This window comes from Stutzerimonas kunmingensis, assembly GCF_900114065.1.
In the GTDB taxonomy this organism is placed as follows: Bacteria; Pseudomonadota; Gammaproteobacteria; order Pseudomonadales; family Pseudomonadaceae; genus Stutzerimonas; species Stutzerimonas kunmingensis.
On sequence record NZ_FORS01000012.1, the window covers coordinates 1 to 55,696 of the forward strand.

Annotated in this window: 52 protein-coding genes, 1 tRNA gene and 3 pseudogenes; 29 read left to right on the forward strand and 27 right to left on the reverse strand. The window is 61.6% G+C overall.

The window, feature by feature from the left end; translation table 11 throughout:
- Positions 1–326 (forward strand): hypothetical protein (locus BM275_RS20015; RefSeq protein ID WP_090523169.1); only part of this gene is annotated, 326 nt, incomplete at its 5' end.
- A gap of 28 nt (positions 327–354) precedes the next feature.
- Here the strand turns inward: BM275_RS20015 and tyrS are convergent.
- A complete protein-coding gene (gene tyrS, locus BM275_RS20020; protein ID WP_090523170.1) occupies positions 355–1,554 on the reverse strand; it encodes a tyrosine--tRNA ligase in 1,200 nt (399 codons plus the stop codon).
- 170 nt (positions 1,555–1,724) lie between these two features.
- Here tyrS and BM275_RS20025 point away from each other — a divergent pair, with 170 nt between their 5' ends.
- Both BM275_RS20025 and BM275_RS20030 read left to right on the forward strand, forming a co-directional pair.
- Positions 1,725–3,140: a peptidoglycan DD-metalloendopeptidase family protein gene (locus tag BM275_RS20025; RefSeq protein WP_090523171.1), complete on the forward strand. Its 1,416-nt coding sequence runs from the start codon at positions 1,725–1,727 to the stop codon at positions 3,138–3,140.
- A gap of 2 nt (positions 3,141–3,142) precedes the next feature.
- Positions 3,143–4,234: an anhydro-N-acetylmuramic acid kinase gene (locus BM275_RS20030; RefSeq protein WP_090523172.1), complete on the forward strand. Its 1,092-nt coding sequence runs from the start codon at positions 3,143–3,145 to the stop codon at positions 4,232–4,234.
- A gap of 51 nt (positions 4,235–4,285) precedes the next feature.
- On the opposite strand, the gene erpA is transcribed toward BM275_RS20030, so the two are convergent.
- Both erpA and argC read right to left on the reverse strand, forming a co-directional pair.
- Complete coding sequence (erpA, locus tag BM275_RS20035) at positions 4,286–4,636, reverse strand: iron-sulfur cluster insertion protein ErpA (RefSeq protein ID WP_003285497.1); 351 nt, start codon at positions 4,634–4,636, stop codon at positions 4,286–4,288.
- A gap of 111 nt (positions 4,637–4,747) precedes the next feature.
- Positions 4,748–5,782 (reverse strand): N-acetyl-gamma-glutamyl-phosphate reductase, encoded by a 1,035-nt coding sequence (argC, locus tag BM275_RS20040; protein ID WP_041015127.1) that lies wholly within the window; start codon positions 5,780–5,782, stop codon positions 4,748–4,750.
- Between the two features lie 128 nt (positions 5,783–5,910).
- Between argC and hemJ the strand changes: the two genes are divergently transcribed.
- Both hemJ and BM275_RS20050 read left to right on the forward strand, forming a co-directional pair.
- Positions 5,911–6,339 carry a protoporphyrinogen oxidase HemJ gene (hemJ, locus tag BM275_RS20045; RefSeq protein WP_014821649.1) on the forward strand — a complete coding sequence of 143 codons (429 nt, stop codon included), beginning with the start codon at positions 5,911–5,913 and terminating at the stop codon, positions 6,337–6,339.
- A 129-nt stretch (positions 6,340–6,468) separates the two neighbouring features.
- Positions 6,469–7,425, forward strand: a complete 957-nt coding sequence (locus BM275_RS20050) for a DUF805 domain-containing protein (RefSeq protein WP_090523173.1) — start codon at positions 6,469–6,471, stop codon at positions 7,423–7,425.
- A 16-nt stretch (positions 7,426–7,441) separates the two neighbouring features.
- Here the strand turns inward: BM275_RS20050 and BM275_RS20055 are convergent, their stop codons facing one another.
- Positions 7,442–8,920 carry an AAA family ATPase gene (locus BM275_RS20055; protein ID WP_090523174.1) on the reverse strand — a complete coding sequence of 493 codons (1,479 nt, stop codon included), beginning with the start codon at positions 8,918–8,920 and terminating at the stop codon, positions 7,442–7,444.
- A gap of 78 nt (positions 8,921–8,998) precedes the next feature.
- On the opposite strand from BM275_RS20055, the gene BM275_RS20060 reads away from it, so the two are divergent.
- Together BM275_RS20060 and coq7 are read left to right on the forward strand one after the other, a co-directional pair.
- On the forward strand, positions 8,999–9,340 hold the full coding sequence (locus BM275_RS20060; RefSeq protein WP_023445867.1) for a histidine triad nucleotide-binding protein: 342 nt from the start codon (positions 8,999–9,001) through the stop codon (positions 9,338–9,340).
- Between the two features lie 64 nt (positions 9,341–9,404).
- Entirely contained in the window at positions 9,405–10,052 is a 648-nt protein-coding gene (gene coq7 / locus BM275_RS20065) for a 2-polyprenyl-3-methyl-6-methoxy-1,4-benzoquinone monooxygenase (protein ID WP_090523175.1), read from the forward strand.
- A 57-nt stretch (positions 10,053–10,109) separates the two neighbouring features.
- On the opposite strand, the gene speD is transcribed toward coq7, so the two are convergent.
- Together speD and BM275_RS20075 are read right to left on the reverse strand one after the other, a co-directional pair.
- The gene (gene speD, locus BM275_RS20070; protein ID WP_090523215.1) at positions 10,110–10,910 is read right to left on the reverse strand and encodes an adenosylmethionine decarboxylase; all 801 of its coding nucleotides are present in this window, start codon (positions 10,908–10,910) and stop codon (positions 10,110–10,112) included.
- 224 nt (positions 10,911–11,134) lie between these two features.
- Positions 11,135–11,557, reverse strand: coding sequence for an OsmC family protein (locus BM275_RS20075; protein ID WP_014821655.1), 423 nt, complete (start codon positions 11,555–11,557; stop codon positions 11,135–11,137).
- A 212-nt stretch (positions 11,558–11,769) separates the two neighbouring features.
- On the opposite strand from BM275_RS20075, the gene crp reads away from it, so the two are divergent.
- Positions 11,770–12,414, forward strand: a complete 645-nt coding sequence (crp, locus tag BM275_RS20080; RefSeq protein WP_014821656.1) for a cAMP-activated global transcriptional regulator CRP — start codon at positions 11,770–11,772, stop codon at positions 12,412–12,414.
- Between the two features lie 45 nt (positions 12,415–12,459).
- On the opposite strand, the gene trpC is transcribed toward crp, so the two are convergent.
- From trpC to BM275_RS20150, 14 genes and pseudogenes are all read right to left on the reverse strand, one after another.
- On the reverse strand, positions 12,460–13,302 hold the full coding sequence (gene trpC, locus BM275_RS20085; protein ID WP_013981696.1) for an indole-3-glycerol phosphate synthase TrpC: 843 nt from the start codon (positions 13,300–13,302) through the stop codon (positions 12,460–12,462).
- Positions 13,299–14,345, reverse strand: coding sequence for an anthranilate phosphoribosyltransferase (trpD, locus tag BM275_RS20090; protein WP_090523176.1), 1,047 nt, complete (start codon positions 14,343–14,345; stop codon positions 13,299–13,301). Before trpD ends, trpC begins: the two co-directional genes overlap by 4 nt.
- Positions 14,345–14,938 carry an aminodeoxychorismate/anthranilate synthase component II gene (locus BM275_RS20095; protein WP_003285514.1) on the reverse strand — a complete coding sequence of 198 codons (594 nt, stop codon included), beginning with the start codon at positions 14,936–14,938 and terminating at the stop codon, positions 14,345–14,347. The genes trpD and BM275_RS20095 overlap by 1 nt, the downstream gene beginning before the upstream one ends.
- 2 nt (positions 14,939–14,940) lie before the next feature.
- Positions 14,941–16,425, reverse strand: coding sequence for an anthranilate synthase component I (gene trpE, locus BM275_RS20100; RefSeq protein WP_090523178.1), 1,485 nt, complete (start codon positions 16,423–16,425; stop codon positions 14,941–14,943).
- Between the two features lie 70 nt (positions 16,426–16,495).
- Positions 16,496–17,306, reverse strand: a pseudogene (locus tag BM275_RS20105) (phosphoglycolate phosphatase).
- Complete coding sequence (rpe, locus tag BM275_RS20110; protein WP_090523217.1) at positions 17,303–17,977, reverse strand: ribulose-phosphate 3-epimerase; 675 nt, start codon at positions 17,975–17,977, stop codon at positions 17,303–17,305. Before rpe ends, BM275_RS20105 begins: the two are co-directional and overlap by 4 nt.
- Before the next feature lie 104 nt (positions 17,978–18,081).
- Complete coding sequence (gene gabT, locus BM275_RS20115; protein ID WP_090523179.1) at positions 18,082–19,362, reverse strand: 4-aminobutyrate--2-oxoglutarate transaminase; 1,281 nt, start codon at positions 19,360–19,362, stop codon at positions 18,082–18,084.
- Positions 19,363–19,520: 158 nt separating this feature from the next.
- On the reverse strand, positions 19,521–20,996 hold the full coding sequence (gene gabD / locus BM275_RS20120) for an NADP-dependent succinate-semialdehyde dehydrogenase (RefSeq protein WP_090523181.1): 1,476 nt from the start codon (positions 20,994–20,996) through the stop codon (positions 19,521–19,523).
- Positions 20,997–21,008: 12 nt separating this feature from the next.
- The gene (locus BM275_RS20125; protein ID WP_058063699.1) at positions 21,009–21,836 is read right to left on the reverse strand and encodes an ABC transporter permease; all 828 of its coding nucleotides are present in this window, start codon (positions 21,834–21,836) and stop codon (positions 21,009–21,011) included.
- A 63-nt stretch (positions 21,837–21,899) separates the two neighbouring features.
- Positions 21,900–23,153 (reverse strand): ABC transporter permease, encoded by a 1,254-nt coding sequence (locus BM275_RS20130; RefSeq protein ID WP_090523184.1) that lies wholly within the window; start codon positions 23,151–23,153, stop codon positions 21,900–21,902.
- A 63-nt stretch (positions 23,154–23,216) separates the two neighbouring features.
- Complete coding sequence (locus tag BM275_RS20135; RefSeq protein WP_090523186.1) at positions 23,217–24,248, reverse strand: ABC transporter substrate-binding protein; 1,032 nt, start codon at positions 24,246–24,248, stop codon at positions 23,217–23,219.
- A gap of 48 nt (positions 24,249–24,296) precedes the next feature.
- Positions 24,297–25,406: an ABC transporter ATP-binding protein gene (locus BM275_RS20140; protein WP_090523188.1), complete on the reverse strand. Its 1,110-nt coding sequence runs from the start codon at positions 25,404–25,406 to the stop codon at positions 24,297–24,299.
- Between the two features lie 148 nt (positions 25,407–25,554).
- The gene (locus BM275_RS20145) at positions 25,555–26,184 is read right to left on the reverse strand and encodes a response regulator (protein WP_008568256.1); all 630 of its coding nucleotides are present in this window, start codon (positions 26,182–26,184) and stop codon (positions 25,555–25,557) included.
- Positions 26,181–28,597 (reverse strand): annotated as a pseudogene (locus BM275_RS20150) (PAS domain-containing sensor histidine kinase). Before BM275_RS20150 ends, BM275_RS20145 begins: the two are co-directional and overlap by 4 nt.
- Positions 28,598–28,693: 96 nt before the next feature.
- Here BM275_RS20150 and BM275_RS20155 point away from each other — a divergent pair.
- Positions 28,694–29,719: an alpha/beta hydrolase family protein gene (locus BM275_RS20155; protein ID WP_090523190.1), complete on the forward strand. Its 1,026-nt coding sequence runs from the start codon at positions 28,694–28,696 to the stop codon at positions 29,717–29,719.
- A gap of 7 nt (positions 29,720–29,726) precedes the next feature.
- Here BM275_RS20155 and BM275_RS20160 read toward each other — a convergent pair whose 3' ends face one another.
- Genes BM275_RS20160 through BM275_RS20170 form a run of 3 tightly spaced genes read right to left on the reverse strand, consistent with a single transcriptional unit; the run spans position 29,727 to position 32,183 of the window.
- A complete protein-coding gene (locus BM275_RS20160; protein ID WP_090523192.1) occupies positions 29,727–30,494 on the reverse strand; it encodes a DnaJ domain-containing protein in 768 nt (255 codons plus the stop codon).
- Between the two features lies 1 nt (position 30,495).
- Positions 30,496–31,167, reverse strand: a complete 672-nt coding sequence (murU, locus tag BM275_RS20165; protein WP_090523194.1) for an N-acetylmuramate alpha-1-phosphate uridylyltransferase MurU — start codon at positions 31,165–31,167, stop codon at positions 30,496–30,498.
- Positions 31,164–32,183, reverse strand: a complete 1,020-nt coding sequence (locus BM275_RS20170; protein ID WP_090523196.1) for an aminoglycoside phosphotransferase family protein — start codon at positions 32,181–32,183, stop codon at positions 31,164–31,166. Before BM275_RS20170 ends, murU begins: the two co-directional genes overlap by 4 nt.
- 129 nt (positions 32,184–32,312) lie before the next feature.
- On the opposite strand from BM275_RS20170, the gene BM275_RS20175 reads away from it, so the two are divergent.
- The 11 genes from BM275_RS20175 (at position 32,313) to BM275_RS20225 (ending at position 46,376) form a co-directional block, all read left to right on the forward strand.
- Positions 32,313–35,129 carry an LPS-assembly protein LptD gene (locus BM275_RS20175; RefSeq protein ID WP_090523221.1) on the forward strand — a complete coding sequence of 939 codons (2,817 nt, stop codon included), beginning with the start codon at positions 32,313–32,315 and terminating at the stop codon, positions 35,127–35,129.
- Positions 35,110–36,417 (forward strand): peptidylprolyl isomerase, encoded by a 1,308-nt coding sequence (locus BM275_RS20180; protein ID WP_090523219.1) that lies wholly within the window; start codon positions 35,110–35,112, stop codon positions 36,415–36,417. Before BM275_RS20175 ends, BM275_RS20180 begins: the two co-directional genes overlap by 20 nt.
- A gap of 111 nt (positions 36,418–36,528) precedes the next feature.
- Entirely contained in the window at positions 36,529–37,521 is a 993-nt protein-coding gene (gene pdxA / locus BM275_RS20185; protein WP_090523198.1) for a 4-hydroxythreonine-4-phosphate dehydrogenase PdxA, read from the forward strand.
- A gap of 113 nt (positions 37,522–37,634) precedes the next feature.
- Positions 37,635–38,429: a 16S rRNA (adenine(1518)-N(6)/adenine(1519)-N(6))-dimethyltransferase RsmA gene (rsmA, locus tag BM275_RS20190; RefSeq protein ID WP_014821680.1), complete on the forward strand. Its 795-nt coding sequence runs from the start codon at positions 37,635–37,637 to the stop codon at positions 38,427–38,429.
- Positions 38,430–38,469: 40 nt separating this feature from the next.
- Complete coding sequence (gene apaG, locus BM275_RS20195; RefSeq protein ID WP_023445891.1) at positions 38,470–38,853, forward strand: Co2+/Mg2+ efflux protein ApaG; 384 nt, start codon at positions 38,470–38,472, stop codon at positions 38,851–38,853.
- Positions 38,850–39,677, forward strand: coding sequence for a symmetrical bis(5'-nucleosyl)-tetraphosphatase (locus BM275_RS20200; protein WP_041015145.1), 828 nt, complete (start codon positions 38,850–38,852; stop codon positions 39,675–39,677). The genes apaG and BM275_RS20200 overlap by 4 nt, the downstream gene beginning before the upstream one ends.
- Positions 39,674–40,006: a thiosulfate sulfurtransferase GlpE gene (gene glpE, locus BM275_RS20205; RefSeq protein ID WP_003300975.1), complete on the forward strand. Its 333-nt coding sequence runs from the start codon at positions 39,674–39,676 to the stop codon at positions 40,004–40,006. Before BM275_RS20200 ends, glpE begins: the two co-directional genes overlap by 4 nt.
- Positions 40,007–40,276: 270 nt before the next feature.
- Positions 40,277–42,199 (forward strand): PrkA family serine protein kinase, encoded by a 1,923-nt coding sequence (locus BM275_RS20210; protein WP_090523200.1) that lies wholly within the window; start codon positions 40,277–40,279, stop codon positions 42,197–42,199.
- 81 nt (positions 42,200–42,280) lie between these two features.
- A complete protein-coding gene (locus tag BM275_RS20215) occupies positions 42,281–43,552 on the forward strand; it encodes a YeaH/YhbH family protein (protein ID WP_014821685.1) in 1,272 nt (423 codons plus the stop codon).
- A gap of 10 nt (positions 43,553–43,562) precedes the next feature.
- Positions 43,563–45,110, forward strand: coding sequence for a SpoVR family protein (locus tag BM275_RS20220; RefSeq protein ID WP_044314698.1), 1,548 nt, complete (start codon positions 43,563–43,565; stop codon positions 45,108–45,110).
- 96 nt (positions 45,111–45,206) lie between these two features.
- On the forward strand, positions 45,207–46,376 hold the full coding sequence (locus BM275_RS20225) for a multifunctional CCA addition/repair protein (RefSeq protein WP_090523202.1): 1,170 nt from the start codon (positions 45,207–45,209) through the stop codon (positions 46,374–46,376).
- Between the two features lie 6 nt (positions 46,377–46,382).
- Here BM275_RS20225 and folK read toward each other — a convergent pair whose 3' ends face one another.
- Positions 46,383–46,925 carry a 2-amino-4-hydroxy-6-hydroxymethyldihydropteridine diphosphokinase gene (gene folK / locus BM275_RS20230; RefSeq protein WP_090523204.1) on the reverse strand — a complete coding sequence of 181 codons (543 nt, stop codon included), beginning with the start codon at positions 46,923–46,925 and terminating at the stop codon, positions 46,383–46,385.
- A complete protein-coding gene (folB, locus tag BM275_RS20235; protein ID WP_090523207.1) occupies positions 46,916–47,269 on the reverse strand; it encodes a dihydroneopterin aldolase in 354 nt (117 codons plus the stop codon). Before folB ends, folK begins: the two co-directional genes overlap by 10 nt.
- 75 nt (positions 47,270–47,344) lie before the next feature.
- Between folB and plsY the strand changes: the two genes are divergently transcribed.
- Positions 47,345–47,914, forward strand: a complete 570-nt coding sequence (gene plsY, locus BM275_RS20240) for a glycerol-3-phosphate 1-O-acyltransferase PlsY (RefSeq protein ID WP_090523223.1) — start codon at positions 47,345–47,347, stop codon at positions 47,912–47,914.
- Between the two features lie 15 nt (positions 47,915–47,929).
- Here plsY and tsaD read toward each other — a convergent pair whose 3' ends face one another.
- Positions 47,930–48,955, reverse strand: a complete 1,026-nt coding sequence (tsaD, locus tag BM275_RS20245; protein WP_090523210.1) for a tRNA (adenosine(37)-N6)-threonylcarbamoyltransferase complex transferase subunit TsaD — start codon at positions 48,953–48,955, stop codon at positions 47,930–47,932.
- Between the two features lie 196 nt (positions 48,956–49,151).
- On the opposite strand from tsaD, the gene rpsU reads away from it, so the two are divergent.
- From rpsU to BM275_RS20270, 5 genes are all read left to right on the forward strand, one after another.
- Positions 49,152–49,367: a 30S ribosomal protein S21 gene (gene rpsU / locus BM275_RS20250; RefSeq protein WP_003296736.1), complete on the forward strand. Its 216-nt coding sequence runs from the start codon at positions 49,152–49,154 to the stop codon at positions 49,365–49,367.
- 138 nt (positions 49,368–49,505) lie between these two features.
- Positions 49,506–51,449: a DNA primase gene (dnaG, locus tag BM275_RS20255; protein ID WP_090523212.1), complete on the forward strand. Its 1,944-nt coding sequence runs from the start codon at positions 49,506–49,508 to the stop codon at positions 51,447–51,449.
- Positions 51,450–51,516: 67 nt separating this feature from the next.
- The gene (rpoD, locus tag BM275_RS20260) at positions 51,517–53,370 is read left to right on the forward strand and encodes an RNA polymerase sigma factor RpoD (RefSeq protein ID WP_003300993.1); all 1,854 of its coding nucleotides are present in this window, start codon (positions 51,517–51,519) and stop codon (positions 53,368–53,370) included.
- A gap of 111 nt (positions 53,371–53,481) precedes the next feature.
- Positions 53,482–53,558, forward strand: a tRNA-Ile gene (locus BM275_RS20265).
- Between the two features lie 372 nt (positions 53,559–53,930).
- Complete coding sequence (locus BM275_RS20270; RefSeq protein WP_244153895.1) at positions 53,931–54,293, forward strand: hypothetical protein; 363 nt, start codon at positions 53,931–53,933, stop codon at positions 54,291–54,293.
- A 25-nt stretch (positions 54,294–54,318) separates the two neighbouring features.
- Here BM275_RS20270 and BM275_RS20275 read toward each other — a convergent pair whose 3' ends face one another.
- On the reverse strand, positions 54,319–54,579 hold the full coding sequence (locus BM275_RS20275; RefSeq protein ID WP_045633615.1) for a helix-turn-helix domain-containing protein: 261 nt from the start codon (positions 54,577–54,579) through the stop codon (positions 54,319–54,321).
- A gap of 77 nt (positions 54,580–54,656) precedes the next feature.
- Between BM275_RS20275 and BM275_RS20280 the strand changes: the two genes are divergently transcribed.
- The 3 genes and pseudogenes from BM275_RS20280 to BM275_RS20285 all read left to right on the forward strand — a co-directional run.
- Complete coding sequence (locus tag BM275_RS20280; protein WP_139229593.1) at positions 54,657–55,106, forward strand: hypothetical protein; 450 nt, start codon at positions 54,657–54,659, stop codon at positions 55,104–55,106.
- 74 nt (positions 55,107–55,180) lie between these two features.
- The gene (locus tag BM275_RS22300) at positions 55,181–55,384 is read left to right on the forward strand and encodes a hypothetical protein (RefSeq protein WP_167362183.1); all 204 of its coding nucleotides are present in this window, start codon (positions 55,181–55,183) and stop codon (positions 55,382–55,384) included.
- 93 nt (positions 55,385–55,477) lie between these two features.
- Positions 55,478–55,696: pseudogene (locus tag BM275_RS20285) on the forward strand (IS21 family transposase); the annotation flags it as partial.

Consider the following 55,696-nt stretch of genomic DNA (forward strand, 5'->3'; position numbering starts at 1 on the left):
ATTCTACAGCAGCCTTGTTACCTGTCAAGCTGTTTTTGAAGAAGTTTTTCTTTCTTCTCAACCGCTTGCGCTTCAGATCAACTTGCGCCTCTCGTCAGCGGGAGGCGAATCATACAGCGTTCAAAACCGCTGTCAACCACCTCTTTCAATCGCTTCCGATCAACCCGACCGAAGCCGCCAACAGGATTCAACCACCACCCTGCCAGCCCGGCGCATTCTACTCGAATCCGCCATCCGTGCAACCCTTTTATTTCGCTAACCTTTTGATTTACAAGAGGTTTTGCTTAAGGACTGCGCCGGAAGTGGTGCGCATTATAGGAGCCTGAAAATTAACGTCAACCGTTTATTTCAGTTTTATTCTGCCTTGAGGGAAATACGTGCAAACGACTTCTTTCCAGCCTGGCAAACATGGGTCGCGCCAAGCCTGAATACGAAACCACGATCCACTACCTGACCGTCAACACGGACACCGCCAGAACCCAGCAAGTCACGCGCGACAGCTGCATTCTTGACCAGCGCCGCCTTATTAAGGACCGACGCAATGGGCATGTCCTGCTCAGAGATCAGTTCGATTTCCGGAAGGTCTTCGGGAAGCTCACCCTCCTTCATCCGATTACCCGCAGAACGATGCGCAGCCGCAGCCGCTTCGTCCCCATGGAAACGCGCAACGATCTCCTCGGCCAACTTGATCTTGATATCCCGGGGATTGGATCCCCGCTCGACATCAGCACGAAACTCATCGAGCTCACCCTGCGACCGGAAGCTGAGCAGCTCGAAGTACCGCCACATGAGCGAATCAGGGATCGAGACCAACTTGCTATACATGACGCCTGGTGCTTCCTGGATCCCGACATAATTGCCAAGGGACTTGGACATCTTCTTCACGCCATCCAGCCCCTCAAGCAACGGCATGGTCACCACGCACTGCGAGGCCTGACCGTACGACCGCTGAAGCTCACGTCCCATAAGCAAGTTGAATTTCTGGTCAGTCCCTCCGAGTTCTATGTCAGCCCTCAACGCAACCGAGTCATACCCCTGGACGAGCGGATAGAGGAACTCATGGATGGCTATCGGCTGGTTCGTGGAGTAGCGCTTACTGAAATCATCACGCTCAAGCATACGAGCGACAGTATATTGAGAAGCTAGACGGATAAAGTCGGCTGGGGTCAGCTTGTCCATCCAGGTTGAATTGAACGCCACCTCGGTCTTTGCGGGATCCAGTATCTTAAAAACCTGGGACTTGTAAGTTTCGGCGTTCTCGAGGACCTGCTCTCTAGTCAACGGGGGCCGTGTGGCGCTTTTGCCACTTGGATCACCAATCATTCCGGTGAAATCCCCTATAAGGAAGATCACCTGATGCCCCAAGTCCTGAAGCTGGCGCATCTTATTAATGAGCACGGTATGCCCGAGATGAAGATCGGGAGCGGTAGGGTCGAATCCCGCTTTGACGCGCAACGGCTCGCCTCGCTCAAGCTTAGTGACCAGCTCCGATTCGACGAGCACCTCATCAGCGCCCCGTTTGATCACCGACAGTTGCTCTTCAACCGACTTCATGGCAAGCCCCGTACCATTATTAAAGGGCGACAACCTTACAAGATCGACGGCCGATTACAAGCCGCGCGCTTGTACCGACCAGCAGCTCAGCAGCCACAAGGGTTGCCTCCGATGCGCTTTGCTTATATTTTAGACAGTTATTTCCCGTGCAAAAATATGCCAGAAGCCCAATGATGCCTTCCAAATCAAAAGCTCCGAACTACCCCAAGAGCCATCTTCTGGCTGCCAGTGGTGTAGCTGCGCTGCTGAGCCTGGCGCTGCTTGTATTCCCATCACGTGAAGTCGAGGCTAAGAAGACCTTCATTGACTTGAAGCTCGAGTCCTCCTCTGGACAAATTGTCGTCGAGCCCGGCGACAGCCAACCAGGCCTGGTCGAGTCTCCCTTCGCTGCAACTGCCACGCTGGGCACATCATCCGAGGCCAAGAATGCTGAGCTACCGAAAGAAGAGGAGCTCACCCAGGCCCCTGCTCCAGAGTCAGACTCTCTGACGAAGACCGTGGTCGTGGCCAATGGGGATACGCTATCGACAGTATTTTCCAAAGTGGGCCTTTCCCCATCCGTCATGCATGCCGTCCTGTCGAGCAGCAAGGATGCCAAACAGTTTTCCCGTTTGAAGATCGGCCAGTCCCTTGAGTTTCAACTGACTGAGCAAGGCGGGCTAGCCGCCCTACGCAGCAAACTCAACAGCCTGGAAACGCTGGCGCTAGAGAAGACGCCTGACGGTTATTCATTCAAAAAAGAACAGATCAAGCCCGAAATCAGCTCCGTATACGCTCGCGGTGAGATTGATAGCAGTCTGTTTCTAGCCGCGAAGCGCGCGGGTCTCAGCCATAACCTGACGATGGATCTGGCCAACGTATTTGGCTACGACATCGACTTTGCACTCGACATTCGCAAAGGCGACAGCTTCGAAGTTATTTATGAAGAGAAGACCGTAGAGGGGCAACGCGTCGGTACCGGCAATATCCTCGCGGCGCGCTTTACCAATCGGGGCAAAACCTATTCTGCCGTTCGCTACACCAATAAGGATGGGGCCACCAGCTATTACAATGCTGACGGTACCAGCATGCGCAAAGCATTCATCCGAACGCCGGTGGACTTTGCACGTATCAGCTCTCGCTTTTCCAACGGTCGCAAACATCCGATCCTGAACAAGATCCGAGCGCACAAAGGGGTTGATTATGCAGCCCCGCACGGGACGCCTATCAAAAGCGCCGGTGACGGCAAAGTACTGCTTGCCGGGCGCAAGGGTGGCTATGGCAACACGGTGATCATCCAGCACGGCCAGCGCTACCGCACCCTGTATGCGCACATGCAAGGTTTTGCCAAAGGTGTGCGTAATGGATCCGCCGTAAAGCAAGGTCAGATCATTGGCTACATCGGCACAACCGGCCTTTCCACCGGCCCGCATCTGCATTATGAGTTCCAGGTCGACGGCGTTCATGTCGATCCGCTAGGCCTGAAACTACCGATGGCAGATCCGATCGCTCGCAACGAAAAGCAGCGCTTCATGCAACTGAGCCAGCCTCTGATGGCACGGATGGACGAAGAGAAGGCCACCGTATTGGCCCTCAACCAGCAGTAATCGTGGCTCTTTATCTGGGGGTGATGTCCGGTACCAGTCTTGATGGCCTGGACATCGCGCTCATCGAGCAGACAACCCGCACTCGGCTGATAGCCACCCGCTTCCAGGAAATGCCTGCCAAGCTAAAGCAAGATCTACTCGCCTTGTGCTCGTCTGGGCCGGACGAGCTGAAGCGCGCAGCTATTGCTGAGAACCAGTGGGCTACGCTCGCAGCAGAAACGGTTGATCAGCTGCTCATCGAACAGCAGCTTGCCCCGCAGTCGATACGCGCTATTGGCAGCCACGGTCAAACTATCAGGCATGAACCCCATCTCGGGTTCACGATTCAAATCGGCAACCCCGCTCTATTGGCGGAATTGACCGGCATAACCGTGGTTGGGGATTTTCGCCGACGCGACGTTGCTGCCGGCGGACATGGCGCACCGCTCGTGCCCGCTTTCCACGAATTCATCTTTGGCAATTCCCAGCGAGTCCGCGCGATTCTGAACATCGGGGGATTCAGCAATCTCAGCATTCTGTATCCAGGCAACCCTACCCATGGCTTCGATTGTGGGCCCGGCAACGTCCTGATGGACGCCTGGATTCAACGCCACAAGTGCTTGGCATACGACCGCAACGGCGATTGGGCGACGACCGGCATCGTGGATGAGGACCTACTCACCTTGATGCTCAACGAAGAGTTTTTCAAAACTCAGGGACCCAAAAGCACCGGACGCGAGCTTTTCAACCTGGCCTGGCTGGATAGACTTCTCGCCAAACGGAAAGGTCTGCAGCCTGCAGATGTCCAGGCGACGCTGCTCGAACTTACTGCGAGGAGCATAGCCGAGTCACTCATCGCCACTCAGCTGAACGTTGAGGAATTGCTTGTCTGCGGTGGCGGGGCGCATAACGCTGCGCTGATGCGAAGGTTACAGGTGCTGGCCCCGACCTGTGAGGTCAAAAGCACAGACAGCGAGGGGGTGCCGGCAGACTGGGTGGAGGCGATGGCATTTGCATGGTTGGCCCACTGCTGCCTGGAAGGCATCCCGGCAAATCGTCCCGCGGTCACTGGCGCACGGGGCTCTCGAATCCTTGGCGCCATCTATCCCGCCTGATGCCAGAAACGGAAACGCCGTGCAGTGCACGGCGCTTCGAGGCCACAGACATCAGATAGAAAACGACTGACCGCAACCACAGGTAGTCGTAGCGTTTGGATTCTTGATCACGAAACGAGAGCCTTCCAGCCCTTCCTGGTAGTCCACTTCTGCACCAGCCAGGTACTGGTAGCTCATGGGGTCGACCACGAGACTTACGCCCTCTCGCTCGATGATCGTATCGTCGTCGGCCACATCTTCATCGAAAGTAAAGCCGTACTGGAAACCCGAGCAGCCGCCTCCAGTGACGAAGACCCGCAGCTTCAAGCGCGGATTGCCTTCCTCATCGACCAAGCTCTTCACCTTGCTTGCCGCCCCCTGACTGAACTGGATGGCGGTGGGCGTGAAGGATTCGACACTCATTGGTTTCTCCTGGCGTGAAACGCCCTACTGCATTGACGGTGCATTATCGGCTTTCCTGACAAAACCGGTCAACTATTCGACCAGCTTCAGCGCTCCGATGTGAAAACCGGTTTATGGCAGGAGCGCCACATTTCCAAGTCCCAGTTTTTCATTCAGATCGAACAGGATATTCATATTCTGGATCGCCTGGCCGGATGCGCCTTTCACCAGGTTGTCGATCACGGACAGCACGACCACCAGGTCACCGTCCTGCGGACGATGTACGGCAATGCGGCAAACGTTAGCGCCACGCACGCTACGTGTCTCCGGATGACTGCCGGCCGGCATCACATCGACGAACGGCTCGTTGGCATAACGGCGCTCATAAAGGCGCTGCAGATCCACGGAAGTATCGGCAACGGTGGCGTACAGCGTCGCGTGGATACCACGGATCATCGGAGTCAGGTGCGGGACAAAAGTCAGCCCGACGTCACCTTGCGCGGCTCGGCGCAGACCTTGGCTGATCTCCGGCAGATGCCGGTGCCCTTTGACCGCATACGCCATCATGCTTTCGCCAGCCTCGGTGAACAGGGAACCGATCTTCGCTGCGCGCCCGGCACCGCTGACGCCCGACTTGCAATCCGCAATCAAGCGCGAGGCATCAGCAAGACCATTTTCAAGCAGCGGTAGAAAGCCCAGCTGGGTAGCGGTCGGGTAACAGCCAGGAACGGCAATCAGGCGTGCCTTTCTGATCTGCTCGCGATTGACTTCAGGCAGTCCATACACGGCCTCAGCGAGCAGTTCAGGCGCACCGTGAGCCTGTCCGTACCATTTCGCCCACTCTTCAGCATCCTGCAGGCGGAAATCGGCAGACAAATCAATGACTCGGGTTCCGGCTGCCAGCAACTCGCCAGCAAGTGCATGGGCGACGCCATGAGGGGTCGCGAAGAACACCACGTCGCATCCACCCAACGTTGCTGCGTCCGGAACACTGAAAGCGAGGTCGTCGTAGTGGCCTCGCAGATTGGGGTACATGTCGGTGACCTTCACCCCATCCTCAGAGCGGGAGGTGATGACAGCCACTTCGGCCTGCGGATGCTGAGCAAGCAGGCGCAGCAGTTCGACGCCCGTATAGCCTGTGCCGCCAACGATACCGACCTTGATCATGACCTGCCCTCAACTGGAAACGTAAAAGCGCGATGATAAAGCTGCTTTGATCGCGGGCCAACCGCCGGGATGACGGGGGCGAACGCAGCCACTACTATCGACGCATTCGCCCCCGCAGGATTCCATAGATGCTCTACCTTTGGCTCAAAGCACTGCACATCATCGCCGTCGTCTGCTGGTTCGCCGGACTTTTCTATCTTCCTCGCCTGTTCGTTTATCACGCGATGAGTGAGGATGAGCCCAGTCGAGAGCGCTTCAAGATCATGGAGCGTAAGCTTTACCGCGGCATCATGCTTCCTTCCATGATCGCCACGCTTGTGTTTGGCATATGGATGGTCATTCTGAATCCCGGTTTGTTCGGTACAGGCGGCTGGCTTCACGCCAAGTTGGCGCTGGTCCTTGTATTGGTCGGCTATCACCACGTATGCGGCGCACAACTGAAGCGGTTTGCTCGTGACGAGAACATTCGCGGGCACGTGTTCTATCGCTGGTTCAATGAAGTCCCGGTCCTGTTTCTGCTGGCCATCGTGATCCTTGTCGTCGTCAGGCCCTTCTGAGCTGGCCGACAGCTGATCAGTTGAGTTCGCGCATTGTGTTACCTGACTCGGAAACCGGAGCATACGCTGTTGTATCGGCTGTTCCTCCCCTCTAATCTGCCGCAACCATCCCTGTGACACGGACGCCACATGCAACAAGCTCAATTCAAAATCGTCTTCACCGGCGAACTTATGCCCGACATGCCGCTTGAGGCGGTAAAGGCAAACCTGGCAGTCCTGTTCAAGACCGACCCAAGCAAGGTCGAGCGATTGTTCAGTGGCCAGGCGGCCGTGATCAAAAGCAAGCTAAGCAGCCAGGAAGCCGACAAGTACATCGGCGCGCTGCACCGCGCTGGCGCCAGGGCATACAAAGAGCCTGAGCACACCAGCCCCACCCTGAGCCTAGTGCAGACGGATGAAGAACTGGCGGCGGCCCAAGGTGACAACCCACCTGCCGCGCTCATGACATGTCCTAAATGCGGGCACACACAAAGCCACGCCAATGAGTGCAGTACGTGCGGCATCATCATCGAGAAGTATCTGGCGCGTCAGGCGCAGCTTCATGAGAGTGTTGCACCTCAGGGCGCCAGCGCAACGGTGTCACCTTACGCCCCGCCTTCTGCAAACGTCAGCGAAGCAATGCCTCGACATGGCGACCTCAAGCCTTTTTCCGTCACAGGCCGGATTGGCCGTCTGCGTTATCTAGCGTGGTCACTGGTGATCATGTTCGCGGCCACGGGCTTGTTCGGTGTCGCCGCGATAATGACGGCAATCTCCAGCACGATGGGGCTCATCTGCATGGGCTTGATCGGCATCGGCATGCTCGTGGTCAGCGTGCAGATCGGCGTTCAGCGCCTGCATGACTTCGGCTGGTCCGGCTGGCTGATCCTGCTCAATCTGGTCCCGGTGCTGGGCAGCCTGTTTCCCTTCGTCATGCTGCTGATGCCGGGGAGTCGGGAAGTCAATCGCTATGGTTCTCCACCACCGCCCAACAGCCGGTCGGTGAAGATCCTCGCCGCGCTGTGGCTGCTGTTGATCATCTCCGGCCTAGTGGCGGCGCTGACCATCCCCGCGCTGGTGAAAATGCGTCAGGGAGCCGGCTTCTAGCTGCTGAAGCAGACCCTCAATCGGCTTGTACCGTGCGCCCCCTTGCCCACTCCCGCAGTGCATCGAGGCGCTCGGCCATGACAACCGACAACGGCGATGTTGCACGAATGCAGTCGAGCAGCATCGCTTGATCGACATCCCGTTGCTGGGCCTGGCCGGCATAAACCGCGCTGACCACCACCTGCTCGATCTCGGCGCCGGAGAAACCATCACTCGCCCCGGCCAGTACCATCAGCCCCATATCATCAGGTTGCAGTTCGCGTCGCGTGAGATGGATGCGGAAGATCTCCGCACGCGTCGCGAGATCTGGCAAATCCACGAAGAAGAGTTCGTCGAATCGCCCCTTTCGCAGCAGCTCTGCAGGCAGCCGATCGATGGCGTTTGCCGTAGCCACCATGAATACCGGCGCGCTACGCTCGGCCATCCACGTCAGCAGTGTGCCCAGTACCCGCTGGCTTACGCCGCCATCCATATCGCCGGTCGCCAAACCTTTTTCGATCTCGTCCATCCACAAAACGCAAGGCGCCATCTGTTCCGCGAGGGTCAGCGCTTCACGCAGGTTACGCTCGGTTTCACCGAAATACTTGTTGTACAAGCAGGCGAAATCCAACCGTAGCAACGGCAGCCCCCACAGACCGGCGACCGCCTTGGCGGCGAGGCTCTTGCCGCCACCTTGCACCCCGACCAGCATCACGCCGCGCGGTAGATCATCGCCCTGACCATCCAGAAACGCGCCCTGCCGCTCCGCCAGCCAACGTTTGAAGTTGGCCAGACCACCCACCTCCGCGAAGCGGGCCGTCTCGTATTCGAACCCCAGCACCCCTTCGAGATCCAGCAGCTGAAACTTGCTGCGATTGAGCTCGGGAAGATCCTCCTGGGTGATCGCACCGTCATCACAGATGACATTACGTGCCAGCGCCCGCGCCTCTGCATGGCTCAGGCCGCGCAGATTCTTCACCACCTGCTGCAACGTGCGATTGTCGGTGCGAACGCGAGCACCGCGATTACGCTCGCTCCAGCGGGTGGCTTCCTCGCGGACGATGGCAAGCAGCTCTTCCTCAGCCGGCAGCGAAAGGCTGAAGCGTGCTGCGTAGCGTTGCACTTCAGGCGGCAGCTTGAGCGCATGCGACACCAGCACGAGGGTCGGCGCCACAGGCGCTTCACTCATCGCAATGTCCTTCAGCAGCCGCACCAACTTCGGCTCATCGAGAAACGGATGCAGATCGCAGAGGACGTACAGGTTCGCCCGGGGATCGTGCTTCACCAGTTTCAGCGCCACGTCCGGCGCGCAGCTTTCCTCGCCGCCCTGCAGCTCGCCGCCAAAGGACAGATGGCGCACCCCCTCGGTCGCCGACCACAGGTAGAAGCCCAAGCCTTGGCGCATGGCAAGCCCCGTCAGCGTCTCGAGCACTCTGCGCTCGTCCCAGGACTCAACCAGCACCAGTCGGACTCTCGAATCCAGAACCAAACCCAGATCATGAATATCGTTCTTCACATCACCTCCCTGTACAGCCTCACCACGGCTCATATGCCCTGATACACTGTTTGACCGACGCTCTCCCGGAGAACCGCCATGGATTGTCTGTTTTGCAAGATCGTGGACGGGGAAATACCCGCACGCAAGCTTTACGAGGACGATCAGGTTATCGCCTTCCACGACATCGCGGCTCAGGCCCCGGTGCACTTTCTGGTGATTCCGAAGAAACATATCGCCACCTTGCACGACCTGAACGAGGAGCACGACAAGGCGCTCGCCGGGCATATCCTCTTGACTGCGCAACGCCTGGCCACAGAGCAAGGGTGTCAGGATGGTTTTCGCGTGGTGATGAACTGCAATGACCTAGGCGGGCAGACGGTCAACCATATTCACATGCACGTACTCGGTCAGCGGCAGATGCATTGGCCGCCAGGCTGACAGCCAAGCGCCCAAACTGCAGCCTCATCCACTGCCCGTGGTTCCAACCTGTTCCGGAGGACATATGACCAGCCAACGCCACTACTCCCCAGCTGACCGCTTGCTGATGCAGGCCGATTCGGCCCTGCGCACGCTGTTGCCTTTCAGTGGCCAGCCAGCACGCCCGTCGCCGGCGGTATTGAAGAACGAGGCCGAACTCAGCGAGAGCGAGACCCGCCACGTTGCCGGCCTGATGCGCATCAACCACACCGGCGAAGTCTGCGCCCAGGCGCTGTACCAGGGCCAGGCCCTGACGGCTCGCCTCCCGCAGGTACGTTGGGCGATGGAACAGGCGGCGGATGAGGAAATCGACCATCTGGCCTGGTGTGAACAACGCATCCGCCAGTTGGGCAGCCACACCAGCGTGCTCAATCCGCTTTTCTACGGGCTGTCGTTCGGGATTGGCGCCACGGCCGGTCTGATCAGCGATCGCATCAGCCTGGGCTTCGTCGCTGCTACTGAAGATCAGGTCTGCAAGCACCTGGACGAGCATCTTGGCCAGCTGCCGGCAAGCGACGACAAATCCCGCGCCATTCTCGAGCAGATGCGCGAGGACGAGCAGCAGCACTCCACCGCCGCCATCAAGGCCGGAGGCCTGCGATTTCCAGCCCCGGTCAAATTCGGCATGAGCCTGGTATCCAAGGTCATGACCAAGGCGACTTATCGCATCTGACGTTTGCCACGAAAAAGGGCGCCGAAGCGCCCTTATCAATGACAATGCTGCTGAAGCCTACGCATGACGCGGCATGTTGCGCGCGTAGAAAATTTCCAGCATCTCGTGACGCAACCGTTTCTCGACGTGCTTGCGCTGCTCCGGAGAAAGATTGCTGGTCGCATCGCCGAACAGATAATTCTCCAGCTCGAAGTCCTTGAGCAGCATCTTGGTGTGGAACAGATTCTCCTGGTACACATTCACATCGGTCATCTGATAGACCGAGCGCGTGTCATCAGACAGGTAGTTCTGGATCGAGTTGATCTCGTGATCAATGAAGTGCTTCTTGCCCTCGACATCGCGGGTAAAACCGCGCACGCGATAATCCACGGTGACGATATCCGAATCGAACTGGTGGATCAGATAGTTGAGCGCCTTCAGCGGCGAGATAACGCCGCAGGTTGAAACATCGATATCGACGCGGAACGTGGCGATACCGTCCACCGGATGTATTTCCGGGTAGGTATGCACGGTGATGTGGCTTTTGTCGAGGTGCGCAAGAATGGTTTCGGGCAGCGGGCCAGGCGACTCCTCGATCTGACTGTCAGTTGGCGTCACCGGTTGTTCGGAGATCAGAATCGTCACGCTGGCGCCCTGCGGATCGTAATCCTGGCGGGCAATGTTGAGTATGTTGGCGCCAATGATGTCTACAACATCGGTCAGAATCTGTGTAAGCCGCTCGGCGTCGTATTCTTCATCGATGTACTGCACATATGCCTGCTGGTCCTCAGACGTCTCGGCATAGCAGATGTCGTAGATGTTGAAGCTCAAGGTCTTGGTCAGATTGTTGAACCCGTGAAGCTTGAGTTTGCTTTTCACCATTGGAAACATTCTCTTGTCGGGGCTCATGCCCGTCGGACACCGAAGCATCTGATCAGGACGGTAAACACCTCTTCGCGCCGGTGACGGCCGTTATTGCAATGGAATGAATGACACCCGAATCAATTGGGGCTGCGCATGATGCAGAGCGGGAGGCTTTTCGAAAGCGTCACCAGACCCACTCCCATCGATTGAGATAGCCGATAGCCGATAGCCGATAGCGGTCAGTCGAGCTCGACAATCTCGTAAGCATGGCTGATCTCGACGCCGGCACGACCAAGCATGATTGAGGCCGAGCAGTACTTCTCTGCCGAAAGCTCGACCGCGCGCTTGACCTGGGCCTCCTTCAGCGAGCGCCCCTTGACGACGAAACGCAGATGAATCTTGGTAAACACCTTTGGGTCTTCGGATGCACGGTCGGCCTCAACGAAGACTTCGCAACTATCCACAGCCTGCCGCGACTTTTTCAGGATGCTCACTACATCGAAGTTACTGCAGCCACCCAGGCCAAGTAGCAGCATCTCCATGGGGCGTACGCCAAGGTTACGTCCGCCGTTCTCGGGCGGCCCATCCATCACCACGACATGTCCGCTGCCGGACTCGCCAAGGAACATCGCACCGTCGACCCATTGAATGCGCGCTTTCATCGCCAGCTCCAATAAAAACAGGGCGACAAGCTTAGCATGGGCCTTTAAATCGACAGCGTCACATACGCGACTAAAGGTGCGTTGACCCACACGTTTCGCCTGTCGCAACTTTGCAACTGCTTCGCCTTGGTCTGTTAAGCTCACGAAAGCTGAATGACAGCCACATATAACAATAATCAGTCTTTATTGAATACTTATCCGGGACCCACAGCATGGTAGCTATCTCTCTTACGCCCAAGATAAAGAATATCGACAAGTTGCTCGCCCACTGCCATAGACGGCGATACACGGCGAAGAGCACGATCATTTACGCAGGCGACCGTTGCGAGTCGCTTTTTTTCATCGTCAAAGGCTCGGTCACCATTCTTATCGAGGATGACGACGGTCGCGAGATGATCATCGCCTATTTGAATGCAGGCGACTTTTTCGGAGAGATGGGGCTTTTCGAGAAAGAAGGAGCGGAAAAGGAACGCAGCGCCTGGGTTCGCGCAAAGACCGAATGCGAAGTTGCCGAACTGAGCTATGCGAAGTTTCGCGAGCTGACCCAGCAGGATCCGGACATCCTCTATGCCCTCGGCAGTCAGATGGCCGAGCGTCTGCGCAACACCACACGCAAGGTCGGCGACCTGGCCTTCCTCGACGTTACCGGCCGTGTCGCGCGTACCTTGCTCGACCTGTGCAAGCAGCCCGACGCCATGACTCATCCGGACGGCATGCAGATCAAGATCACCCGCCAGGAAATCGGCCGTATCGTCGGTTGCTCCCGCGAGATGGTCGGTCGAGTGCTCAAGAGCCTGGAAGCCCAGGGTCTCGTCTATGTCAAAGGCAAGACCATGGTGGTATTCGGCACTCGCTGATCCTTCAGACCGCTACCTGCCAGCGCGCAATGCGCGGGCAGACGGTCACTCCGGATCGGCAGCGACAGGGGCCGCACGGCCGCGCGAACGATCAGGGTAGAACAGGCGCTGCAGCTCTACGCCAGGTTGCTCGGCGCGCATGAACGCCTCGCCCACCAGGAATGCGTAGACCTGGTTTATTTCCATCAGCTCGACATCGGCACGATTGAAGATCCCGCTCTCGGTCACCACCAGACGATCCTTTGGAATCCGCGGCAGCAGATCCAGCGTGGTTTCCAGATTGACCTCGAAGGTATGCAGGTTGCGGTTGTTGATGCCCACCAGCGGCGTTTCCAGACGCAGCGCACGTTCGAGTTCGGCAGCGTCGTGCACCTCTACCAGCACGTCCAGCCCCTGCTGCTTGGCCACCGCGGCCAGCTCGTGCATACGCACATCGTCCAGTGCCGCGACGATCAGCAGAATGCAGTCGGCGCCAAGCGCGCGCGCTTCGACCACCTGATACGGGTCGATCATGAAATCCTTGCGGATAACCGGCAGCGAGCAAGCCGCCCGCGCCTGCTGCAGATATTCATCGGCGCCCTGAAAGAAATCGATATCGGTCAACACCGACAGGCAAGCAGCGCCCCCGGTCTCGTAGCTGGCGGCAATTTCGGCGGGCAGGAAGGGATCGCGAATGACCCCTTTGCTCGGCGATGCCTTCTTCACCTCAGCGATAACCGCAGGCTCCTTGCTGCGCACCCGGCGCTCAAGCGCGGCAGCGAAGCCACGCACCGGTTCGGCAGCTGCGGCACGCTGCTCCAGCTCACCCAGCCCGACCTGGCGACTGCGCTGCGCAACCTCCTCGAACTTGCGGGCGATGATCTTCTCCAGAACGGTCGGCACGCTCACTTTTGATTCTCCTGCTTGAACACTGCGGTGAAGGACACCAGTTCCTCCAGCTTGTCGCGCGCCAGCCCGGTGCTGCGCGCGTCATGGGCCATCTCGACGCCCTGCTTCAGGCTGCTCGCCAGGTCGGCGGCATACAGCGCAGCGCCAGCATTGAGCACGATCATGTCGGCAGCCTTCTGACCGTTCTCGCTCAGCCGACGCCCCAGCGCGTCGCGGATCAAGGCCAGCGAGCCCTGAGCGTCCTCTACGTTCAGGCCGATCAAACTCTGGCTCTTGATGCCAAAGTCCTCGGGCTGAATGCTGTATTCACGGATCTCACCATCCTTCAGCTCGGCAACATGCGTCGGCGCGGCCAGACTGATCTCGTCCAGCCCGTCCTGCGCATGCACCACCAGCACATGCTTGCTGCCCAGACGCGCCAGCACTTCGGCCATCGGCCGGCACAATGCCTTGCTGAACACGCCAAGCACCTGATGGCGGACGCCGGCCGGGTTGGCCATAGGGCCGAGGATATTGAACAGCGTACGTAGGCCGAGTTCGCGGCGCGGGCCGGCCGCGTGCTTCATGGCGCCATGATGGGCCGGGGCGAACATGAAGCCGACGCCGACCGTATCGACACTGCGCGCCACCTGCTCGGGCGTCAGGTCGAGGAAGACCCCGGCCGCCTCGAGCAGATCGGCGCTGCCGCTCTTGCCGGATACTGCGCGGTTACCGTGCTTGGCGACCTTGCCGCCAGCGGCCGCAACGACGAACGAGGCGGCAGTGGACACGTTGAAGATATTCATGCCGTCGCCACCGGTGCCACAGGTGTCGACAAGCTTGTCGGTGTCGAAACGCACCGGAGCGGCAAGCTCACGCATGACCTGCACGGCGCCGACGATCTCGTCGATGGTTTCGCTCTTCATGCGCATGCCCATGAGGAACGCACCGACCTGCGCATCAGTGCATTGACCGGTCATGATCTGGCGCATCACCGCCTGCATCTCTTCGGTGGTCAGGTCCAGCTGACCGACGATGCGGTTGAGGGCTTCCTTGATATCCATCAGCGCACGCCTCCGGTCTGCTTCAGAAAATTCGCGAACAGCTCGTGGCCCTGTTCGGTAAGGATCGATTCGGGGTGGAACTGCACACCCTCGATGTTCAGCGTTTTGTGCCGCAAGCCCATGATCTCGTCGACCGAGCCATCGTCCAGCTGGGTCCAGGCGGTGATTTCCAGGGAGTCGGGCAACGTCTCGCGCTTGACCACCAGCGAGTGGTAACGGGTGACGGTCAGCGGATTATTGAGCCCGGCGAACACACCCTGGTCATGGTGAAACACCGGGCTGGTCTTGCCGTGCATGGCCTGCCGAGCACGTACCACATCGCCACCGAAGGCCTGACCGATGCTCTGGTGGCCGAGGCAAACGCCGAGAATGGGCAACTTGCCGGCGAAATGACGGATCAGCTCCAGCGACACACCCGCCTCGTTCGGCGTGCACGGCCCCGGCGAGACGACGATGCGCTCCGGATTCAGCGCTTCGATCTCGGCCACGCTCAGCTCGTCGTTGCGCACCACCTTGACGTCGGCACCAAGCTCGCCGAGGTACTGCACGACGTTGTAGGTAAAGGAATCGTAGTTATCGAGCATCAACAGCATGATCAGTTCTCCTGCTGGTCGCGTTCGGCCAGGGCCACCGCACGGAACATGGCACGGCGCTTGTTCAGCGTCTCTTCCCATTCGAGTGCCGGCTGCGAGTCGGCGACGATGCCGGCACCGGCCTGCACGTGCAGCTCGCCGTCCTTGATCACCGCGGTACGAATTGCGATGGCGGTATCCATATTGCCGTTCCAGGCGAGGTAGCCGACCGCGCCGCCGTAGACGCCACGCTTGACCGGCTCGAGTTCGTCGATGATTTCCATGGCGCGAATCTTCGGTGCACCTGAGAGCGTGCCGGCCGGCAGGATCGCGCGCAGCGCATCCATCGCCGTCAATGGCGCCTTGAGCTGGCCGGTGACGTTGGAAACGATGTGCATGACATTCGAATAGCGCTCGATGACCATCTTCTCGGTCAGCCGCACCGTGCCGGTCTCGGCGACACGACCGACGTCGTTGCGGCCCAGGTCGATCAACATCAGGTGTTCGGCAAGCTCCTTGGCATCGCTGAGCAGGTCCTGCTCCAACGCCAGATCAGCTTCTTCGTTGGCACCGCGTGGACGCGTGCCGGCGATGGGGCGGACCGTGACCAGACCTTCCTCGACCCGCACCAGCACTTCTGGCGACGACCCCACCACGTGGAAGTCACCGAAGTTGAAGAAGTACATGTAGGGCGTCGGGTTGAAGCAACGCAGCGCGCGGTACAGATCGATCGGCGCGGCCTTGAACGGGATCGACATGCGCTGGGAAATCACCACCTGCATGCAGTCGCCGGCGAGGATGTAGTCCTTGATGCGGTTGACCGCCTGCTCGTAATCCTCGCGGCTGAAGCTGGAGCGGAAGGTCGGTTCGGCACCATTGCTCTTTTCGAAATCCAGGCCCAGGCGCGGCGTGATCGACTGGCGCAGCTTCGCCCGCAACGCGTGCAGGCGAGCCTGACCGGCCTCGTAGGCTTCCGGCTGCGACGGGTCGACCAGCACGATGCAGTGCAGCTTGCCGGCGAGGTTGTCGAACACCACCACGGCGTCGGAAACCATCAGCAGGATATCCGGTGTGCCCAGCGGATCCGGGTTGGGGCAATTGCCAAGTTTGCGCTCGACATAGCGCACGCTGTCGTAGCCGAAATAGCCGACCAGCCCGCCGTTGAAGCGCGGCAGGCCCTCCACCGGCGCGACGCGGTAGCGCTGCTGGAAGGACTCGACGAACGCCAGCGGATCTTCGACCTCACAGGTTTCGGTCTCGACGCCATCGGTAGTTATGCTGATGCGGTGATCCTGCACGCGCATTACAGTGCGGCAAGGCAGACCGATGATCGAATAGCGCCCCCACTTCTCGCCGCCCTGGACGGACTCGAGCAGGTAGGAATTCGGCGCATCGGCCAGTTTCAGGTATAGCGACAACGGGGTGTCGAAGTCGGCGAGGGTCTCGAACGACAGGGGAATGCGGTTATGGCCTTCGGCGGCCAAACGCAGGAATTCTTCGCGGGTCATGTCAGCCTCGTGGTCTGAGGAGGGTTCGAACGAACAACGGCAAACGCGCCGGCCTGGCCGGCAGGAAAAGTCAGGCGCGCCAGCGCCAACGGGCCAGGGCCTTGATGACTTTCATCCATTGTCTGCGGGTGAGCACCACGAGCGGATCTCTTCGGGGGGTCAAAAAGAGTCCGGCCACACTAGCGCAGCCCCGGAGCCGAAGCAACCAGCTCGCGCAGGTTGTCGAGCACCAGCGCTGGCTGCTCATTCGCGATGGGCTCGCCGTGGTTGTAGCCATAAGTGAGCGCGACACAGGGGACCGCCGCCGCCTTCGCAGCCCGCACGTCATTGCGCGAATCCCCCACGAACAGCGATTCGCGGGGCGCAACGCCCGCCTTGTCCATCACCCAGAACAGCGCCGCCGGATCGGGCTTCTGCTGCGGCAAGGTATCGCCACCGACCAGCCACTGGAAGTAACCGGCCAGCCCCTTCTCCTCCAGCAGTGGTTCGATGAACTGCGCCGGCTTGTTGGTGATGATCGCGAGCTTCACCTCGCGCTCGCGCAGCCAATCCAGGCATTCGCGAACGCCCGGATAGACGGTGGTTAGCTCATGGCCGCCGGAGTATGCCTGCATGAACAGCGCCAGCGCCTCATCGGCCAGCTCGTCGGCCACACCGTCATGGTTCAGCTGACCGGCCAATGCGCGACGCACCAGCACGCGCGAGCCATTGCCGACCCAGTCGCGCACCCGCTCGATGCCGGCGGGCTCGCGACCAAGCAACATCAACATCTTGTCCACCGCCGCGGCCAGGTCCGGCACTGAATCCATCAGGGTGCCGTCCAGGTCGAACATCACCAGCCGTGGCAATTTGCCGTCGAACAGTTGCTCCAGGCGAGTCATGGCCGGGCAAGCGCCAGCTCGGCGCGCATCTGGTCGATCACGGCTTTGTAATCCGGCTGGTTGAAGATCGCCGAGCCGGCAACGAAGGTATCGGCGCCCGCCGCAGCGATTTCGCGGATGTTCTTCGGATTGACGCCACCATCGATCTCCAGGCGAATCTCGCGACCGCTGGCGTCGATCAGCGCACGCGCTTCGCGCAGCTTGTCCAACGTGTTAGGAATGAATTTCTGTCCGCCGAAACCCGGGTTGACGCTCATCAGCAAGACCATGTCGACCTTGTCCATGACGTACTTGAGCACGTCCAGCGGCGTGGCCGGGTTGAACACCAGGCCGGCCTTGGCACCGCCGTCCTTGATCAGCTGCAGCGAACGGTCGATGTGCTCCGAGGCTTCCGGGTGAAAGGTGATGTAAGTCGCGCCGGCCTCAAGGAAGTCGCCGATCATGCGATCCACCGGCTTGACCATCAGATGCACGTCGATGGGCGCGGTCACGCCGTGCTTGCGCAGCGCCGAGCAGACCATCGGGCCGATGGTCAGATTGGGGACGTAGTGATTGTCCATCACATCGAAATGGACGATGTCGGCGCCAGCGGCCAGCACGTTGTCCACTTCCTCACCCAGACGGGCGAAATTGGCGGAAAGAATCGAAGGGGCGATAGCGAACGGCAGCATGACGACCTCGGGTAGCACGGCGGAATGCCGCGCATTGTACCCGAGGGTCAGGATTGCGGCGCGCCTGACATCCATTGCGGATGCCGGCGAGCCGCTAGGTCGGATCAGGTCAGCTCGTCGAAGCACTCTGCGATGATCGCCAATCCGCGGTCGAGCAGCTCGTCCTCGGCAGTCAGCGGCACCAGCACCCGCAGCACGTTGTAGTAGGTGCCACAGGACAGCAGGATCAGGCCCTTGTCCCGCGCCCGGGCGACGATCTGCGAGGTCAGGGCGGCAGCCGGTCGCGCATGATCGCCGTCCTCGAACAGCTCGATTGCGATCATCGCGCCCAAACCGCGCACCTCGCCGATCTCCTTGTGCTTGGCCTGGATTGCCTTGAGGCCCGTGGTCAGCCTCTCGGCTACCGCCTTGCAGCGGTCGAGCAGCTTCTCTTCCTCGAAGACTTCCAGCACCGCCAGCGCCGCGGCGCAGGACAGCGGATTGCCGGCGTAGGTGCCGCCCAGGCCGCCGGGGGCGATGGCATCCATGATCTCGGCTTTGCCACAGACGCCGGCAATCGGGAAACCACCGCCAACAGACTTGGCGAAGGTGGTCAGGTCGGCGACCACGCCCATCTGTTCCATGGCGAAGAAGGTGCCGGTACGCCCGGCGCCGGTCTGCACTTCGTCGGCGATCAGCAGGATGCCGTGTTCGTCGCACAGTGCGCGCAGGCGAGCCATGAAATCCTTCGGCGCGACGTTGAAGCCGCCCTCGCCCTGCACCGGCTCGATGATGATCGCGGCGATGTCGCGTGGCTCGGCGTCGTTCTTGAAGATGCGCTCGATGCTGGCGATCGAGTCATCGACGCTGACGCCATGAATGGCGCAGGGGTACAGCGCACGGAAGATACCGCCGGGCATCAGGCCCATTCCAGCGGAGTACGGCGCGACCTTGCCGGTCAGCCCCAAGGTCATCATGGTGCGGCCGTGATAGGCGCCGGTGAAGGCGATCACGCCGGCCCGCCCGGTGGCGGCGCGGGCGATCTTTACCGCGTTTTCCACCGCCTCGGAGCCGGTAGTGACAAGCAGGGTCTTCTTAGCGAAGTTGCCCGGCACCCGCGCGTTGATCTTCTCGCACAGCTCGACGTACGGCTCGTAGGCCAGCACCTGGAAGCAGGTGTGGGTCAGCTTGTGCAGCTGCTCCTCCACCGCCTTGACGATTTTCGGGTGCAGGTGTCCGGTATTCAGCACGGCAATGCCGCCGGCGAAGTCGATGAATTCGCGGCCTTCGACGTCGACCACGCTGCTGTTCTTCGCGTGGTCGGCAAAGATCGGGTGGATCTGGCCGACGCCACGCGGGACGGCGGCGACACGGCGTTGCATCATGGATTCGTTGGTCTTGCTCATAAGCTCCTCGGTAGCCGCTCATCGTCGGCACGGGTCATGAAGAACGCCAGGAAGCGGGCGCGGCAGCATACGATGATCGACTGCCGCGCTATCCGGAGCGTTCGGATTACAGTAAAACTCCGTGCATTATTTTGCACGCCTGTTTTAGGCCGCTGGTGTCAGATACCGCCCAGGCACAGGTATTTGATTTCCACGTATTCATCCAGGGCGTACTTCGAGCCTTCACGGCCCAGGCCGGAGGCCTTCATCCCGCCGAACGGCGCCACCTCGGTGGAGATCACTCCGGTGTTGATGCCGACCATGCCGTACTCCAGCGCCTCGGCGACACGGAACACCCGGCTCAGGTCGCGGGCGTAGAAATAGGCGGCGAGGCCGAACTCGGTGTCGTTGGCCTGGCGGATCACCTCGTCCTCGTCGCGGAAGCGGAACAGCGGCGCCAGCGGACCGAAGGTTTCCTCGCGCGCCACAACCATTTCGGCGGTGACGCCACCCACCAGCGTCGGCTCGAAGAAGTTGCCGCCAAGCGCATGGGGTTTGCCGCCGGCCAGCAGGGTGGCGCCCTTGTCCAGCGCGTCCTGCAAATGGCGCTGCACCTTGGCCACCGCCGCGGCATCGATCAGCGGACCGGTGGTCACGCCCTCATCCGCACCGTTGCCGACCTTCAGCCGCGCCACCGCAGCGGAAAGCTTGTCGACGAAGGCCTCATAGATGCCGTCCTGCACGTAGATGCGGTTGGCGCAGACGCAGGTCTGCCCGGCGTTGCGGTATTTGGAGATCATCGCGCCCTCGACCGCCGCATCCAGATCGGCGTCGTCGAAGACGATGAAGGGTGCGTTGCCGCCCAGCTCCAGCGAGAGCTTCTTCAGCGTCGGCGCGCACTGCTGCATCAGCTTGACTCCCACCGCGGTCGAGCCGGTGAACGAGAGCTTGCGCACGATAGGGTTCTCACAGAGTTCGGCCCCCACCTCACGGGACGTGGCGGCATCGGCGGTGATCACGCTGAACAGTCCCGCCGGAATGCCCGCACGCTCGGCCAGCGCGGCCAGCGCGGCCAGCGCCAGTGCCGAGAACGGTGTCTGCGGTGCCGGTTTGAGCACCATGGCACAGCCCGCGGCCAACGCCGGCCCAGCCTTGCGGGTGATCATTGCGCTGGGGAAATTCCACGGCGTGATCGCCGCGGTGACGCCGACTGGCTCCTTCTGCACCAGGATGCGCTTGTCGCCGGCGTGGGCAGGAATCACATCGCCGTAGAGGCGCTTGCCCTCCTCGGCGAACCACTCGAGAAAGGATGCGGCGTAGGCCACCTCGCCCCGCGCCTCGGCCAACGGCTTGCCCTGTTCGGCGGTCATGATCCGCGCCAGGTCTTCCTGATTCTCCAGCATCAGCTCATACCAGCGCCGCAGGCGCGCCGCGCGCTCCTTGGCGGTCAGCGCGCGCCAGGCCGGTTGGGCTGCCTGCGCGGCTTCGATGGCGCGGCGGGTTTCGCCGCGGCCCATGTTCGGCACGGCGCCGATCAGCTCGCCGGTGGCCGGATTGAAGATTTCGGTGCGCGCGCCACTGTCGGCCTCGCACCACTCACCGTTGAGATAGGCGGTTTGGCGCAACAGATCGGGTTGCCCAAGTTGCAGAGTCATGTGCGTATTCCGTCAGGCAGGTTGTTGAGTGCGCAGCTTCTCGGCACGGCCACGCAGCCACTCCAGAGTCAGCAGCAGGGCGATGGAGAAGCCGATCAGCAGCGTCGCCGCGGCGGCGATGGTCGGGCTGAGGTTTTCCCGTATGCCGCTGAACATCTGCCGTGGCAGGGTGATCTGCTCCGGGCCGGCGAGGAACAGCGTCACCACCACTTCATCGAACGAGGTGGCAAAGGCGAACAGCGCGCCGGAAATCACCCCCGGCGCGATCAGCGGCAGTGTCACCCGGAAGAACGCGGTCAGCGGTGATGCGCCGAGGCTGGCCGCAGCACGCACCAGGTTGTAGTTGAAGCCCTGCAGCGTCGCGGAGACCGTGATGATCACGAAGGGCACGCCGAGCACCGCGTGCACCAGGATCAGCGACAGGTAGCTGTTGCCCATGCCCAGCGGGGCAAAGAACAGGTAGCTGGCGACACCGATGATCACCACCGGCACTACCATCGGCGAGATCAGCACCGTCATCAGCAGCGCCTTGCCGCGAAATTCCGCGCGGGTCAGGCCGACCGCCGCCAGGGTGCCGAGCACCACGGCAAGAAAGGTCGCGGCGGGCGCGATGAGCATGCTGTTCTTCAGCGAGCGCATCCAGTCGGCCGAGCTGAACAGCGCCTCGTACCAACGCATGGAAAAGCCCTGCAAGGGATAGACGAGGAACGAGCCGGAATTGAACGACAGCGGCACGATGACCAGTACCGGCACGATCAGAAACAGCAGCACCAGCGCGCAGAGGATGCGCAGCGCGTAGTACCAGGCCCGTTCGACGGGCGACATATAGGGGCTCAGCATGAAAGGTTCTCCTGCCCGGCATGAAGACTCTGAAAAGGCGGCCGCGCCGCGACGTGCGTCATCTCAACCCAGCCGCAGGCGACTGGCACCAACCAGCCAGCTGTAGATGACGTACAGCAGCATGGTGGCGAGCAGCAGCAGGCCGCCCAACGCCGTGGCCATGCCCCAGTTGATGGTGGTGTTGGTGTAGAAGGCGACGAAGTAGCTGACCATCTGGTCGTTCGGGCTGCCGAGCAGCGCCGGGGTGATGTAGTAGCCGATCGAGATGATGAACACCAACAGGCAACCGGCACCGACGCCGGCCAGCGTCTGCGGGAAGTACACCCGCCAGAAGCTGGCGAACGGATGACAGCCCAGCGACACCGCGGCGCGCATGTAGCTCGGCGAGATGTTCTTCATCACGCTGTAGATCGGCAGGATCATGAACGGCAGCAGGATGTGCACCATGGCGATGTACACGCCGGTGCGGTTGAACACCAGCTGCAGCGGCTCGTCGATCAGACCCATCTTCAGCAACGCACCATTAATGAGGCCGCCGGACTGCAGCAGCACGATCCACGCCGCCACACGCACCAGAATCGAGGTCCAGAATGGCAGCAGCACCAGGATCATCAGCAGGTTGCTCTGCCGCGCCGGCAGGTTGGCCAGGAGATACGCCAGCGGGTAGGCCAAGAGCAGGCAGATCGAGGTGATCACCAGCCCCATCCAGAAGGTGCGGGCGAAGATGTCCAGATACACCGCCTGGTCCGGCGAGACCTTGGCCAGCTCGCCCAGCTCGTCGATGCGGTGATCCAGCGCCGCCAGCAGGTAGTAGCCGGTCACCGCACTGTCGTTGCGCTGGATCACCTGCCAGAACGCCGGATCGCCCCAGCGCTCGTCGAGGGCTTCCAGTGCCTCCTGATAAGAGGCTGGTGTCTCGCGAAACGGCATCGCCCGCGCAGTCTTGGTCAGCAGGCTGCGATAGCCCGCGAGCTCCATGTTCAACCGCTTGGACAGATCGCCCAGGCTCTGTTCACGGCGCGCCTGATACAGATCCTCGGCCAGCGCCTGATAGGCAGGCTCGGCTGGCAAGCCACGACCATCCCATTCGGCCAGCGCCGCCAGCGTGCGTGGCAGCGTGTTCACCACCTCCGGATTCTCGACGCTGCGCCAGAGCAGCGAGGCGATGGGCACCAGAAAGGTCAGCAGCACGAACAGCAGCAGCGGCAGGATCAGCGCCTGCGACTTGAGCTTGTTCACCCGCTCGGCCCGTGCCAGTCGCTGTTTCAGATTGGGCTCGGCGATCTCGTTCGCCGGCAGGGATATTGCTGTGGCCATGAAGACTCCGCGATTCGTTCCGATAGCTGGGACCGGCCCCGCCAATGCGGCGGGGCGCTCAGGTCAGCGTGCTGCCCGGGCGTTGAAGCGCTGTTCCAGCTGCTCGCCGTAGTCAGCCCAGAAGGTCACATCCATCGCCACCTGATCGGCGATGTTTTCCGGTGCGGTTGGCATCTGCGCCAGGCGCTTCTGATCCAGCAACGACACGGCCTGGGTGTTCGCCGGGCCGTAGGCGATGTTCTCGGAATAAGCCTTCTGCTGCTGCGGCTCGACCGTGAAGGCGATGAACTTGCGTGCCTGCTCCTGGCTCTTGGCGCCCTTGGGGATGGCCCAGGAATCGAAGTCATAGATGCCGCCACTCCAGACGATCTGCAGGTTGCTCTCGTCCTGCACGGCAGCGATGCGGCCGTTGTAGGCGCTGCTCATCACCACGTCGCCGGAGGCGAGGAACTGCGGCGGCTGCGCGCCGGCCTCCCACCACTGGATGTGCGGCTTGAGCTGATCGAGCTTTCTGAAGGCGCGGTTCTGTCCGTCCTTGGTGGCCAGCACCTTGTAGACGTCCTTGACCGGCACACCGTCGGCCATTAGTGCGAACTCAAGGGTGTACTTGGCGCCCTTGCGCAGGCCGCGCTTTCCGGGAAATTTCTCGGTATCCCAGAAATCCGCCCAGCTGGCCGGCGCGCTCTTGAGCTTGTCGGCGTTGTAGGCGAGCACCGTCGACCAGACGAAGAAACCGACGCCGCAGGGCTGGATCGTACCTTCGACGAAATCATCCGGATTGCCGACGATGCCCGGGTCGAGTTCCTCGAACAGCCCTTCATCGCAGCCGCGAGACAGTTCCGGTGACTCCACTTCCACCAGGTTCCACGACACGCTGTTGGTGTCGACCATTGCCTTGACCTTGGCCATTTCGCCGTTGTACTCGCCGGCGATGATGCGGCCGTGCCCCGCCGCGTCCCACGGCTCGTAGAAGGCCTTGACTTGGGCCTGCTTGTTGGCGCCGCCGAAGCTCACCGCGGTGAGATTCTCGGCAGCCGCGTGTCCGGCACAGACGAGTCCGAGCGCCAGCGCGGACAGTTTCAGGTAGTTGCTCATACCAGTTCGCTCCTTGATGCAGTTGTGTGGGTTTTTCCAGGCATCGCCTCAGGCCGCTTGCAGCGGGTCGAGCGCACGAACGTGCTCGACATGCCAGCCGATCGGGACCACGTCGCCGACCTGCAGGGCGCTGTCGAACTCGGCGATCGGCTGCTTGACGAAGAAATCGCTGACCCCGCATACCTCGAGACGGATGCGGATGTGGTCGCCGAGGTAGATGAACTCGGCAACGCGCCCGGTGAAGCGGTTCGGGCAGTTGGCACTGGCGCCGTTGAGCAGCACCCGCTCCGGGCGGATCGACAGGCTGACCGGCGACCCCGTCGCGCCGACGTTGACCGCCAGCGCCTCGACGGTTTCGCCGCGGCCGAGCTTGACCGTGCAGCTATCGCCACGACGGTCGAGCAGATGCGCCGGCAGGCGGTTGTTCTCGCCTAGGAAGTTGGCGACGAAGGTGTTCACCGGCTTTTCGTAGAGCGTGCGCGGGTCTTCGATCTGGTGGATCTGGCCCTGATGGAACACCGCCACCCGATCAGACATGGTCAGCGCCTCGCCCTGATCGTGGGTGACGTACACCACGGTGACGCCGAGGCGTTCGTGCAGATGCTTGATCTCCATCTGCATCTGCTCGCGCAACTGCTTGTCCAGCGCGCCCAGGGGTTCGTCCATCAGCACCAGCTGCGGCTCGAACACCAGCGCGCGGGCCAATGCCACGCGCTGTTGCTGGCCGCCGGAGAGCTGCGCCGGATAGCGGTTGCGAAAGCCCTCCAGCTGGACCATCGCCAGGGCGCGCTTGACCCGCTCCTTGATGTCCGGCTTGGCCATGCCGCGCACGCTGAGCGGAAACGCCAGGTTTTCCGAAACCGTCATGTGCGGGAACAGCGCGTAGTTCTGGAACACCATGCCCATGTCGCGCTTGTGCGGTGGCACGTTGTTGATCGCCCGGCCATCGAGGAGGATTTCCCCCGCCGTGGGCGTTTCGAAGCCAGCCAGCATCATCAGGCTGGTGGTTTTGCCCGAGCCAGACGGCCCGAGCAGGGTGAGGAATTCTCCGCGGCGGATGTCCAGATTGAGATCCCTGACGATCAGCGACTCACCGTCATAGCTCTTCTGGATGCCGCGAAAGCTCACCAGGATATCGTTCGCCGTTGACTCGACCATGCTGCTGCACCTGCGTAACCGTTGAACCGTGGTCACAGCGTAGAAGCGCAGCGGCGGTGGAAAAATCGGTACAGCGGAGCGATTGGCCTAGGCGTGAGGGAGAGTCGCGTGTAGGGAACGCCCTACACGGCGGGTCGGTGGCTGGTGCTCAGACCAGCTTGTGTTCCATGGCGTAGCGCACCAGATCGGCCACCGAATGCGCCGCCAGCTTCTGCATCAGGCGGGCCTTGTGGGTGCTGATGGTCTTGCTGCTGAGCGCCAGCTTGCCGGCGATGTCGTTTACAGAGTCGCCCTGCACCAGCCGTTCGAACACCGAGTATTCGCGTTCGGAAAGCAGCGCATGGGGTGGACGCGAATCGGTCAGGCCGACCTCGAAGACCATGCGATCAGCCAGCGCCGGGTCGATGTAGCGCCCGCCACCGGCGACCTTGCGCAGAGCGGTGAGCAGCAGCGCCGGCTCGCTGTCCTTGGTCGCGTAACCCGCCGCGCCGATCTTCAGCGCCCGCGCCGCCATCTGCGCCTCGTCGTGCATCGACAGCACCAGCACCGCCGGCGGCTGGCTCAACGCGCGGATTCGCGGTATCGCCTCGAGGCCGTTGACGCCAGGCATGGAGATATCCAGCAGCACCACGTCGCAACTGATCTGGCGCAGCTGATCGAGCAACTGCTGGCCATTGGCGGCCTCGCCGACCACCTGCATGTCACGCGCCATGCCGATCAGCTGCTTGATGCCCTCGCGGACGATGGTGTGATCTTCGGCGACCATGACCCTGATCATGACGGCAATGCTCCAGTGCTTGCGGCTGATGGAAGTGGCACCGGATCGAGTGGAACCCGCGCCGTGATGGTGGTGCCCTCGCCGGGCTGGCTGTCGATTATCAGTTGCCCGCCGAGCATCTGCACCCGCTCGCGCATGCCGACCAGGCCGAACGAACTGCCGGCGCCGCGCGCGGCCACAGGAAAACCGCAACCGTCGTCGCTGACGCGCAGACAGAGCATGTTGCCTTCGAGGAGTAACTGCACGCTGACCGTCTGCGCCTGGGCGTGCCGCATCACGTTGGTCAGCGACTCCTGAAGAATGCGGAACAGGCCGATGGCCTTGGCGTTGCCCAGCAGTGGCGGACATTCCGGCACCTCGACCAGGCAGGCCACGCCGCTGCGCTCCTCGAAGCGCCGCGCCTGCCATTCCACCGCCGAGGCAATGCCGGCATCGAGAATCGGCGGGCGCAGCGCGGTGGCGACATCGCGCACCCGCTGGAACAGCTGGGCGATCAGCCGCTTCATGCTTTCCAGCCGCTGCGCCAGGGCCGGGTCGAGGTCGGCGAAGCCCAGCTCGCACATCGAGGTTTCCAGCTTGAGTACGGTCAGCACCTGGCCCAGCTCGTCGTGCACCTCGCGGGCGATATGCGCCTTCTCTTCCTCGCGCACCGTCTCCAGGTGCGCGGCTAGCTGACGCAGCTGCGCCCGCGAAGCATCCAGCTCCAGCTCGATGCGCTTGTTGTCGGTGATATCCCAGACGATGCCGTCCCATACCTGGCGGCCATCCGGCTGGCCGCGCACGGAGGCACGGATGTCGGCCCAGCGCACCTCGCCATCGCGATTGAGAATGCGCCCCTGCCAGCGCCAGTCCTGACTTTTCTCCAATGCCAGCTGCTGACTGGCCCAGTAGCCGGCCTCGTCGTCGGCGTGCACCAGGCTGCGGATACCCTGCCCCGGCTGCAACAGGCGCTCGGCGGAATAGCCCACCAGGCGCTGGCTGGCCTCACTGATGTAGGCGACGCGCACCGGGGCCTGCGGCCCGTCGCGCTCCAGGCGGAACACCAGCCCCGGCACGTTGCCGGCCATGGCCTTAACCGCGCCTCGCTCTCCTGCAGCTGAGCGCTGGCGCGACGGCGCTCGGTGATATCGGCAAGAAACACCACCAGATACTCACGACTGCCGAAGCGCAGAAAGCTGTAGGTGACCGCCGCCGGAAAGCGCTGGCCGTCGGCGCGCTGCCACTCGCATTCGTGCACCTGGCGATCATCTTCGCCCGTGCGGGCAGCGCGCCAGCGCGCCAGCCATGCATCCATGCCCAGCGCCGGATCGAATGTTTCCAGTGGCTGATCCAGCAATCCGCCGGAGGCATGCCCGAGCAACATCTCGGCGGCCTGGTTGGCGTAGCGCACGCGACTGTCCCAGTTGAGCCAGAGGATGCCGACGGTGCTGTGATCGAGACAAAACTGCGTCAAACGCTGCGCTTCTTCGGCCGCCTCGCGCAGCTCGATGTCGCGGCGGGCGGTCTTCAGCCGGCTTTCCAGCACTCCATGCTGGCGCCGCTGCCAGGCGAGCATCAGCAGGCAGGCCAGCAGCAGAACGCCGAGCAGCAAGCTGAGACTGCGCCAGTAGCTGATCTCGCGGCCCAGATCAATGCTGCGGGTCTTGAGCCACTGTTCTTGCAACTGACTGAATTCCCGCGCCGGAAATTGCCGCAGCGCCGTATCGAGCACGGTCGCGAGTTCGGCGCTGTCACGCAGTGAAGCGATACGCAGCAGCTGCGGGTTGCCCAGATCGCCGACCACCGCCAGCGAGTCGTACTCCACCTGCTGCGACAGGCGCGCAAACACCGGCTCATCGATCACGGCATAGCTGGCCTTCGCCTCCAGCACCTGACGCAGCGCATCGGCTTGGCTGGTCGCCGTCAGCACGGTGATATTGGGATAGTTGCTGGCAAGGAACTCGGCGACTGGTCCCGGCCCAACGGCGGAAACCAGTTCGCTCGGATGCAGATACTCCAGGTCGATGGCGCGTGGACCGCCACGGTCTCCAACGAGCAAGCGCGGGATGCGCAGAAAGGGATCGCTGTAGCGCCATAGCCGCAAACCGGCCGGCGTCTGCCGCAGGCCCGGCGCCACATCGATCAGGCCTTCGCGGGCGGCCTTCTCCAGCGCAGCCTCGTCACTGAAGCGGCGCCATTGCAGGCGCACCCCGAGGTCGTCCGCCAGATGCTCCATCAGCTGCACATGAAAGCCTGACAGGCGCCGCTGGCGCTGGTCATACTCGGCGTAGGGCGCGCCCATCACCACCCCGACGCGCCACTCCGGATGCTGCTCCAGCCAGGCACGGCTGTCGGCGTCGAGCGTCACGGCGCCAGCCGCGAAAGGCAGCGCCAGGCTGATGAGAAGAACGAAACGCAGGGATAAGGCGAGCATATATTCACGCAATTGATGGGCGTGCCGACACGCTGTTGTAATGCATAACCCCTGCCGGCGCCAGCGTGGTACCGGCATCCATAGCGGAGACAATCCATGCGTCGTTTGTCTGCTTTCGTGCTTTTGTTCGGCGTCGCGCTTGGCGGCGGCGTGCCGTACATCGCAGCGGCGCAGGAACCGGAGGCGCCTCAGGAAGCACCAGCGGAGGAGCCAGCAGCAACGCCACGACCATCGCCACAAACTCGTAGCGAGGCGCTGGCCGCAGGGCTGCAACGACAGCTTGAGGCCACCGCCCAGCTGCAGCTCGGCGACGAAGACAAATTCCTCGCGCTCTGGCACCCGGCCAATACTGCGAAGGCCCTCGGCGTGCTCGTCATTATGCCGAGCGAAGGCGAGACCGCCGATTGGCCACGCGCAATCGGCCCGCTCCGGCGCGGCCTTCCCGAACATGGCTGGCATACCCTCAGCCTGACACCCGCTGATCCGGCGCTTAGCCCTGGCCCGCGCCCGCCAGCGCCAGAAGCCCCGGCTGCGGAAGAAAAGTCCGAAACGGAAGAAAACGCTGAGCCTGACGCCACCGATACCCAGCCGGCCGCGGCGCAAACCACTTCGGCGGGCTACCTGCCTGAGCAGACGGCAGCCACGGACAACGACGAATCGACGCCGCCACAAGCCGAGCAGGACACGCCGCCACCAACTCATGCCGAGCGCATGCTGGCGCGCCTGGATGCTGCCATCGAGCATGCGCGCACACTGCAGGCGTCGACGATTGTTCTGATCGGCCATGGCACCGGCGCCTACTGGGCGAGCCAGTACCTGGCACAGCTTCAGCCAAAGGATGTTGGGCAACTGGTGGTGATCGACCCACGCGCACCGTTGCAGGGGGAACAGCCGCTGGAGAGCTATCTCGCAACGCTACCCGCCGCCATCGGCGACTTCTATACGGGCACCGGAGCAGCCGCAAATCAGCAGGCACTGCAGCGGCGCAATGCAGCGCGCCGTGCTGGGCACCCGGACTACCGCCTGGTCGCACTGCCAGGCCTGACCGGTGACCGCAATACCGACCAGGAACAACTGGTGCGTCGCGTGCGGGGCTGGCTGGAGCGCAAGCCGGCACAGTGACGCCCGCTCAGCGAAAGCCGCGGCGCTCGCGAATCAATGCATAGGCACTGTGCAACTCGCGGGTGCGCTCGGTTGCGTCGCGCACCTGGGCGGCATTCGCACCAGCCCCCGCCTGCTTGTCCGGATGGTGCTTGCTCAGCAGGCGCCGATAAGCGCGCTTGATCAGCTGCGGGTCGGTATCCGGACGCACACCCAGCAGCTGCATGGCCTGCTCGTATGCACCACCCCGCCCGGCCGGGGCCTCCTTGCGTCGAGCCGCGCCCGGATCGAGCGCGGCCACCTCGGCGGCATCCCAACCCAGCCACTTGCCCCAGAGCAGCACCAGTTCGTGCTCGCGTGCGCCCATGCTTCCCTGCGCACGTGCCATGCGCCAGCAAGCCTGGATCAGGCGGCGGCTTTCCTCGCGCTGGCTGCGCAGCCGTTGCAGGGTATCGCGCAGGCCGTCACCGGTCGACTTGCCGCGGTTGAAGGCGGCGATGGCCTGTTGCTGCGCGGCGGCATCGAGCCCCTGCCGGCACATCTCGTCACGTGCGACCTGGATATGCGCCGAACTCACGCGACCGCCACTCTTGGCCAGACGCCCCAACAGAAAGAACAGCAAATCCCGGCCTTGCAGCACCGCCTTGCCGGCCAGGCGCGCACGCAGGCTGGCCCAAGAATCGAGCCCCAGACGACGATCGAGCACCTGACCCAGCAGACCGCCGAGCAAAGCCCCCGGAATGCTGGCCAGCAACCAGCCGATCAGCAGCCCCAACAGCGTGATGGGCCAGAACATGTCAGCGTCGCGCCTCCAGTAGTTGCTCGACTTCCGCCAGACGCTCATGGGTACCCACGTCGATCCAGGCCCCGCCAAAGCACTCGCCGGACACCTGCCCATCTGCCATGGCGCGGCGCAACAACGGCGCCAGCTTGAACGCACCCGGCTGGCAGCCATCGAACAGCGCAGGATGCAAAACGGAAATGCCACTGTAGGTCAGCGCGTCACCATTGACCTGGGGCTCCGTGACGGCCGATTCGCCCAGCCTGAAATCACCCTGGGGGTGGTGCGGCGGATTGTTCACCAGCACCAGATGCGCGAGCCCGTGAAGCGGCCGTCTCAGCCGGGCAAAATCGTAGTCGGTCCAGATATCGCCGTTGACCACCAGGAACGGCTCATCGCCCAGCAGCCCCAAGGCCCGATGAATGCCGCCGCCGGTCTCCAGCGGCTCGCCCTCGGGCGAATAGCGGATGGCCACGCCGAAACGACTGCCGTCGCCCAGATAGTCTTCGATCTGCTGCCCGAGCCAGGCGTGGTTGATCACCAGCTCGTCGAAGCCGGCGGTCGCCAGCGCACGAACGTGGTACTCGATCAGCGGCACGCCGGCGGCGCGAACCAAGGGTTTGGGCGTGTGCAGCGTCAGCGGGCGCAGCCGCTCGCCCTTGCCGGCGGCCAGAATCATCGCCTTCATGCGTGCGGCGCCTGCGGCAGCTCTGCCAGCAGTTGCTGCAACTCGGCCAGCTCCGGTCTGCGCGCCAGCACGGCCTCGATATAGGCAAAGAAGCGCGGCACGTCAGCGAGGTAACGCGGCTTGCCGTCGCGATGGCAGATTCGCGCGAAAATGCCGATCACCTTGAGGTGGCGCTGCAGTCCCATCAGGTCACTGGCACGCAGGAACTCGTCAAGCGATTCGGGCAGCGATACGCCAGCAGCGCGCGCCTTGTGCCAGTAGCCTTCGAGCCAGGCCCGCACCTGCGCTTCGGGCCAGCTGAGAAAGGCGTCCTTGAACAGCGAGGTGATGTCGTAGCTGACCGGGCCGAGCACCACGTCCTGAAAATCCAGTACACCAGGGTTGGGCTCGCTGATCATCAGATTGCGCGGCATGTAGTCGCGATGCACCAGCACCCGTGGCTGCGCCAGCGCCGAGTCGATCAGTTGCCGACAGATACGCTCCCACGCGGCCTGCTGCGCTTCGCTGAAGCTGTGGCCAAGGTGGCGCTGCACATACCACTCGGGGAACAGCTGCAATTCGCGACGCAGCAACGCTTCGTCGTATGCCGGCATCGGCTGGGTCACCGGATGCAGCTGGAACTTCAGCAAGACCTCCACGGCGTCTTCGAACAGCTGTTCGGCATTGCTCTGATCGATGACATCCAGATAGGTCTGGCGGCCCAGATCGGTCAGCAGCAGGAAGCCGCGCTCAAGATCGGAGGCCAGTATCTGCGGCACATGGACGCCGGCTTGATCCAGCATCTGCGCGACCTTGACGAAGGGTCGGCAGTCTTCCTGGGGCGGCGGTGCGTCCATCACGATCAGGCTGCGCTCTCCACCCTGCCAGCGGAAGTAACGGCGGAAGCTGGCATCGCTGCTGGCCGCAGTGAGCTGCGCCGCCGGCACTTCGCCCCAGCCGCAACGGGCGAAGATTTCGGGTAATTGCTGTTCCAGCCAGGCGCTAAGGTCCAGCAGACGTTGATCTTGATGCGGCATCCAGGGGGTCTCCACGGCGCTAGCCGATAGGCGGGTCATGCTTTATTATCCTGCATCTTTCTCAGCCCATCGAGAGGCGTGCGGCCCAGCCGGCCGATGGCTCGCCGCAAGCACGGACCAAAAAACAAGATGGCAGTCAAATACCCCGCGTTTCGTAAAAAATTCCCTCTACTGGTTACTGGCGGTCTGCTTGCATTGCAACCGGTAGCTGTACCTTTTGTCTTCGCAGCCGAACAGTTCGCCTGCCAGCCCGACGCCTCCGGCGGCTGGAACTGCGCGTCCAATGAAGCCAGTCAGACCCTGCCACCGCGCCCGGTACACAGCGGCAGCACCGTGAGCACATCGAGCACCGCCAAGTCGACGAGCAGCAAGGCGCAAGCGCCAACGGCGACGACCAAGCTGGTCACCGAAAGCAAGGGCCGCGCCCTCGCCTCTCGCAGCGCCGATTACAGCCATCTCGACTGGGTTCCGCGCGAGCAGCTGACCCCGGCTCAGCTCGCCGAAACCGGTCCTTATTGCGCCGGTACCTATGTCGAGCCCGACCGTCCCGGCAAGTTCGACACCACCCCGATGAGCGAAGCGCCGACCTATGTGTCGGCTAAAGCCACCCGCTACGAGCAGGAACAGGAAGTCGCCACCCTCGCCGGTGACGTGTTACTGCGTCAGGGCAGCATTCAGGTCGAGGCGGACGAAGCCAGCCTGCACCAGCTGGAAAATCGCGGCGAGCTGACCGGCAATGTGCGCTTCCGCGACCGCGATGCATTGCTGGTCGGCGACCGCGCCGAGATCTTCCTCGACAGCGGCGAAGCCAAGGTGGAAAACGCCGAGTACGTCGTGCATTCCGGCAAGGTGCGTGGCAGCGCGCAATACGCCAAGCGTGAAGAAACCGCGATCATTCGCCTCAAGGACGGTACCTACACCAGCTGCGAGCCCGGCGAAAACAGCTGGCACCTGCAAGGCAACAACGTCACGCTGAACCCGGCCACGGGCTTCGGCTCGGCCACCAACGTCACGCTGCGGGTCAAGGATGTCCCGGTGTTCTACACCCCCTACATCCATTTCCCCATCGACGATCGTCGCCAGTCGGGCTTTCTCGCGCCGAGCATCGGCTCGTCCAGCGATACCGGCCTCTCGCTGCAGACGCCTTATTACTTCAACCTGGCGCCGAACTTCGACGCGACGCTGTATCCGCACCTGATGACCGACCGCGGCCTGCTGATGGAAGGCGAGTTCCGCTACCTGACCCGCAGCAGCGAGGGCCAGTTCGGCGCGGCTTACCTGGACGACAGCAACGACGACCGCGAACTGCAGTCCGAGTACGAAGACCAGCGCTGGATGTACAGCTGGCAGAACCGTACCGGGCTGGACTCGCGCTGGCTCGCCGAAGTGGACTACACCGATCTCAGCGATCCGTACTACTTCCAGGATCTGGACACCAATCTGGATATCGATCAGCCGGATCACCTCGATCAGCGCGGTACGCTTACCTACCGCGGCAATACCTATACCGCACGCCTCAACATGCACGCCTATGAGCGCGCCACCGTCGCCGACATCACCCCCTATGAGCGACTGCCGCAGCTAACCCTGGATGGACGCCTGCCGTTCCAGCCAGGCGGTCTGAACTTCGCCTACAAGACCGAGTTCGTCAGCTTCCAACGCAGCCTGCGCGACGGCAATTTCATCAACGAAGACGGCAACCCAGAGCAGTGGTACGACGATCGCCTGCGTGGCCTGACGCGCGCCGAGGGCGAGCGCATACATCTCGAGCCGGGCGTCAGCCTGCCGCTGAACTGGTCGTGGGGCTTCCTCAAGCCCTCGCTCAAGTTCTTGTATACCTACTACAACCTTGATATCGACCAGAGAGGGGAAACCTCACTCTTTCTTGAGCAACAATTCGAGAAGACTCAGGATCGACAGGTTCCGGTATTCAGCGTAGACAGCGGCTTGTATTTTGACCGTGACACGCAGTGGTTTGGCAACAGCTATCGTCAGACCCTTGAGCCAAGGCTGTTTTACCTCTACGTTCCAGAAAAAGATCAAACCGATATCCCAATCTTCGATACCGGCGAGAGTAGCTTCAGCTATTCCTCGCTGTGGCGCGAGAACCGTTTCTCGGGCAAGGATCGCATCGGCGATGCCAATCAGATTTCGCTTGGCGTGACCAATCGCTGGGTCGAATCCAACGGGTTTGAGCGTCAGCGCTTCAGCATCGGCCAAGCGTTCTATTTCGAAGATCGCAAGGTAACGATGCCGGACAGTTACAACGGCCAGCCTAATAGAGCCCCGCTCAATCAACGAGCGGACTACACGTCCGATGTATCACCCTATGCGCTGGAGTACATGTACCGCTACAACCACGACTGGCGCTTTACCTCGACCTTCAACTGGGATCCGGACAGCCGTCGGACTCGCTCCGGCAGCGCAATGTGGCATTACCAGCCGGCCGACAACCCGGGCAAGATCGTCAACCTCGGCTACCGCTATCGCAACGACACCATGCGTTTCGATCAGGCGACCGGCGAATGGAGCTACGGCGGCGATTATGGCCGGGAGTTCCTCGACGAGGCTCAGACAGTACGGAACCCAAACTTCATCAAGGACTACTACAAGATCAACCAGCATGACTTTTCCGTCATCTGGCCGATCGTCCCGCAATGGAGCGTCATCGCCCGCTGGCAGCACGACTACAGCCGCAGCCGTACTCTGGAAGCCTTCGGTGGCTTCGAGTACGACAGCTGCTGCTGGAAACTGCGCCTGATCAATCGCTACTGGATCGACTACGACGAGACCAGCCTCAACCCTGATCGCAACGACGAGCCGGATAACGGCATCTTCCTGCAGATCGTGCTCAAAGGGCTCGGCGGCGTAGTCGGCAATGCGACCGAAACTTTCCTCGACGAAGGCATCCAAGGCTACCGTGAACGTGAAGATCAAGCTTTCTGAAGTACTGCGCCCGCTCGCGCTCGGCGCTCTGCTGCTGAGCGGCGCGAGCGTCGCGCCTGCAGCCCTCGCCCAGGTTCAACCCCTCGACCGCGTGGTGGCTATCGTCGATAACGACGTCATCATGCAAAGTCAGCTCGAACAGCGTATTCGCGAAGTTCAGCAGACCATCGACAAGCGCGGCGCCGATGTGCCGCCCATGGACGTCCTGCAACAGCAGGTGCTGGAGCGCCTGATCACCGAGAACCTGCAGCTGCAGATCGGTGAGCGCTCCGGCATACGCATTTCCGATGAAGAACTCAATCAGGCCATGGGCACCATTGCCCAGCGCAACAACATGTCGCCGGAGCAGTTTCGTGAAGCTCTGGTGCGCGACGGCCTGAGCCTGGAAACGGCCCGCGAGCAGATCCGTCGCGAGATGGTCATCAGCCGCGTGCGTCAGCGTCGAGTGGCGGAACGCATTCAGGTGTCCAACCAGGAAGTGCAGAACTTTCTGGCCTCCGACCTCGGCAAGCTGCAATTGTCCGAGGAATACCACCTGGCCAATATCCTCATCCCGGTACCAGAAGCTGCGGATTCCGCAGCCATCCAGGCCGCCGAACGCGTTGCCATGGATACCTACCAGCAGCTTCAGCAAGGTGCAGACTTCGCTCGCCTAGCCGTCGCGCGCTCCGGTAGCGAGAACGCGCTGGAAGGCGGCGACATGGGCTGGCGCAAAGCGGCTCAGCTGCCACCGCCCTTTGATACCGCCGTGCGCGAGCTGTCGGTTGGCGAGGTCACCGAACCGGTCCGCACGCCGCCAGGCTTCATCATGGTAAAGCTGCTGGAGAAGCGCGGAGGCGAAACACAGGTGCGCGACGAAGTGCATGTCCGCCACATCCTGATCAAGCCCAGCGCAATCCGTAGCGAAGACGAGGCCCGCCTGCTGGTGCAGCGCCTGCGTGATCGCATCAGCGCTGGCGAAGACTTCGCCGAGCTGGCCAAGAGTTTTTCCGAAGACCCTGGTTCGGCGCTCAACGGCGGCGACCTGAACTGGATCGACCCGGCCTCTCTGGTGCCCGAGTTCCGCGAAGTCATGGCCAATACGGCAAGCGGCGAACTGTCCCCGGTGTTCAAGTCTCCCTACGGCTGGCACGTCCTCGAGGTGCTCGGCCGCCGTGCGACCGATGCCAGTGAGCAGTTCCGCGAGCAACAGGCGCTGAGCCTGCTGCGCAACCGCAAGTACGACGAAGAGCTGCAGGCGTGGTTACGCCAGATCCGCGACGAAGCCTACGTCGAGATCAAGCTCTAAGCTTCACGCTGTACCTACAAGCAACAGGAATGCGGGGTGATGGCCGAAGGGTCGCCACCCCGTTTTCATTTCAGGCGGTTGAACGCCACACGCCATGCAGAGAGAAGCCTGATGACCGCTCCCCGCCCCTTCGTTCTCACCCCCGGCGAACCGGCCGGCATCGGCCCGGACTTGTGCCTGCTGCTGGCGCGCGAGGCCCAGCCTCAGATCCTGGTAGCCATCGCCAGTTGTTCGCTGCTGGCAGAGCGCGCCTCGCAACTGGGTCTGACGATTGAGCTGCGGGAAGTCGGGCCACATGGCTGGCCAAGCCAACCGGCGCCGGCCAACTGTCTGTATGTCTGGGATACTCCCTTGGATGCACCGGTGATCGCGGGCCAGCTCGACGCGCGCAACGGCCACTACGTACTGGAAACGCTGACCCGAGCTGGAAACGGGTGTCTCGACGGCAGCTTCGCCGGCATGATCACCGCGCCGGTGCACAAGGGTGTGATCAATGAGGCCGGCATCCCCTTTTCAGGCCATACCGAGTTTCTCGCCGAGCTGACCCGCACCGATCAGGTGGTCATGATGCTGGCCACGCACGGATTGCGTGTCGCGCTGGTCACCACCCACCTGCCGCTCAAGGATGTCGCAGCGGCGATTACCGCGGAGCGCCTGGAGCGGGTTACGCGAATCCTGCACCACGATCTGGTCAGCAAGTTCGGCATTACCCAACCACGTATTCTTGTCTGCGGCCTGAACCCGCATGCGGGTGAGGGCGGCCACCTGGGCCGCGAAGAAATCGAGATCATCGAGCCCGTGCTGACCAGGCTGCGTGACGAGGGGCTTGATCTGATCGGCCCGCTGCCAGCCGATACGCTGTTCACCCCAAAAAATCTCGAGCTCTGCGACGCAGTGCTGGCGATGTACCACGACCAGGGCCTGCCGGTACTCAAGTACAAGGGTTTCGGTGCCGCGGTCAACGTGACCCTGGGCCTGCCGATCGTTCGCACGTCGGTAGATCATGGCACCGCGCTGGATCTGGCCGGCAGCGGCAAGATCGACACTGGCAGTCTGCGGGTCGCACTGGAAACGGCCTACCAGATGGTCGGCAGCCAGAGCTAGCACGCACCCCACGCGGCTCGAACGATCTTCTTGCCGCCCTCGCCTGCTAAAATACGCGCCTTATTCGTTTTCAGCTTTGAGCTTCAGGCTTCAAGCTGCGCCCTGGAGCCCCGATGTCCGATTATCAGCACCGCGCACGCAAGCGCTTTGGCCAGAACTTCCTGCATGACGCTGGCGTCATTCACCGCATCCTGCGGGCGATTCATGCCAAACCGGGTGAGCGACTGGTGGAGATCGGCCCAGGCCAGGGTGCATTGACCGAAGGACTGCTCGACAGCGGCGCACATCTGGATGTCGTCGAGCTAGACCTCGACCTGATCCCCATCCTGCAGGGCAAATTCGCCGGGCGCGAGAACTTCAATCTGCACCAGGGCGACGCGCTGAAGTTCGACTTCGGTCGCCTCAGCGCAGAGCCGAACAGCCTGCGCATCGTCGGCAACCTGCCCTACAACATCTCTACCCCGCTGATCTTTCACCTGCTCGACCACGCGCACCTGATCCGCGACATGCATTTCATGCTGCAGAAGGAAGTGGTCGAACGCCTGGCCGCGCTGCCGGGCGGCGGCGACTGGGGCCGACTGTCGATCATGGTGCAGTACCACTGCCGCGTGGAGCACCTGTTCAACGTCGGGCCGGGTGCGTTCAACCCGGCGCCAAAGGTCGATTCGGCGATCGTTCGCCTGGTGCCACATGAGACGCTGCCGCATCCAGCGCGCGATCACCATCAACTGGAGCGCGTAGTGCGCGAGGCGTTCAACCAACGGCGCAAGACCTTGCGCAACACCCTCAAGGGGCTGCTGGACGCCGACGCCATCGCAGCGGCGGATGTAGATGGCAGCCTGCGTCCCGAACAACTGGATCTGGCGGCCTTCGTTCGCCTTTCCGACCAACTGACAGAACGCAGCTGAGGCTTCGGTCTCTACCCTGCCTTCAACAGCGAGCAGACTCATGTCCGACGATAACCGCTACCGCATCGACGTCAGCGTCACGCCTCGCTATCTGGCCGCGCAATCGGAGCCGGAACAAAACCGCTATGCCTTTGCCTACACCGTAACCATCGAAAACAATGGCGAGGTGGCAGCGCAGCTGCTGTCGCGACACTGGATCATCACCGATGGCGACGGTCAGGTGCAGGAAGTGCGCGGTGCCGGCGTCATTGGCGAGCAGCCGCTGATCGCACCAGGCGAACACCACGTCTACACCAGCGGAACGCTGCTGGCCACCTGTGTCGGCAGCATGCAAGGCAGCTATGAGATGTTGGCCGAGGATGGTCACAGTTTCGATGCGCTCATTGCGCCGTTCCGCCTGGCCGTACCCGGAGCATTGCATTGACGACCTATGCCGTCGGCGACCTGCAAGGTTGCCTCGAACCGCTGACCTGTTTGTTGGAGCGCGTCGACTTCAGCCCTTCGCGAGACTGCCTGTGGCTGGCCGGCGACCTGGTCAACCGCGGCCCGCAATCGCTCGAGGCACTGCGCTTCGTACGCGATCTCGGGTCGTCCGCAATCACCGTCCTCGGCAATCACGACCTGCACCTGCTGGCTGTGGCTCACAACATAGAGCGCATGCGCAAGTCCGACACGCTGCAAGCAATTCTGGCCGCGCCGGATCGGACCGACCTGATCGACTGGCTGCGCCAGCAGAAGCTCATTCATTACGAAGCCGCGCGTCACACCGCGATGGTTCATGCCGGCATTCCGCCGCAGTGGTCGCTGGAAAAAGCCCTCAAGCGCGCCTCGGAAGTCGAGCAGGCACTGCAGGACGACGCACTGCTGATGCCGTTCCTCGACGGCATGTACGGTAATCAACCGGCGAAATGGAACAAGGAGCTGCACGGGGTGCCGCGGCTGCGCCTGATCACCAACTACTTCACCCGCATGCGTTTCTGCAAGGCCGACGGCACGCTCGATCTGGAAGCGAAGGAAGGCGCCGACAGCGCCCCCGCCGGCTACTCGCCTTGGTTTAGCCACGCCAATCGCAAAACCCGCAACGTCAAGCTGATCTTTGGTCACTGGGCTGCGCTGGAGGGTCAATGCGACGAGCCGAACGTCTTCGCGCTGGACACTGGCTGCGTCTGGGGCAACGCCATGACCTTGATGAACCTCGACAGCGGCGAAATGCACCGCTGCGAATGTGAACACGGGAAACCCGCATGACCGACTTCAAACGCATCCCACCGGAACAGGCGCAGACCATGCGCAGCAGCGGCGCCGTAATCGTGGACATCCGCGATCCGCACAGCTATGCCAACGGCCACATCAGCGGCTCGCTGCATCTGGACAACCACTCGCTGCCGGATTTCATTGCCGCCGCCGATCTCGACCAGCCGCTGATCGTCACCTGCTATCACGGCCACTCCAGCCAGAGCGCAGCGGCCTATCTGGTCAATCAGGGCTTTTCGGACGTCTACAGCCTCGACGGCGGCTTCGAACTCTGGCGCCACACCTATCCGGCCGATGTCGAGCGCGGCGAAGAACAAGCATAAAAATTTATTTCCCCCCGATAGCCCGCCATCCGCGGGCTAGGCGCTATCAACAGCCGAACGGCAGCGCCTAAATTCCCTCCCCGCCCTTGATCTTGCCGAATCCGAACTATCCTTGAGTTCAGGCCATCCAAATAAACGAAGCCGGGAAACGGCTGACGGATTTCAGGGTTTCGACCATTAGGTGTTCGGGGGAACTCCACTGGCCGCCACTTCGGCCGGGCCCAGAGTGCCTGATGACGCGCCTATTCGTGCATCGATCGAGGTGAAGTCATGAGCATTTTCAGCCACTTCCAACAACGTTTCGAAGCGACCCGCCAGGAGGAGTATTCCCTCCAGGAATATCTCGATCTGTGCAAGGCGGACCCAGGTACCTATGCCAGCGCCGCCGAGCGCCTGCTGATGGCGATCGGCGAGCCCGAACTGGTCGACACATCGGTCGACTCGCGACTGTCGCGCATCTTCTCCAACAAGGTGATCCGCCGTTATCCGGCCTTCGAAGATTTCCATGGCATGGAGGAGTGCATAGACCAGATCGTTTCCTACTTCCGTCACGCCGCGCAGGGGCTGGAAGAGAAGAAGCAGATCCTCTATCTCCTCGGTCCGGTGGGCGGGGGTAAATCGTCGCTTGCCGAGAAGCTCAAGCAGCTGATGGAGAAGGTGCCCTTCTACGCCATCAAGGGCTCGCCGGTGTTCGAGTCGCCTCTGGGGCTGTTCAACCCGGCCGAAGACGCGCAAATCCTCGAGGAGGACTACGGCATTCCTCGGCGCTACCTGAACTCGATCATGTCGCCCTGGGCCACCAAGCGCCTGCAGGAGTTCGGCGGCGACATCTCCAAATTCCGCGTGGTCAAGCTGTACCCGTCGATCCTCAACCAGATCGCGGTTGCCAAGACCGAACCCGGCGACGAAAACAACCAGGACATCTCCTCGCTGGTGGGCAAGGTCGATATCCGCAAGCTGGAAGAGTTTCCGCAGAACGACGCCGACGCCTATAGCTACTCGGGCGCGCTGTGCCGGGCCAACCAGGGCCTGATGGAGTTCGTCGAGATGTTCAAGGCACCGATCAAGGTGCTGCACCCGCTGCTGACCGCCACCCAGGAAGGCAACTACAACAGCACCGAAGGCCTCGGCGCGATTCCATACAGCGGCATCCTCCTGGCTCACTCCAACGAGTCGGAATGGCACAGCTTCCGCAACAACAAGAACAACGAAGCCTTCATCGACCGTATCTACATCGTCAAGGTGCCCTACTGCCTGCGCGTCAGTGACGAGATCAAGATCTACGACAAGCTGCTGACCAACAGCTCGCTGGCCCATGCTCATTGCGCGCCGGACACCCTGAAGATGCTCGCGCAGTTCTCCGTGCTGTCCCGCCTGAAGGAGCCGGAGAATTCCAACATCTACTCGAAGATGCGCGTGTATGACGGCGAAAACCTCAAGGACACCGATCCGAAAGCCAAGTCGATTCAGGAATACCGCGACACCGCCGGAGTCGACGAAGGCATGAACGGTCTCTCCACTCGTTTCGCCTTCAAGATTCTGTCCAAGGTCTTCAACTTCGACCCGCACGAGATCGCGGCGAACCCGGTGCACCTGCTCTACGTGCTGGAGCAGCAGATCGAGCAGGAACAGTTCCCGGCCGAGGTGCGCGAGCGCTACCTGCGCTTCATCAAGGAGTACCTGGCGCCGCGCTATATCGAGTTCATCGGCAAGGAGATCCAGACTGCCTACCTCGAGTCCTACAGCGAGTACGGGCAGAACATCTTCGACCGCTACGTGCTGTATGCGGATTTCTGGATTCAGGATCAGGAATACCGCGATCCGGAAACCGGCGAGATCCTCAATCGCGTGGCGCTCAACGAGGAACTGGAAAAGATCGAGAAGCCGGCCGGCATCAGCAATCCGAAGGACTTCCGCAACGAGATCGTCAACTTCGTGCTGCGCGCTCGGGCCAACAACAACGGCAAGAATCCGTCGTGGCTGTCCTACGAGAAGCTGCGCGTGGTGATCGAGAAGAAGATGTTCTCCAACACCGAGGACCTGCTGCCAGTCATCAGCTTCAACGCCAAGGCGAGCAAGGAAGACCAGAAGAAGCACAACGATTTCGTCGTGCGCATGGTCGAGCGTGGCTACACCGAGAAGCAGGTTCGCCTGCTGTCCGAATGGTATCTGCGGGTGCGTAAATCGCAGTAAGTGGCTGGAAGCCTGAAGCTGGAAGCATCGCGGCGCGCTTCCAGCTTCGAGCCTATGGTTTCAGCCAAGCCCGGAGGGCCTATGAGCTACGTGATCGATCGTCGCCTGAATGGCAAGAACAAGAGCACGGTGAACCGCCAGCGTTTCCTGCAGCGGTACCGTGGGCATATCAAGAAGGCGGTGGAGGAAGCCGTCGGCCGGCGCTCCATCACCGACATGGAGCATGGCGAGCAGATCAGCATTCCCGGCCGCGACATCGATGAGCCGGTGCTGCACCACGGCCGCGGCGGCCGCCAGACCATCGTCCATCCGGGCAACAAGGAGTTCGTTGCCGGCGAACGCATCCCCAGACCGCAGGGCGGCGGCGGTGGCCAGGGCGCCGGCCAGGCCAGCAACAGCGGCGACGGCATGGACGACTTCGTCTTCCAGATCACCCAGGAAGAATTCCTCGATTTCATGTTCGAGGACCTGGAGCTGCCCAATCTGGTCAAGCGTCACCTGACCGGCACCGATACCTTCAAAACCGTGCGCGCCGGCATCAGCAACGAGGGCAACCCGTCGCGCATCAACATCGTGCGCACGCTGCGCTCGGCCCATGCCCGACGCATCGCGCTTTCTGGCAGCAGCCGTGCACAACTGCGCACACTGAAGGCAGAGCTGGAGCGACTACGTCTTGAGGAGCCGAACAACTTCGGCGACATCAAGGCCACCGAAGAGGAGATCGAACGGCTGAAGGCGCGCATCAAACGCGTGCCATTCCTCGACACCTTCGATCTGAAATACAACCTGCTGGTCAAGCATCCCAACCCCAGCTCCAAGGCGGTGATGTTCTGCCTGATGGACGTTTCCGGCTCCATGACCCAGGCCACCAAGGACATCGCCAAGCGCTTCTTCATCCTGCTGTACCTTTTCCTCAAGCGGAACTACGACAAGATCGATGTGGTATTCATCCGTCATCACACCAGCGCCAAGGAAGTCGACGAGGAAGAGTTCTTCTACTCGCGGGAGACCGGCGGCACCATCGTCTCCAGCGCCCTGAAGATGATGCAGGAGATCATGGCCGAGCGTTACCCGGCCAACGAGTGGAACATCTACGCCGCTCAGGCTTCCGACGGCGACAACTGGAACGACGACTCGCCGCTGTGCCGCGACATCCTGATCAACCAGATCATGCCGTTCGTGCAGTACTTCACCTACGTTGAAATCACCCCGCGCGAACACCAGGCGCTCTGGTACGAGTACAACCAGGTCGCAGAAGCCTTTTCCGATGCGTTCGCCCAACAGCAGTTGGTCAGCGCCGGGGACATCTACCCAGTGTTCCGCGAACTCTTCCAGCGGCGCATGACCAGCTGAGGTGTGCAGCATGAAGCGACAGCCCATTTCCACCGGCTCGGAATGGACCTTCGACCTGATTCGGCAGTACGACCGCGAGATCGGCCGCATCGCCGAGCGCTACGCGCTGGACACCTACCCGAACCAGATCGAGGTGATCACCGCCGAGCAGATGATGGACGCCTACGCCTCGGTTGGCATGCCGCTGGGTTACCACCACTGGTCCTACGGCAAGCAGTTCCTGCACACCGAGAAACACTACAAGCGCGGGCAGATGGGTCTGGCCTACGAGATCGTCATCAATTCCGATCCCTGCATTGCCTACCTGATGGAAGAGAACACCATGTGCATGCAGGCACTGGTGATCGCCCACGCCAGCTACGGGCACAACAGCTTCTTCAAGGGCAATTACCTGTTCCGCACCTGGACCGACGCCAGCTCGATAATCGATTACCTGGTGTTCGCCAAGCAGTACATCATGCAATGCGAGGAGCGGCACGGCATCGATGCGGTGGAAGACCTGCTCGACTCCTGCCACGCACTGATGAACTACGGTGTCGACCGCTACAAGCGTCCCTACCCCATCTCTGCAGAAGAAGAGCGCCGACGCCAGAAGGATCGCGAGGAGCATCTGCAACGGCAGATCAACGACCTCTGGCGCACCATTCCCAAGGGCACGGACAAGGGCGATGGGTTGGCGGACAGTCAGCGTTTCCCGGCAGAGCCGCAGGAAAACATCCTCTATTTCATCGAGAAGCACGCCCCGCTGCTGGAGCCATGGCAGCGCGAGGTGGTGCGTATCGTGCGCAAAATCGCGCAGTACTTCTATCCACAGCGCCAGACCCAGGTGATGAACGAAGGCTGGGCGACATTCTGGCACTACACCCTGCTCAACGATCTGTATGACGAGGGCCTGGTCACCGACGGCTTCATGATGGAGTTTCTGCAGTCGCATACCAGCGTGATCTACCAGCCAGGCTTCGACAGCCCCTACTACAGCGGCATCAATCCCTACACCCTGGGCTTCGCCATGTACCAGGACATCCGCCGGATTTGCGAGCACCCCACCGAGGAGGACAAGCGCTGGTTCCCGGAGATCGCCGGCAGCGACTGGCTGACCACGGTGAAATTCGCCATGAACAACTTCAAGGATGAGAGCTTTATCCTGCAGTTCCTTTCGCCGAAGGTGATCCGCGACCTCAAGCTGTTCAGCATCCTTGACGATGACCGCAAGGACGAGCTGCTGGTCCCGGCGATCCACGATGAAAGTGGTTACCACACCATTCGCGAACTGCTCGCCGCGCAATACAACCTCGGCAACCGCGAGCCCAACGTCCAGGTATGGAACGTCGACCGTCGCGGCGATCGCTCGCTGACCTTGCGTCACATGCAGCACGACCGCAAGCCATTGGGCGGGTCCACCGAAGAGGTGCTCAAGCATCTGCATCGGCTGTGGGGCTTCGATGTGCACCTGCAGTCGATGCAGGACGACAAGCTGGTCAATACCCATCACATGCCACCAAGACCCAGCAGCGAGGCAGAGACCGACAACCGTTTTCCCGGCATGAACTTCGCCTGACAGTGGGCCGCGGCCCACCTCCGCGACCCTTCCTTACCCGCCACGCTGTAGCCTCAGCGCCGATATCCTTTATCCTCCGCGCCAACGGAGGTGGACATGCAGATCTACAAAGTCGGCGGCGCAGTACGCGACCGCCTGTTGGGGCGCCCGGTGACCGAGGTCGACTGGCTGGTGGTCGGTGCCACGCCGGAAGAAATGCAGGCCAGCGGCTTCCGCCCGGTCGGTGCGGACTTCCCGGTTTTCCTGCACCCGCAGACCGGCGAGGAATACGCCCTGGCGCGCACCGAGCGCAAAAGCGGTCGTGGCTATGGCGGATTCACCTTCCATGCCAGCCCCGACGTCACCCTCGAAGAAGATCTGCAGCGCCGCGATCTCACCATCAATGCCATCGCCGAAGATGACCAGGGCCAGCTGATCGATCCCTACGGCGGTCAGCGTGACCTGCAGGCACGGCTGTTGCGCCACGTTTCTCCCGCTTTCTCCGAAGATCCATTGCGTGTTCTGCGCGTGGCGCGCTTCGCCGCACGCTATGCCGAACTGGGTTTCCGTATCGCCGACGAGACGCTGGAGCTGATGCGTCAGCTGGCACGCTCCGGCGAGTTGTCGGCGCTGACGGCGGAGCGCAGCTGGAAAGAGATTTCGCGTGCGCTGATGGAGCCGCGGCCGGATGTGTTCATTCAGGTGCTGCAGGAGTGTGACGCGCTGGCCGAGCTGTTCCCGGAACTGGCCGCCACCTTCGCCAAGGGCAATGCTGCCGGTGGGCACCTGCTTGGCACTCTTCGGCAGTGCGCCGAACATGCTCAGCCACTGCCGGTACGCTGGGCCTGCCTGCTACTTGGCTGCACCACGTCGGCCGATAGCCAGCAACCACGTCTGGCCGCCATCGATACACTCAACCAGCGCTGCAAGGCGCCGAGGGATTGCCAAGAGCTGGCGATGCTGCTCGGCAGGTATCACGAGGACGCGTTCAACGCCAAGAAACTGCATGCCGATGCACTGCTCGACATGCTGCAGCATTTCGACATCTACCGGCGGCCGGAGCGCTTCGAGCAGTTCGTCGCGGCTTGTGAAATGCACGCCCTGGCAGGCGCTCCCGGCGAGTTGCTCTTCGAAGCCGATTATCTGCATGGCGCGGCCAGCGCGGCCCATGCCGTGCCGGTCAAACCGCTACTGGATCAAGGATTCAAAGGTGCCGAGCTGGGCAAAGCGCTCGGTGCTGCGCGCCTCAATGCCCTGAGCATCTACTGCCGGGAATATTCGCGGTAAGGCAATTCAGGCGCGCTGTGGAGGATGGTTGCGGATCAGATCGGCAGGCGTAAGCTCGCTGCCGCGCCACTGAAACGGCACGGGCCAGAGCTCCTGGTCAATGGATGACTGCGCCCACAGATCGGCAAAGGCCTCGCCTGCAGCGGGATGTTTGACGGTCGGCGCCAATAACGCCAGCGGCCAGAGCACGAAGGCGTTCTTCAGGATCTCCGCACGCGGCAGCAGCAAGCCATGGAAGTTGCCGACCAGCTCGCCATACAGCAGCACATCGATATCCAGCGGCAACCCCTTGCGATCCGGCGCGTAACGGCCGTTGTCCGCCTCGATGAACTTGAGCCGGCGGTCCAGTTCCGTCAGCGGCAGGTCGGTGTAGCCGGCGACCACCAGGTTGTAGAAGTTGTCGCCCTTATAGCCCACCGCCAGGCTCTCGAACACTGGCGAGCAACGCATATCCTGCAGCAGCTCGGCCAGCGCATCGAGCCCGGCATGCAGGCGCTCGATGCGCTGCACATTGCTGCCCAGGCCGAGCATGACGGGGGTCAGCGACATCCGCGTTCGATCTCCACGCCCAGCGCACGGGCACGCGCATTGACGCCTGGTTTGGTGACCCGCAGGCGCAGCCAGACGATGCCGAACTCGCTCATCAACTTTTGCGCCAGACGCTCGGCGAAGGTTTCGACCAGCTCGAAGCGCGCCGCGCAGGCGAACTGATCGATGGCCTCAGCGACCTTGGCATAGTCCAGAGCCTTGTCCAGCTCATCATTATCGGCGGCTGGTCGTATGTCCCAGCCCAGCGTCAGGTCGAGCTGCAGGCACTGGCGAATCCCGCGCTCCCAGTCGTAGGCGCCGATTACCGTATCCACTTCCAGGCCTTCGATGAAGACTGTATCCACGCAACGTTCTCCTGCGGCACGACAAGCTCGAAACGCGCCGTTAGACTCAGAGGCTCCCTGCCCCGGATGGATTCCATGTTCTGGCTGCTGACCTTGCTCGCGTACCTGATCGGCTCGCTGTCATTCGCCATACTGCTTAGCCGCCTGGCCGGAATGCCCGACCCGCGCGCCGGTGGCTCCGGCAATCCCGGCGCCACCAATATGCTTCGTCTGGCAGGCAAGCGACTGGCGATCTACACGCTGTTCGGCGATCTGCTCAAGGGCCTGCTGCCCGTACTGCTGGCCGCCTCGCTGGACATGTCCGTCCAGCAACAGGCCTGGATCGGTCTGGCAGCGGTCTGCGGCCATCTCTATCCGTTGTATTTTCGCTTCCGTGGCGGCAAGGGTGTCGCCACCGCCGCCGGCACCCTGCTCGCGCTCTACCCGCCGGCCGCACTGCTCGCCATCGTCGCCTGGCTGCTGGTATTCCGCCTGACGCGGACCAGCTCGCTGGCTGCCCTTATCGCCCTGCCGCTATGCCTGCCACTGCTGGCCTGGCAGCAACCCGGCGCGCTGTTGCCGATGAGCCTGCTCGCCACACTGATCGTCTGGCGCCATCGCAGCAACGTGCGCGACCTGTTCGCCGGCCGGGAACGGCATTTCTGACCGCTCTGACGCTCATCAGATCGCCGGCAGTGTGTCCATCGACCAACGCGACTGTACGGTGATCGCCGGACCATCATGCTGCCCGGCGAGCAAGCGCTGACAGCCAGCGTAAGCGATCATCGCACCGTTGTCGGTGCAGAAACGTGGCCGCGCATAGAAGACCTGACCCTTGAACTCACCGAGCATCCGCTCCAGCGCCTGGCGCAGAGACTGATTGGCGCTGACCCCGCCGGCGATGACCAGCGACTTCAGGCCAGTCTGCCTAAGCGCCCGGCGACACTTGATGGTCAGCGTCTCGACCACAGCCTGCTGGAACGCCAGCGCGATGTCGCAGCGGGTCTGCTCGGATTCGTCGCCCGCGCTGCGGCACTGCTGCCAGGTATTGAGGGTAAAGGTCTTCAGGCCGCTGAAACTGAAATCCAGACCGGGCCGATCAGTCATCGGCCGCGGAAAGACGAAGCGTCCCGGAGTGCCCTGCTCGGCCAGACGGGCGATTTCCGGCCCACCGGGATAACGCAGGCCCATCAGCTTGGCGGTCTTGTCGAAGGCTTCACCGGCGGCATCGTCCACCGATTCGCCGAGCAGCTCGTACCGGCCAATGCCATCCACGCGAACAAGCTGCGTATGGCCACCCGACACCAGCAAGGCGACGAACGGGAACTGCGGCGGCTGCGCTTCGAGCATCGGAGCCAGCAGGTGACCTTCCATATGGTGCACGCCGACAGCCGGTACGCCCCAGGCCAACGCCAGTGCTTGGGCGCAGGAGGCCCCAACCAGCAGCGCACCGACCAGTCCGGGGCCGGCCGTATAGGCCACCGCATCGATCTGGCCGGCCTCGCGGCCCGCCTCCTCCAGCACCTGGCGAATCAGAGGCAGCATGCGTTTCACGTGATCGCGCGAGGCGAGCTCAGGCACCACGCCGCCATAGACGCGATGCAGGTCGATCTGGCTGAATAGCGCGTCGGCCAGCAGGCCCTGTTCGCTGTCGTAAAGCGCGACACCAGTCTCGTCGCAGGACGTTTCCAACCCCAGCACCAGCATGGGTTCAACCTTTCCGGAGGGCGAATGAAGCCGTGCATATTAATCGTCGGGCCGTCCGACCGACCAGCGCTTTTCGATCAGGGGCTTTGCATTCCGCAATTGGAGCGGGTAACATCCGCAACCCTTAAAACCAGCGTGCTTGCGAGTCATTGCCGAAGCGCGTTGCCACCGGTAATCAAGTGAAGGTAAGTCCTGGATGCCCGCTGTCAAAGTTAAAGAGAATGAACCCTTCGACGTAGCACTGCGTCGCTTCAAGCGTTCCTGCGAAAAAGCAGGTGTTCTGGCCGAAGTCCGCTCGCGCGAGTTCTACGAGAAGCCGACTTCCGAGCGCAAGCGCAAGGCTGCCGCTGCAGTCAAGCGTCACGCTAAGAAAGTGCAGCGCGAGCAGCGCCGCAGCGTCCGCCTGTACTAATCCAGTACAGCTGACGTCGCATCAAGCCCGGCTCAGGCCGGGCTTTGCATTGCATGCTTACTCCGCTTCGCCAGCCGGCGAAAGGCCGGAGTTTTTTCATTTCCGGCTCATGCAATGCGAGCGTAATCAGATACCTCTATGGCCGGCCTGATCCCCCAATCCTTCATCGACGACCTGCTCAACCGCTCCGACATCGTCGAGGTGGTCGGCTCGCGCATCCAACTGAAAAAGGCCGGCAAGAACTACAGCGCCCTCTGCCCTTTTCACAAGGAAAAGACACCCTCGTTCAGCGTCAGTCCGGACAAGCAGTTCTACTATTGCTTCGGCTGCGGCGCTGGTGGCAATGCGCTGGGCTTCGTCATGGACCACGACCAGCTGGACTTCCCCCAGGCAGTCGAGGAACTGGCCAAGCGCGCGGGAATGGAAGTCCCCCACGAGGAAAGCGGCCGCAAACACAAGCCACGCCAGCCGGTCGATTCGCCGCTCTACCCACTGCTGGCTGCCGCCGCCGATTACTACCGCCAAGCCCTGAAAAGCCACGCGACCCGCAAGTCGGCCGTGGAGTACCTCAAGGGCCGCGGCCTGTCCGGCGTGATTGCCCGGGATTTCGGATTGGGCTTCGCCCCGCCCGGCTGGGACAACCTGATGAAGCATCTCGGCGGCGATGCGCTGCAGCAGAAAGCGCTGATCGACGCCGGCCTGCTGATCGAGAACGCCGAGAACGGCAAACGCTACGACCGTTTCCGCGATCGCGTGATGTTCCCCATCCGCGACAGCCGCGGCCGGGTCATCGCCTTCGGCGGTCGCGTTCTGGGCGATGACAAGCCCAAGTACCTGAATTCGCCGGAAACCCCGGTATTCCACAAGGGCCAGGAACTCTACGGCCTTTACGAAGCGCGGCAGGCCAACCGAGATCTCGACGAGATCATGGTGGTCGAGGGCTACATGGACGTCATTGCACTGGCCCAGCAAGGCTTGCGCAACGCCGTGGCCACCCTTGGTACGGCAACCAGCGAAGAGCATCTCAAGCGCCTGTTCCGCATCGTACCCAGCGTGCTGTTCTGCTTCGATGGCGACGCGGCCGGACGCAAAGCCGCCTGGCGAGCACTGGAAGCCACGCTACCGAACCTGCAGGATGGCCGCCGGGCGCGCTTTCTGTTCCTGCCCGACGGAGAGGACCCGGACACACTGGTCCGCGCCGAGGGCACCGATGCATTTCGCGCGCGCATTCAGCAGCACTCACAGCCACTGGCCGATTACTTCTTCCAGCAACTGAGCGACGAAGCCGATCCACGCTCATTGGAAGGCAAGGCCCACTTGGCCACCCTGGCAGCGCCGCTTATCGAAAAGATTCCCGGTGCAAACCTGCGCGCATTGATGCGCCAGCGTCTCACCGAGATCACGGGCCTAAACGGGGAAGCACTGCAGCATATGGCAGCAGCGCCAACCACCGCACCCAGCAACAACTCAGCCGAGTACGACGACGCCGCTTATTACGACACGGGCTCGCACTACGCCGAGACCGACTACTTCCAGCCTCCCGAAGCGCCCAAGCCACAACGCGGCGAAAAAAAGGAATGGAAGAAAGACTGGAAAAAATCCGGACAGCAACCAGACTTCAAACCTCGCGGTCCGCGTACGCCAGCTACCGTCGAGCCGCCGACCCTGACCACGCTGCGGACGCTACTGCACCACCCGGAGCTAGCACAGAAGGTCGAGGACGTCAGCCATTTCGCCGCAGAAGACGACACATACGCGCAATTGCTCGTTGCACTGCTTGGCACGCTGCAGAAGAATCCGAAACTGCGCAGCCTGCAACTGATCGCCCGCTGGCATGGAACCGACCAAGGGCGACTTTTACGTGCACTTGCAGAGAAAGAATGGCTGATCTCGGCCGATAACCTTGAACAGCAGTTTTTCGACACCATTAATAGCCTTGCCGCCCGACAGCGGGAACGCCGACTCGAAAGCCTGCTGCGCAAGGCTCGCCAGGGTGAACTCAGCGCAGAGGAAAAAGACCAGCTGCGTAACCTGTTGAGTCGTAACGCAACACCCGCTGCATCGACCTCAACTGGCGCGTGAGGTCCTAGCTCGGCTATAATGCTCAGCTTGTTTTCAGCCCGCCAGAACCTTCAGTGGATAGGGTTATATGTCCGGAAAAGCGCAACAGCAGTCCCGCCTCAAAGAGTTGATCCAGCGTGGCCGTGAGCAGGGTTACCTGACTTACGCAGAGGTCAACGACCACCTACCGGAGGATATTTCCGATCCGGAACAGGTGGAAGACATCATTCGCATGATCAACGACATGGGCATCAATGTATTCGAGGTTGCCCCGGATGCCGATGCCCTGTTGTTGGCCGAAGCCGATACCGATGAAGCCGCTGCCGAAGAGGCCGCCGCCGCACTCGCTGCGGTCGAGACCGATATCGGCCGCACCACTGACCCGGTGCGCATGTACATGCGTGAAATGGGCACCGTCGAACTGCTGACCCGCGAAGGCGAGATCGAAATCGCCAAACGCATCGAGGAAGGCATTCGCGAAGTGATGAGCGCCATCGCTCACTTCCCCGGCACCGTCGACAGCATCCTCGCCGATTACGAGCGAGTGACGACCGAAGGTGGTCGCCTGTCCGACATCCTCAGCGGTTACATCGATCCTGACGACGATGGCGCCGCCGCGCCCCAGGAGGTCGAGCCGGAAACCCCGCAGACCACCGCGAAGCCGGCAGCCGACGACAAGGATGACGAGGAAGAGGACGACTCCGACAGCGAAGAGGAAGAAGGCGATGGCGGCCCGGATCCTGAGGTCGCGCGCGTGCGTTTCGGCGCAGTCGCCGAGCAGCTGGAGAAGGCCAACAAGGCGCTGAAGAAGCATGGTCGCGCCAGCCAGCAGGCCGTCGAGGAGCTCGAAGCACTCGCCATCCTGTTCATGCCGATCAAACTCGTGCCCAAACAGTACGACGCACTGGTCGAGCGCGTTCGCAACGCCCTGAGCCAGATCCGCGCCCAGGAACGCGCCATCATGCAACTCTGTGTGCGTGACGCCCGCATGCCGCGCGCCGACTTCCTGCGTCAGTTCCCGAACAACGAGACCAATCTCGACTGGGCCGAGCAACTGGCGTCCGGCAAGGGCAAGTACGCCGAAGCCATCGGCAACCGCAAGGAAGACATCGTTCGCTGCCAGCAGAAGCTGATCGAACTGGAACAGGAATGCGACCTGGCGATCGCTGACATCAAGGACATCAACCGCCGCATGTCCATCGGCGAGGCCAAGGCCCGCCGCGCGAAGAAAGAGATGGTCGAGGCCAACCTGCGCCTGGTGATCTCCATCGCCAAGAAGTACACCAACCGCGGCCTGCAATTCCTCGACCTGATCCAGGAAGGCAACATCGGTCTGATGAAGGCGGTGGACAAGTTCGAATACCGTCGCGGCTACAAGTTCTCGACCTACGCCACCTGGTGGATTCGCCAGGCGATCACTCGCTCCATTGCTGACCAGGCGCGGACCATCCGTATCCCGGTGCACATGATCGAGACGATCAACAAGCTCAACCGCATCTCCCGTCAAATGCTGCAGGAAATGGGTCGCGAGCCCACCCCTGAGGAGCTTGGCGAGCGCATGGAGATGCCCGAGGACAAGATCCGCAAGGTACTGAAGATCGCCAAAGAGCCAATCTCCATGGAAACGCCTATCGGTGACGACGAAGACTCGCACCTGGGCGATTTCATCGAAGACTCGGCCATGCAGTCGCCGATCGACGTCGCTACCGTGGAAAGTCTCAAGGAAGCCACTCGCGAAGTGCTCTCCGGCCTCACAGCTCGTGAAGCCAAGGTACTGCGCATGCGCTTCGGCATCGACATGAACACCGACCACACCCTCGAGGAAGTCGGCAAGCAGTTCGATGTCACCCGCGAGCGAATCCGTCAGATAGAAGCCAAGGCGCTTCGCAAGCTGCGCCACCCGACGCGAAGCGAGCACCTGCGCTCCTTCCTCGACGAGTAAGACCCGAACCCCCGGCATGCCGGGGGTTCTTTTTGCTGCCGCATGCCCATGAGCGGCCTGCTTCGATTGGCGCCGCCGCAATACCACCGGTATAATCCGCCGGCCTTCTGGGGGCCTATAGCTCAGTTGGTTAGAGCAGAGGACTCATAATCCTTTGGTCCACGGTTCGAGTCCGTGTGGGCCCACCACAAAAAACAAAGAGTTAGGTCAGCCTTTAAGCTGGCCTTTTTCTTTTCTAGCCGTAAAAAATAAATTTGAGTACCGTTTTGGGTACCGTTTCGTTTTAACTGCAATTGGCGCAACGAGCATTACCGCTCGCAGATTGACAGCCCCTTAGAGCTCCAATAGCTTGTACTCCCCCCGAAGGGGGACGGGATTGGCGTCCCGGTTCTGAGATTGGGGCTAGGCAGATTTCTAGCTCCATGCATGGCTGTGCCTTTATGGGCAGGCCGTGCGGGGCATCTTCGGATGCGCCGGCCCTCAGACCGGTACGCCAACCCGTGCGGTCTGCTCACCAATTGGCGTTGGTGAGCAGAAACTTTCCGTTCTGAGGACCAACCATGCCCTACTCTACTAGCGACAACAGCCCACTATCCGAGCCCAATGCTGCTGACCAAAACAGCGCACTGGCCGACCGGAACACGCAACGACCGCAGGCCGGCTTCGCCCCACTACTACCCAACGACCCCAGCTGCATACTTGGCTTTCGTAGCGATGCCTCCGCTAGTGAGCTCTATGACGAAGCGTCGCTGCGCCAGCAGGCCGTGCTTGGTTTGCTCGGTGCACTCAGCGGCACGCCCAGTTCGAGTGAGCTCGCAAGCGAACCGCTGAGTGCATGCATCCAAGCGATCCGCTTGTTGTGCAGCGATGCTGCTGCGCTGTATTCCGCAGCCTGGAACAGCGTGCAGCAAGAAGCAGCCTAGTCCGACAGATACACAGCGCGCGGGGCTATTCTCGCGCCTCTTTCGGCGACAGCTCGGATTCGTAACGCTGTACAAACTCGACCAAGCCGAGGCCCAGCACACGGCAGATGTCTCGCAACTGAATAAGGTCAAGCCTGCGCAGGCCACGCTCAATGTCGCTTGCGAACGATTGAGGGCGGCCAAGTGCCTCGGCGAACTGCCCTTGAGTCAGGCCAGACTCGATACGGCATTGTCTAAGCAAGCGCAGCAGCACCAAGTTCTCGTCTCGGTATATCGATTTTTCCACGGAGAAGCATTCCAGCAGTTGACAAAGCTCGAATGTATATCTACCTTACCGATTATCTGAATTACGGATTTTCGGTTATGAGCATCTCTACTATCACACCCTTCATCGCCTTGGACGCCGAGCGATCCGCCCTGCTCGACGCTAAAAAGCACGTTCTCTACCTAAGCTTTGAACGCATCCTTAGCCGCTTCGACTTCGAGCTTTCAGCAGTGCTGAACCATGTAATCGGCTCAGATATTAGTATCCGCTTCGATCCGCTTAGCGGCGCGCCCTACCTGAACTTCAAAGATATTCCGGCCTTTCTGAGCACGATTCGTCCGGCTAAGAGCGCTTACTTTGATCGTTGGAAGATGAGCATGGAGCTCGATTGTTCTGTTCTTTCATTAAAAATGGATCGGGAAGGCCTGCTTTATAAGCCACACCAGCTAAGCATCGAGCTAGTCACGATACTGCTGCCTTACCGGCCTTTTTATTCAAAAGATATAGATGACATGCTGGCTTTTACGCGTGAAGTAGCAGCCTTCTGAAGGTTCATTCCCATGGCAGGGCGCGGCTCACACCGCCGGATAGCCAAGAGATACCTCCTAATGAGCGTCCATGCATGACCTCCAACAAAGCAAAGCAAAGCTTGCCGACCGGCGGCCTCCACAGCCGCGACCTGTCAGTAGGCTACTTCCAGCATGAGGGGCAGACATTCTGGCCACTACGCTTGGTGTGTGAGCAACTGAGCGTCGATTGGCTGCAGGAAAGCGAGAAGCTTCGGTCATCCCGCTTTGTTGCCGCTGACCGAAAACTGACCCAGTAGAGGCTGTTCTGCCGACTGAAAACTGACCCAGGTGTTCAACTGCTTCTGCTCAATTTTTGAGCAGGAGAACACAGGGTGATCAGTATGGAAATGATGGGCAAAATCCGCCGGATGTATTTCCGCGACAAGCTGTCGCTGCATGAGATAGCCAAGCGCACCGGGTTGGCGCGCAACACGATTCGCAAGTGGGTCAGAGCACCTGAGGCCAAGCCGCCGGTCTACCAACGCCGCGCGATCTTCAACAAACTCAGCCCTTTTCACGCCACGCTGGAGCAGGCGCTAAAAGCCGATTCGCTGCGGCCCAAGCAACAG

What these genes read in the sequence shown, in the direction of transcription:
- tyrS (WP_090523170.1), bottom strand. Translation starts at nt 1,554, where the DNA reads ATGAAGTCGGTTGAAGAGCAACTGTCGGTGATCAAACGGGGCGCTGAT.
- BM275_RS20025 (WP_090523171.1), top strand. Translation starts at nt 1,725, where the DNA reads ATGATGCCTTCCAAATCAAAAGCTCCGAACTACCCCAAGAGCCATCTT.
- erpA (WP_003285497.1), bottom strand. Translation starts at nt 4,636, where the DNA reads ATGAGTGTCGAATCCTTCACGCCCACCGCCATCCAGTTCAGTCAGGGG.
- argC (WP_041015127.1), bottom strand. Translation starts at nt 5,782, where the DNA reads ATGATCAAGGTCGGTATCGTTGGCGGCACAGGCTATACGGGCGTCGAA.
- hemJ (WP_014821649.1), top strand. Translation starts at nt 5,911, where the DNA reads ATGCTCTACCTTTGGCTCAAAGCACTGCACATCATCGCCGTCGTCTGC.
- BM275_RS20050 (WP_090523173.1), top strand. Translation starts at nt 6,469, where the DNA reads ATGCAACAAGCTCAATTCAAAATCGTCTTCACCGGCGAACTTATGCCC.
- BM275_RS20060 (WP_023445867.1), top strand. Translation starts at nt 8,999, where the DNA reads ATGGATTGTCTGTTTTGCAAGATCGTGGACGGGGAAATACCCGCACGC.
- coq7 (WP_090523175.1), top strand. Translation starts at nt 9,405, where the DNA reads ATGACCAGCCAACGCCACTACTCCCCAGCTGACCGCTTGCTGATGCAG.
- BM275_RS20075 (WP_014821655.1), bottom strand. Translation starts at nt 11,557, where the DNA reads ATGAAAGCGCGCATTCAATGGGTCGACGGTGCGATGTTCCTTGGCGAG.
- crp (WP_014821656.1), top strand. Translation starts at nt 11,770, where the DNA reads ATGGTAGCTATCTCTCTTACGCCCAAGATAAAGAATATCGACAAGTTG.
- trpD (WP_090523176.1), bottom strand. Translation starts at nt 14,345, where the DNA reads ATGGATATCAAGGAAGCCCTCAACCGCATCGTCGGTCAGCTGGACCTG.
- BM275_RS20095 (WP_003285514.1), bottom strand. Translation starts at nt 14,938, where the DNA reads ATGCTGTTGATGCTCGATAACTACGATTCCTTTACCTACAACGTCGTG.
- trpE (WP_090523178.1), bottom strand. Translation starts at nt 16,425, where the DNA reads ATGACCCGCGAAGAATTCCTGCGTTTGGCCGCCGAAGGCCATAACCGC.
- rpe (WP_090523217.1), bottom strand. Translation starts at nt 17,977, where the DNA reads ATGCTGCCGTTCGCTATCGCCCCTTCGATTCTTTCCGCCAATTTCGCC.
- gabT (WP_090523179.1), bottom strand. Translation starts at nt 19,362, where the DNA reads ATGAGCAAGACCAACGAATCCATGATGCAACGCCGTGTCGCCGCCGTC.
- gabD (WP_090523181.1), bottom strand. Translation starts at nt 20,996, where the DNA reads ATGACTCTGCAACTTGGGCAACCCGATCTGTTGCGCCAAACCGCCTAT.
- BM275_RS20125 (WP_058063699.1), bottom strand. Translation starts at nt 21,836, where the DNA reads ATGCTGAGCCCCTATATGTCGCCCGTCGAACGGGCCTGGTACTACGCG.
- BM275_RS20130 (WP_090523184.1), bottom strand. Translation starts at nt 23,153, where the DNA reads ATGGCCACAGCAATATCCCTGCCGGCGAACGAGATCGCCGAGCCCAAT.
- BM275_RS20135 (WP_090523186.1), bottom strand. Translation starts at nt 24,248, where the DNA reads ATGAGCAACTACCTGAAACTGTCCGCGCTGGCGCTCGGACTCGTCTGT.
- BM275_RS20140 (WP_090523188.1), bottom strand. Translation starts at nt 25,406, where the DNA reads ATGGTCGAGTCAACGGCGAACGATATCCTGGTGAGCTTTCGCGGCATC.
- BM275_RS20145 (WP_008568256.1), bottom strand. Translation starts at nt 26,184, where the DNA reads ATGATCAGGGTCATGGTCGCCGAAGATCACACCATCGTCCGCGAGGGC.
- BM275_RS20155 (WP_090523190.1), top strand. Translation starts at nt 28,694, where the DNA reads ATGCGTCGTTTGTCTGCTTTCGTGCTTTTGTTCGGCGTCGCGCTTGGC.
- BM275_RS20160 (WP_090523192.1), bottom strand. Translation starts at nt 30,494, where the DNA reads ATGTTCTGGCCCATCACGCTGTTGGGGCTGCTGATCGGCTGGTTGCTG.
- murU (WP_090523194.1), bottom strand. Translation starts at nt 31,167, where the DNA reads ATGAAGGCGATGATTCTGGCCGCCGGCAAGGGCGAGCGGCTGCGCCCG.
- BM275_RS20170 (WP_090523196.1), bottom strand. Translation starts at nt 32,183, where the DNA reads ATGCCGCATCAAGATCAACGTCTGCTGGACCTTAGCGCCTGGCTGGAA.
- BM275_RS20175 (WP_090523221.1), top strand. Translation starts at nt 32,313, where the DNA reads ATGGCAGTCAAATACCCCGCGTTTCGTAAAAAATTCCCTCTACTGGTT.
- pdxA (WP_090523198.1), top strand. Translation starts at nt 36,529, where the DNA reads ATGACCGCTCCCCGCCCCTTCGTTCTCACCCCCGGCGAACCGGCCGGC.
- rsmA (WP_014821680.1), top strand. Translation starts at nt 37,635, where the DNA reads ATGTCCGATTATCAGCACCGCGCACGCAAGCGCTTTGGCCAGAACTTC.
- apaG (WP_023445891.1), top strand. Translation starts at nt 38,470, where the DNA reads ATGTCCGACGATAACCGCTACCGCATCGACGTCAGCGTCACGCCTCGC.
- glpE (WP_003300975.1), top strand. Translation starts at nt 39,674, where the DNA reads ATGACCGACTTCAAACGCATCCCACCGGAACAGGCGCAGACCATGCGC.
- BM275_RS20210 (WP_090523200.1), top strand. Translation starts at nt 40,277, where the DNA reads ATGAGCATTTTCAGCCACTTCCAACAACGTTTCGAAGCGACCCGCCAG.
- BM275_RS20215 (WP_014821685.1), top strand. Translation starts at nt 42,281, where the DNA reads ATGAGCTACGTGATCGATCGTCGCCTGAATGGCAAGAACAAGAGCACG.
- BM275_RS20220 (WP_044314698.1), top strand. Translation starts at nt 43,563, where the DNA reads ATGAAGCGACAGCCCATTTCCACCGGCTCGGAATGGACCTTCGACCTG.
- BM275_RS20225 (WP_090523202.1), top strand. Translation starts at nt 45,207, where the DNA reads ATGCAGATCTACAAAGTCGGCGGCGCAGTACGCGACCGCCTGTTGGGG.
- folK (WP_090523204.1), bottom strand. Translation starts at nt 46,925, where the DNA reads ATGTCGCTGACCCCCGTCATGCTCGGCCTGGGCAGCAATGTGCAGCGC.
- plsY (WP_090523223.1), top strand. Translation starts at nt 47,345, where the DNA reads ATGTTCTGGCTGCTGACCTTGCTCGCGTACCTGATCGGCTCGCTGTCA.
- tsaD (WP_090523210.1), bottom strand. Translation starts at nt 48,955, where the DNA reads ATGCTGGTGCTGGGGTTGGAAACGTCCTGCGACGAGACTGGTGTCGCG.
- rpsU (WP_003296736.1), top strand. Translation starts at nt 49,152, where the DNA reads ATGCCCGCTGTCAAAGTTAAAGAGAATGAACCCTTCGACGTAGCACTG.
- dnaG (WP_090523212.1), top strand. Translation starts at nt 49,506, where the DNA reads ATGGCCGGCCTGATCCCCCAATCCTTCATCGACGACCTGCTCAACCGC.
- rpoD (WP_003300993.1), top strand. Translation starts at nt 51,517, where the DNA reads ATGTCCGGAAAAGCGCAACAGCAGTCCCGCCTCAAAGAGTTGATCCAG.
- BM275_RS20270 (WP_244153895.1), top strand. Translation starts at nt 53,931, where the DNA reads ATGCCCTACTCTACTAGCGACAACAGCCCACTATCCGAGCCCAATGCT.
- BM275_RS20280 (WP_139229593.1), top strand. Translation starts at nt 54,657, where the DNA reads ATGAGCATCTCTACTATCACACCCTTCATCGCCTTGGACGCCGAGCGA.
- BM275_RS22300 (WP_167362183.1), top strand. Translation starts at nt 55,181, where the DNA reads ATGACCTCCAACAAAGCAAAGCAAAGCTTGCCGACCGGCGGCCTCCAC.